Source organism: Gymnodinialimonas sp. (assembly GCF_059726805.1).
Map to the genome: position 1 here is coordinate 2637062 of NZ_AP041059.1, position 57671 is coordinate 2694732.

Below are 57671 nucleotides of genomic sequence, written 5' to 3' on the forward strand. Positions count from 1 at the left end.
ACACCTGGGTCGACGCCGGCACCCACCATATCCAGACCGAGGAAAGCTGGTCGCGCCCCGGTGATTACGTGGCGATGCGCGCGATGGAGCCTCTGGTCTGCGTCAGCACCGCCTGCCCCGACGATATCGACCCGATCAACGGCTGGAACCCCACCGACATTCACGTTCGCATCTACCGCCCCGATGCCCCGATCCGACGGGCAGTCGCTTACCGGGAAAAGGAGACGTCTCCTGTGACACTCAGCCAGGAATCGGCCTTTCACCCGGCCACCAGCAAGCTGACGCGGGACTACGTGCCTGCGCGCAATCTTTGGGTGCCCAATTCCTATTCCACCCAAGGCACGCTGGCCGAATACTGGGCCTGTCGACAGGCCGCGACCCTGCAGGACATGAGCGCGCTGCGCAAATACGACGTCGTGGGCCCCGATGCGGAGCGTCTGTTGCAACATGCGATGACCCGCGATGTCGCCAAGCTGGCCGTATGGCGCGGCACCTACGCGCTGCTTTGTGACACCCAGGGCGAGGTCATCGATGACGGCACCCTGTTCCGCCTGGCGCCGCAGGTCTTCCGCTGGTGCTGCGGGTCCGAGGAAAGCGCGCGTCATCTGACGGAACTGGCCTCTGCCAAGGGCTACCAGGCCCGGATCAACGCCCAGGGCGACGTGTTGCCCAACCTTGCGCTGCAAGGCCCCCGCGCGCGCGATATCCTGCGCAAGTTTGTGTTCACCCAGCCCCATGTCCCGGCGCTGGACGAGATGAAGTGGTTCGGCGTCACCTCGGCCCGTGTCGGCGACCGTGAGGGGCTGCCGTTCATGCTGTCCCGCTCGGGCTATACCGGCGAATTGGGGTACGAGCTGTTTTGCGCCGCGACCGATGCCACCCAGCTTTGGGACGTCGTGATGGCAGCGGGAGAGGAGTTTGGCATCGCCCCGATGGGCGGCGCAGCCTTGGAAATTATCCGGATCGAGGCCGGATTGGCGGCCGCCAATGCCGAGTTCGCCCCCGGCGTCGATGCGTTTGAGGCAGGCCTCGGGTTTGCCGTCGACCTGAAGAAATCCGCCTTTTTGGGCAAGGACGCCCTGGCCCGCAACGCCGCCGCGCCCCGCCGCGCGCTGAAGGGTCTTTTGCTGGACCAGGACGACGTGCCGCTCCACGGCGCGCCTGTGTTCCTGGGCGAGCGTCCTGTGGGCGTGGTGACCTCGGCCACCCGCTCCCCCAGTCTGGAGCGCGCCATCGCCATGGCGCGGCTCTCTATCGAACATGCAAGCCCCGGCACGATGCTGGAGGTGGGCATGATGGATGGGCGCATGAAGCGCCTGAGCGCAACCGTCGCGGACATCCCATTCATCGACCCGAGCCGAACCAGAGCTCGGGCGTAATTCAAGACGATCAACAAGGAGAAAGACCCATGCAAAAACTGACCCTCGGTGCCGTTGCCCTCGGCATGGCCATGACCGCTGGCACCACCGCCAGCGCCCAGGAAACCGTGATGATCGGCGAGCCGTCCTGGCCCGGCGCGCACATCATGGCCAATATGATCGGCCAGGTGATCGAAACCCGGCTCGGCGGTGAAGTCGGCTACGCCCCCGGCGCCAACGCGGTGATCTTTGCGGCCATGGCCGGTGGTCGCGGCGACATCGATGTCCACCCCGACGTCTGGCTGCCCAACCAGCAGAGCTTCGTGGACGAATACGGTGAGAACGTCACGCTCTCCGATGGCTCTTACGAGGGCCGCGCGGGCTTCTGCGTGCCGACCTACATGGCCGAAGAGCACAACATCCGCACCATCTACGACCTCGCCACACCCGAGGCCCAGGCGCTGTTTGACAGCGACGGCGACGGCATGGGTGAGATCTGGGTCGGCGCGTCGGGTTGGGCGTCCACGTCCACCCACCAGGTGAAAGTCCGCGACTACGGCATCGGCACCTTTCTGGAGCCCACCACCGAGGACGAGACGGTCTATTACTCCCGCCTGCGCGGCCTGATCGAGAACCGCGAAGGCGCCGTCTTCTATTGCTACAGCCCCCACTACGTCCACGCGCTTTATGACGTGACGATGATCGAAGAGCCCGAGTACGACCCGGCGCTGTTCAACATGGTCCGCCCCGACGATTCCGCGAATTGGTTCGAGGAAAGCTCGGTCATGACCGGCGATCAGGTCAAGACCGTCCGCATCGCCTTCTCCAACTCGCTCTTTGACCGCAACCCGGCGGCGGCTGCCTTCCTGCAGGCCATCGACATGGACGCGGGCGAGCTGTCCGAGCTGACCTTCCAGGTCGTTGAAGGCGGCGAGGAGATCCCCGTCGCTGTCGCAGCCTGGATCGAAGCCAACACCGATGTCATCGACGGCTGGCTCGGCCTGAATTGATCTATCATTGATATAGCTCGCGCCCGGCGGAACACACCCGCCGGGCGCATTTTGCGACCATGCCAAACGGGGGCGGTAGCTTGTCACAGGAAATAGCAATCGACGCGCGCGGCGTGTGGAAAGTCTTCGGCAGCCGGGCCGACGAAGCCCTGGCCGCGATCCGCGCCGAAGGCCTTGGAAAGTCCGAGGTCCTCAGCCGCTTCGGCTGTGTCGTGGGCGTCGCCGACGCCACCTTCCAGATCGAGGAGGGAGAGCTTTTTTGCATCATGGGCCTCTCGGGCTCAGGCAAATCCACCCTCGTGCGCCATGTGAACCGCCTGCTGGAACCCACCGCCGGCGAAATCCGCATCGACGGCGAAGACGTCATGGGCCTGAACGCCGAACGCCTGCGTTACCTGCGCAACCACCAGGTCGCCATGGTATTCCAGAACTTCGGCCTGATGCCCCACCGCACCGTCCGCGATAACGTCGCCATGCCTCTGGAAATCCGCGGCGCCGCCAAAGCGCGCCGCTGGGCCGAGGCCGACCGCGTGCTGGATCTGGTGGAGCTGACCGGCTGGGAAGACAAATACGCCCATGAGCTTTCGGGCGGCATGCAACAGCGCGTGGGCCTGGCCCGCGCCATCGCCTCCAACCCCCAGATCCTCCTGATGGACGAGCCGTTCTCTGCGCTCGATCCGCTGATCCGCAAGCAATTGCAGGACCAGTTCATGGCGCTCTCCAAGGAACTGAAAAAGACCACGATGTTCATCACCCATGACCTCGACGAGGCGATCCGCATTGGTCATCGCATCGCGATCATGAAGGACGGGCGCATCGTGCAGATCGGCACGCCCGAGGATATCATCCTCAACCCCGCCGACGATTACGTCAGCGATTTCGTGGCAGGCATCTCCAAGCTGAACCTGATCTTCGCCCACTCCGTGATGACCCCCGTGGACCGCTTCAAATCCGAACACGGCGACGTCCCCAAAGACGCGCGCGTCGCCGCGCCGGACATGGATCTGAGCGCGCTGATGGACCTCTGCGTCGAGGGGACGGGCGTTTTGAAAGTCGTGGCTGACGGCGCGACCGTCGGCGTCATCAACCGCGCGGGCCTTCTGCGCGCGATCCGCGAAAATCAGGGGTAAGGGCATGACCGACAACACCGATACCACCCGGCTGGAGCCGCTGATCGACGATTTCGTCGGCCAGAACACCCCCTACTACCGCCGCGTCTTTGCCACCATGCTCAGCGCGCCGGGCTACAAGTTCACCCTGAACTGGGCCGCGGCGCTCCTCGGTCCCATCTGGTTCGGCGCCCGCGGATTGTGGAGCTGGTTCCTGGGCGTTTTGATCCTGGAAACAGCGGCTTACATCCAGATCGGCATGGGGCTCTTTGGCGATCTCGGCTCCGCACAACGCGACCGGGCCGATAGCATCCAGGCCACGCTGGACCTGCGCTATGGTCAGATCGAGGCGGCAGAAAACGCGGGCAATACCTCCACAGTCGAAAGCCTCAGGCGCGCCGCGGAATCCCTGGAAGGCGCGCTGGTCGATGCCCAGGCCGCTGCCACGGCGGCGGATGCGACGGGGCTGTGGTTCATCGGCGGCGGCCTCCTGGCCCTGGCCCTCATCAAGTTTGGCGTCGCGGCGCTCTCCAACTGGACGTTGGAGCAGCAATTCGCCCGCTGGCGCTCGGACAAAGACGTCGCCAGCGGCTGGTCCATGGCCCGCGCGGGCCTCGCGGCCCTGATGTTCGTGATGTCCGTGGTGACATGCTCCATCCAATTCGCCCAACCCGCCGCCTTCGCGGTCCTGGCCGAGTTCCCGACCGACGGCAATTGGCGTCTTGTCGTCGGCGATTGGATCCAGACCGGCTTCGACTGGCTGCGCACCGAAGGGCGCGGCGTGTTCGATTCCATCACCGCCAGCATGCGCAACCTGCTCGATGCCATCGAGGTGGTCCTGGTCGACACGCCCTGGCCCGTCGTGGCCTTCGTGATCCTGATGCTCGCCTACCTCTCCGCAGGCCCGCGCGTGGCGATCTTTACCGCCGTGGCGCTGGCCTACCTGGGCCTTCTGGATTTCTGGGAAAAGGCGATGACGACGGTGGCGCTTCTGGGCGCGGCGGCCCTGATCTCCATCACCCTCGGCATCCCGTTCGGCGTCTTCTGCGCCCGCAGGCCAAAGATCTACGCCATCGTGCGTCCGATCCTCGACTTCATGCAGTCGATGCCGTCCTTCGTCTACCTGATCCCGGTCGTGGCCTTCATCGGCTCGGGCAAACCCGCAGGCGTCGTGGCGACGATGATCTTCGGCTCACCGCCGGTGATCCGTTTCACCGTCCTGGGCCTCCAGCAGGTGCCCGAAACGGTGCGCGAGGCTGCCCTGGCCTTCGGCGCAACGCCCCGCTACCTGCTCTGGCGGGTAGAGCTTCCCCTGGCCGCCAAGACCATCATGGCGGGCGTCAACCAGACGATCCTTCTGTCGCTGGCCATGGTTGTCGTCGCCTCGCTGATCGGCGCCCAGGGTCTGGGCGAGGACGTGCTGGAAGCCCTGCAATTCGCCGCCGCAGGGCAAGGTTTGCTGGCCGGTCTGGCGATCCTGTTCTGCGCCCTGATCCTCGACAGGATCGTGGCCGGTCGCGGCTGAACGCGGCGCGCGGCTTAGGCCACATGGCGTCCGTCAATTCTTAGAAGGCGCACTCCCCCTGCGCCTTCCTGCCACCCCGGCCATGGCATTTGTATCGTCCAAGCGCTAAACTCCCCGACCATGAGCACACCCATCCCGCTGAAAGCCGGAGAACGGACCAAGATCTTCCGGCTGTTTTCCAGCTCGGTCCCGAGCACGATCAATTTCACCGCGCAAGCCGAAGGCGCAGACGTCTCCGGCACCGTCGAGGTCGCGCGCTGGCATTGGTTCAGTTGGAAGCACGAGACGCTGCCCCTGAAGGCCCAGAACGCCATTGAAAAGGGCTTTGCCGACGCGGATTTCGTGATCCACGTAACGGCAGATCAGGACTGCGAGGTGACCTTTGCCCGAAAGGGCGCGGGCAAGGGCTTCTGGCTGGTCATTGGCCTTGCGGTGGGGATCGTGGTGCTCGCGGCGGCCATGGTTCTCTTCACAGCCCCGCCCCCGGGCGGGTAAGGCCCAAGGCGGCAAGGCCCGGGTTAACAAAAGGTTAACGAATTTCGGCTTTTTGTGCGTTTACAAAGGTTTAGGTAGGGTGCTCAAGCTTGAGCACCCCTGCTCACCGCCCCATTATCGCCCCTCAAACACCGCAGGACGTTTCTCCAGAAAAGCCACCACGCCCTCCTTGAAGTCGCGCGATTTCCCGCACTGCCCCTGAAGCTGACCCTCCAGCAAAAGCTGCTCGTCCAGCGAGTTCCCATGGCTCGCCCGCATCACCTGTTTGATCCGCTTGAAGGCCTCTGTCGGGCCGGTCGCCAGATGCGTGGCCCGGGCCATCCAGGTGGCCTCGAATTCTTCATCCGCCGCCATCTCCCAGATCATCCCCCAGTCCGCCGCCTGCGCCGCAGAAATCTTCTCCGCAAAAAGCGCCGCCCCCATCGCGCGCTGCAGCCCAATCGTGCGCGGCAAGGCCCAGGTCCCGCCCGCATCCGGGATCAACCCGATGCGCGAGAACGCCTGGATGAACGACGCGCTTTCCGCGGCGATCACGACATCGCAGACCAGTGCCAGGTTCGCCCCCGCCCCCGCCGCCGTCCCGTTCACCGCCGCGATCACCGGCACCGGACACTCCACAATCGCGTTGAGCATCGGGATGTATTCGTCCCGCAGCGTCCGCTCCAGGTTGAGGTTGCCCGCATTGGCCCGGTCGCCCAGGTCCTGGCCCGAACAAAACGCCCGCCCCACGCCCGTTAGCACCACCACCCGCGCCCCCTGCGCTGCCTCTTTGACCGCATGGGTGATCTCGGCGCGCATCTGCGTGTTGAGCGCGTTCATCACGTCGGGGCGGTTCAACGTGATGACCGCCATGCCATCGGTGGTCTGGGGGGTGATGGTCTCGTAATTCATTGGGGTAGCCTCCCTAGCGTTGGGGAGACCATAGCAAACCGTTCAGTACAGAAAAGCCCAAACCCCGCGTCAGTTACGCCTTGGGATCATCGGAGAGAATGGCGTCCAAACGCGCCTGCTCCTCCGCACTCAACCCGTCCTCGCCGCTTGCCTGAGCCGAGGCGCGGCCCCGCACATAACTCAGCGACAGGCCGACACCTGCCAGCAGAAGAAGCGGCCCCGCCAGCCAAAGCGCAATCGTGGACCCGTCAAAGGTGGGGCGCAGCAACACGTACTCGCCGTAGCGCGCGACGATATAGGCCACCGTCTCTTCATCGCTGTCGCCCGCCACCAACCGCTCCCGCACCAGAAGACGCAGATCGCGGGCAAGATCTGCGTTGCTTTCGTCGATGCTCTCGTTGCGGCACACGAGGCAGCGCAGGCCGGAAGAGATATCGCGCGCACGTTCTTCCAGCGCCGGATCGTCCAGGATCTCATCAGGTTGCACCGCCAGCGCGGGAGCCGCCAAAGTGACAGCTGCGAGGAGCGTAGCGAGGAGGAGTTGTTTCATTCCGCAGGCACCCCCGAGCTTGGCGGCCGCTGCGGCTTCGCCGCACCCGCCGCCATGCGGTAGCGGCGGTCAGACAGGCTCAGGAAGCCGCCCAGGGCCATGATGATCGTCCCGCCCCAGATCCAGTTCGCAAAGGGCTTGATCCAGGTCCGCACGGCCCATCCGCCGTTCTGCTGCGGATCGCCGAGCGTGATGTAGACGTCCCGGGTCACGCCATTGTTGATCCCGGCCTCCGTGGTGGGCATGCCAGCGACCGGGTAGATGCGCCGCTCGGGCGAGAGGGTCGTGATCTCAGCGCCGGTCTCGGGGTTGCTCACCCGGACCGAAGCGATCGTGCTGATGAAGTTCGGGCCGCGGACATTCTCTTCCACGCCTAGAAGCTCGATCTGATACGCGCCGACCCGGTAAGGCTCGCCCACCTGGGCCACGCGGATATCCTCGATCTGGTAGCCGGTCAGCGTGACCACCCCGAACATCGTGACGCCCACGCCCGCATGGGCAATCGACTTGCCCCAATCGGCGCGGGGCAACCGCGTCAGGCGACCAAGACGTCCACCGATGGCACCGCGTCCGGTACGCGACCAAAGATCGGTGGCCGCACCCGCGACCAGCCAGACGGCAAGGCCCACCCCAAGGGGCGCAATCGCCGTGCGGCCCGTATACATCGCCCAGGCCAGAAGCCCCACGGCAATGGCCAGAACGGCGGCTGGCATCAAGGCGCGCAGGGGTTTGTCCAGCTTGGCGCGCTTCCACGGCATCATCGCGGCGATGGGCAGGACCACGGCAAGGGCGAAGACGAAGGGCGTGAAGGCGGCGTCAAAGAACGGCGGGCCGACAGAGAGCGTGCGGTCAAAAAACATCTCGGCGATCAGGGGCCAGATCGTGCCGATGAAGACCACGAAGCAGGAGACCGCGAGCAGGAGGTTATTGACCACCAGCCCGCTTTCGCGGCTGACGGTGGAAAAGACGCCCTTGGCCTCCATCGCGCCGGCGCGGAAGGCGAAAAGCAGCAAGGCGCCGCCCATGAAGAACGCCAGGATCATCAGGATGAAGACGCCGCGTTCGGGGTCGTTGGCGAAGGCATGGACGGAGGTCAGAACGCCCGAGCGGACGATGAAGGTGCCGATGAGGGAGAAACCGAAGGCCAGGATCGCCAAAAGGATCGTCCAGGATTTCAGGCTCTCGCGTTTTTCAACGACGATGGCAGAGTGCAGAAGCGCCGCCGAGATCAACCAGGGCATGAAGGACGCGTTTTCCACCGGGTCCCAGAACCAGAACCCGCCCCAGCCGAGCTCATAATACGCCCACCAGGAACCGAGACCGATGCCGATGGTCAGGAACACCCAGGCCGCCAGCGTCCAGGGGCGCACCCAGCGGCCCCAGGCGGCGTCCACGCGCCCCTCGATCAGGGCGGCGACGGCGAAGGAGAAGGCCATCGAAAGGCCGACGTAGCCCAGGTAGAGGAACGGCGGATGGAACGCGAGGCCCGGGTCCTGCAGGAGCGGGTTGAGGTCTTGCCCGTTGAACGGCGGCACCGCAAGGCGCAGGAACGGGTTCGAGGTGAAGAGGATGAAGGCGAAGAAGGCCACCGCGACGGAGGATTGCACCGCAAGGACGCGGGCGCGCAGCGTCGGCGGCAGGCCCTTGCCGAACCAGGCGGCACAGGCGCCGAAGAGCGTCAGGATGACGACCCAAAGGAGCAGTGACCCCTCATGATTGCCCCAAACGCCGGAGATCTTGTAGATCAGCGGCTTGTCGGTATGGGAGTTCGCGACCACGAGGTTGAGCGAGAAATCCGAGGTGACAAAGGCATAGGTCAGCGCCGCGAAAGAGGCGGCGGTGAGGATGAACTGGGCGCTGGCGGCGGGCTCTGCCGTGGCCATCCAGGCGGCATTGCCCCGCGCGGCGCCGATCATCGGCACGATCATCTGAAAAACCGCGACCGCGAAGGCCAGGATCAGGGCGAAATGTCCGAGTTCTACTATCATGCCTCGTTTGTAGGGCGGGTTGCTTTGGGTTGCCAGTGATCAAGCGATAGGATGTGACGCTTTGGCCCGGCGGTGACGTGGATGTGAGGGGGAGGTAGTGGATGGTCCGGTCGGGGTCAGCTCCCACACATACGTTTCAGTGGGGGCCAGACCCACACGCAGCCATTCGTGGGGGCCAGCCGCCACACGCAGCTATTTGTGGGGGCCAGCCCCCACACGTACCATTCAGTGGGGGCCAGCCCCCACACCCCCGGGATATTTGAAGAACGGGGAATGAGGGGGCGGGCGGTTAGTCGGGGAGGGAGTGGAGGTGGGCGGCCATGGCGTCGAGGGCGGCGCGCGAGGGCGGCTCGATCAGGCTCTCGGTGATCCGGTAGGGGGCGGCGGTGTCGATGAAGCGCGCGGAGATGATGTCGTAGGTGTCGTGTTGCGGGACCACGTTGAGGTGGGCGTGGGGCACGCCGAAGCCGTGGACGACGTAGCCGGTGCGTACGACACCGGGCAGCGTGAGGAGTTTGCGGCCGTAGCGTTGGGCGACGGTCAAGATATGTGCTGCGAGAGTGTCGGGCAGGTCGGTGAAATGGTCGATGTGGTCTTTGGGGATCACGAGAAACGCGCCCTCGCGGATCGGGCGCAGGGCCATGAAGGCGAGGCAATGGGCATCTTCATGGACGATGCTCGCGGGCGCGCGGCCCTGGAGGATGTCGCAGAAGACGCAATCGCCCATCAGCGGCCCCGGAAGAGGCCGCCCAAAATGCCGCGCACGACCGCCCTGCCCGATTGTGTCCCCATCTGACGCGCGAAGCTTTTGGCGAATGCCGTGCCGACGCTGTCGGAGCGCGAGGAGCGGCGGCGCGCCGGTTTGGAGGTGGAGCGGCTGACGCCGCCGCCGGAGTAGCGGCGGCCCGCGCGGTATTCACGCTCGGCGGGGGCGGCGTCTTCTTCCTGGGCTTCGGCCTGTTCCGCCTCGCGCGCGGCGGCCTCAGAGCGTTTGGCGAGGATCTCGAACGCGCTTTCGCGGTCCTGGGCCGTGTCGTATTTGCCTGCGACAGGCGACATGCCCATGAGGGCGGCGCGGGTGGCTTTTGGGATCGGGCCAAGTTGCGAGGATGGGGGGCGGATCAACGTGCGCTGCGCGATGCCGGGGATGCCTTTGCGCTCCAGGAGCGAGGTGACGGCCTCGCCCACGCCGACCTCGCGGATCGCATCCTCGATATCGAGCGCGGGGTTGTCGCGGTAATTTTGGGCCGCCTGCTGGAGCGCGCGGCGGTCTTTGGCGGTGAAGGCGCGGAGCGCGTGTTGGATGCGGTTGCCGAGCTGGCCCAGGATATCCTCGGGGACATCCGCGGGGTTTTGGGTGATGAAATAGACGCCCACGCCCTTGGAGCGGATCAGGCGGGCGACTTGCTCCACCTTGTCGACCAGCGCCTTGGGGGCATCTTCGAAGAGCAGGTGGGCTTCGTCGAAGAAGAAGACCAGCTTGGGTTTGTCGGGGTCGCCGACCTCGGGGAGGGTCTCGAACAGTTCCGAGAGGAGCCACAGCAGGAAGGTCGCGTAGAGGCGCGGGGATTGCATCAGCTTGTCGGCGGCGATGATGTTGATGCGCCCTGCCCCGGTCTCGTCCTGTAGGAACAGATCGTCAAGCTCCAGCGCGGGCTCGCCGAAGAAATCTGCGCCGCCCTCGTTTTCCAGCACCAGAAGACGGCGCTGGATCGCGCCGACGGACGCGGTGGAGACGTTGCCGTATTGCAGCGACAGGGTCTTGCGGTTCTCGCCCACCCAAACGAGCAGCGATTGCAGGTCCTTGAGGTCGAGGATCGGCCATTCCTCTTCATCGGCGACACGGAAGGCGATGTTCAGCACGCCTTCTTGGACGTTCGTCAACTCCAGCAGGCGCGAGAGCAGGAGCGGGCCCATCTCGGCCACGGTGGTGCGCACGGGGTGGCCCTGCTCTCCGAAGAGGTCCCAGAAGGTGACCGGGAAGGCGCGGTAGGCGTAATCGGTGAAATTGATCTTGGTGGCGCGCTCAGAGAAGGCGCCGTGGAGCTTGAAGCCCTCGGTCCCTTCTTGCGCCAGACCCGACAGGTCGCCTTTAACGTCCGACAGCACCACCGGCACGCCAAGGGCCGAGAAGCTTTCGGCCAGGATCTGCAGCGTGACCGTCTTGCCGGTGCCCGTGGCGCCCGCGATCAGCCCGTGGCGGTTGGCATAGTCGGGGCGCAAGACCTGCGCTTGCCCGTACTCCGGCCCGCCGCCGCCCACAAAGATCCCGTTTTCCACCGTTTCAGACATCGCCCAAACCCCGACTTTTCGTTTTTCTCCGCGGAACAATACATTTTTAACCTTTATGCGCCAGAGTGAGTTCATCACCGCGCCACACGGCGGGGTGTTGACTTCCTCCCTGTCAACTGGCCGCGCCGCACTGGCGCGGTTTTTTGCCCAAATGGTCAAGAAATACAGGCCTCAATCACATTTGCAGAACACGCGAAATGGACTGTTGACGGCTCGGCAGCGGTCGCATACGTTCCGCTGCATAAGTCGGCCAGTCCGACAGGGAGAGACAATAGAAAAGGGTCCGTACTACGGGCCCTTTCGCCTTTTTGACCCCCTGCCACGTCGGCACTGCCGTTCCGGCACCGGGCCGCCGACCTCGGGCGCAGTGCCCATTTTTGCCCCTGACAGACCCGCCCTCCTCGTGATAGCCAGCGTGCCAATGGCTCCGCTTTTCGGGGGCCGAGCAGACTGACGTTGAAAAGGAAGCGCATCGAATGACGTTTTTTAAGCCACTCGTAATTGGTCTTGTCGCAGCCCTGTGTGTGCCGGGCCTTGCCGCCGCACAAACGGAGCCCCTGGTTTTGCCGGATCGCACAGAGGTGGAACCCGGAGAGCCCTATGTCGCCGAGATTTTCCGCGACTGGCAGGTGCGTTGCATCCGCTCGGAACAGGATGAAGTCCCTGATCGTTGCGAGATGTTCCAGCTGCTGGAGGAGGAAAACGGCAACCCGGTTGCCGAATTCCGCATCGCCGCCGCGCTGATCGAGGATGAAGAGGCCGTGGCCAACGCCACGATCCTCACGCCGCTCGACACGCTGTTGAGCCCCGGCCTGCAGCTGCGCATCGACGATGCAGAGCCCGCCGTGGTGCCCTATGCGTTCTGCCGCCCGGTCGGTTGTTTTGTGCAGCTGTCGTTGACCGCTGAAAACATCGCCCAGTTCGAAGGCGGCGCGGATACCCAGGTGGTGCTGTTTGCGCTGGTGCGCGACGAGTTGGGGCAGATGGGCGGCTCGCCCGTGCCCACGACAGCGTCGCTGCGCGGCTTCACGGCGGCCTTTGCCTCGCTGGAAGAGCGTATGGTCGGCATCCGCGCCTTCATCGCCGAGCAGGAAGCCGCAGCGGCGGCGGCGGCAGAGGCGGCGGCGGAAGAAGCCACCGAATAAGCTGCGATTACGCTGACATCAGGGCCCGCCGGTTTGCGCCGTGCGGGCCCTTTTTTGTGGCATAAGGCCTGAAGTGCTTCAGGGTGCTGCGCGGAGCGCCAGGACGGCGTTGAGCCCGCCGAAGGCGAAGGCGTTGGACAGGCAGGCGTCAACGCGGGCCTCGCGGGCCTCGTTTGGCACCACGTCCAGCGCGCATTCAGGATCTGGCAGTTGGTATCCGATGGTTGGCGCGATCACCCCGTCCTTCAGCGCCATGATGCAGGCCAGAAGCTCCACCGCGCCGGTGCCACCGATCAGGTGGCCGTGCATCGATTTGGTGGAGGAGATCATCAGATCGTCGGCATGGGCCCCGAAGGCATGGGACACGGCGGCGCATTCCACCTTGTCGTTGGCTGCCGTCCCGGTGCCATGGGCGTTGATGTAGCCGATATCCTCGGGGTTCAGACCGCCGTCTTTCAGCGCCCCCGAAATCGCGCGCGCCGCGCCCTGTTGGGAGGGCATGACAATATCGGCCGCGTCCGAGGTCATGGCGAAACCCACGACTTCGGCCAGAATCTCGGCCCCGCGCGCCTTGGCACGCTCATATTCCTCGAACACGAAGACCGCGGCCCCCTCGCCCTGGACCATGCCGTTGCGATTGGCCGAGAACGGTCGGCAGGCGTCTTTGGACATCACGCGCAGGCCTTCCCAGGCCATGACGCCGCCAAGGGACAACATCGCTTCGGACCCGCCGGTCACCATCACGTCGGCACCGCCATAGCGGATCAGGTTGAAGGCCTGGCCCATGGCGTGGTTGCTGGACGCGCAGGCCGAAGAGACCGAGAAACTGGGACCTTGCAGGTTCCATTCCATACTGACGTGGGAAGCGGCGGCGTTGTTCATCAACTTGGGGATGACGAAGGGGTGGACCCGGTTCTTCCCCTTTTCATAGATCACGCGATAGTTCTCATCCCAGGTGTTCACGCCTCCGCCAGCGGTTCCCAGCACAACGCCCGCGCGTGCGGCGTCATCGTCAGTGAAGCTCATGCCTGCAAGCGCCTGGCGCGCGGCGATCACGGTGAACTGCGTGAAGCGGTCATAGAGAGCGATCTGCTGGCGGCTGAACAGGGTTTCGGGGTCGTAGCCCTTGACCTGGCCGCCGATCTTGACACTCAGCCGGTCCACATCGCGCAGCTCCAGCGGGCCGATGCCACAGCGCCCCTCGCGGAAGGCCGCGAGCGTGGCGGGAACGTCGGCCCCAAGCGCATTGATGGTGCCCTGACCGGTGATGACCACGCGGCGCATGGGCTAGCCCTTCTGCTCCGCCACAAGACGTTCAACCGCCGTGACAATGGCCGACACCGACGAGATGTCGAAATCAGATGCCATCGGCTCGTTGGCATTGAACGGCACTGCGATATCAAAGGCTTCTTCGATGGCGAAGATCGATTCGACCAGGCCCAGGCTGTCGATGCCCAACTCGTCCAGGGACGAGGTCAGTTTCACGTCGCGCGTGTCTAACACCGCTTGGTCGGCGAGAATCTGAATGATTTTGTCTTGGACATTGGCCATGGGGGTTCTTCCTGCTTCTAGGCCATCATCTAGGGCGTCTTGCCGAGCTTGGAAACGGCTTTCTGTAATTCCGAGACGATGCGCGCGGTGCGCGGCAATCGGCGCAGTGCTTTGTACATCTCTACATGGGTGTCCATCTTCACCGCCGGGTGGCCCATGATCATGCGCCCCGAGGGGACATTGGTGAAAAGCTTGGACGCGCCCGCCGCCACCACATCAGATCCGATGGTGATATTGTCGCTGACGCCGCACTTGCCTCCCAGCACCACACGGTCGCCCATCTGCACCGAGCCCGCGAACCCGGTTTGCCCGCAGATCAGGCAATCCTTGCCGATGACGCAATTGTGGCCGATGTGCACGAGGTTATCGATCTTGGTGCCGTCTCCGATGGAACTGTTCTCGATCGTGCCCCGGTCAATGGCGGCGTTGGCGCCAACTTCCACGTCATTGCCAACGACAAGCGAGCCGAGGGAGTGGATGCGGGTCCAGGACTGCTCGGGCGTGGCCTGCGTTGCGGTGCCGAGGCTTTCGCGCGCGGCCTCTACCTGGGATTTCTGCGGGGTCACGAAGCTGAACCCGTCCCCGCCCAGGACCGCGCCGGGTTGGGCGATGAACCGATCCCCGATCTGGACGCGGTGGCAGATGCGCACGCCTTCATGGATCAAGGCGTCGTCGCCAACGACCGCCGCTGTCCCGATGCTGACGTGGGACGCGATCCGCGCGCGCGCGCCGATGCGCGCGGCCATGCCGATGACGACGAAGGGGCCAATCGCGGCCCCCTCCCCGATCACGGCGCTTTCGTGGATCACGGCGCTGGGGTGGACGCCCGGTTCAATCTGCGGGCCGGGGTCCATCATCGCGGTGATGCCCGCCATCGCGTAGCGCGGGCGCGGCGCGATGATCGCGGCCTCCAGCCCCAGCGCCTGCCAATCCATATCTGCGCCGATCACCGCCACCCGCGCCCGGCTGGCCTGCAGGGCGGCCGCATATTCCGGCTTCATCGCAAGGGCCAGGTCGCCCGGTCCCGCATAGGCGGGCTCGGACACGCCATGGACCAAAAGATCAGCGGCGCCCAGAGCCTCTGCCCCAAGCGCCGCTGCAATGTCTTTTACGCTGAACTCAGCCATTCATGCCCCCGAACACGTTCGGGGAGACAATTAGCTGTTCACGCCCCTGATCTCCACCCCAAGGTTCTGGATCGCCTGGCGCAGGATCGCGTTGCGACCGTAGATGTCATTGCGGAAGTTCAAACGACCCTCGGTGTCGACCCACGCCGTCCAATAGACGATGTGCACGGGCAGTGGCGTTTCCAGGTTCACCTGGGTCTCACGGCCCGAGTTCAGGATGGTGTCGAAGAAGTTGACCGGATCCTCTTCCTGGGCGGCCAGCAAGTGATAGGCCAGCTCGAACGGATCATCGAGGCGGACACAGCCAGCAGAGTAGGCACGAACCTCATGGGTCATTAGGTGCTGGTCGGGGCTGTCGTGCAGGTAGATGTTCCACTGGTTGGGGAACATGAACTTCACCAGACCCAGCGCGTTACGCGGGCCCGGGGGCTGGCGCAGGTCGAACGGGAAGTTCGACGCAGACACGCGCGACCAATCCACGTTCGCACGGCTGACGGGACGTCCATTTGCCATCAGCTGCAGGTGGTTCGCACCGCCCGCCATGATCGAGCCGATGTAGCCTCGCGCGATGGAGCGCGGCACGTACCAGCTGGGGTTGATGACCATATGCTCCATCATGTCCGAGAATTCCGGCGTGCGGCGGTCGCTGTCGCGAGAGCCGATGACGGAACGGGTGATGAAAGTGACTTCCCCGTCGTCGATGACGCGGGAGTGGAAATCAGGCAGGTTCACGAAGATATGGCGCGGACCCCGGTCCACGTTCAGCCACCGCTGACGCTCCATCGCGAGGATCACCTCGGACAGATGCTCAGTGGCCGAGCGGTTGACGGCGCGGATCGTGTCGCCACCCGCGATGCCGTCGGCGTTGATGCCATTGTCGACCTGGAACTCCAGCACGGCCTGCTGCAGGCGCGTGTCGTAGGTCGCGGTGGCAGAGCGTTCCAGGTAGCCCATGGCCATCAGACGGTTGCGCAGCTGCACCACGGCGTTGCCGGTGTTGCCCGGCGCCAGAGAGCCCGCGGCAACCGTGGGGCCATAGCCGCCGTCGTCGATCAATCGCTCCAGATGCAGCTTGGCGCGCATCAGGCGGGTGTATTCAGGGTGCTGCGGCGGCAGGGTCGCGATGTACTCGTAGGGGTTGGCATTCACGAATTCGGTGAACAGCTCCAGCGGATCGCGGCGCGGCAGGGTGTGGACGATGTCGCCCACGATATCGCCGGGCTCCAGGAAGCCGGAGTGGATGTCTTGCGCGTACTGCAAGAACAGAAGCGAGGCCTGCACGTCCGCCTGCCCCATCTCGTAGGGGTTGGTCGCATTGCTGAACGCGGCGACGAGATCCGTCGTGTCATAGCGTTGGGTCGGCAGGCCGTGGTTGTGGGCTTCCGCCAGGGCGCTGAAAAGCGCGTTGCGCCGATCGGCGGCGTCAGCGGTGGTCCAGATCGGCTGGAAATCCCGCTCGCGGTAGAAGGCCGCGAGTTGTTCTTCGGTGGAAGAGGCCTCTGCAATTGCTTGCCGCAGAGCGGAGAACGCCTGAGCCTCGGCCTGATTGGGTGTCAGCATCACCGACACCATCGGGGTGCCTGCCAATGCCAGTGACAGAAGCGAAAGCTTCGCAAATTTCAACATGTTACTCATCCCCGGGTAGGTCAAATACGTGTGCAGCCGTCAATGCCTCTCACACTCGCGTGATGGTATGGGCGAGTCCATTCACGTTTCCGTAAGATTTTCAGTATAGTTTCTATCCTGCAACGGTGGTTTTCCCGCCTTGTGATGATCGAGAGGCGATAAGCGGGGCGTTCCGTGAACGCGATCACGGCATGAGTTTGCCAGCGGAATTCCGCTAAACCGGCAGAAAATCGCCTAGATTCGGGGGTATGCAGGAGGTGAGGCGCAATAGCTCTTCCAGAAAAGTTTCGATTGTGTCATTCCACCCACACTAAGCCTGTGGGGACAGTGCACAATCTGGTGAGGGCCGCTCGGACAAGCGGCCATGAGCGTGCTGATGACGGAACGGGCAGAATAAAGGGGCAATACCCAATGACGACACAACTTACTCGACGCTCGGTTATTCGGGCGTTCGCAGCCACGACTGTTGCCGCCGCGCCGGTCATGGCAAACGCCACAGGCCTTCTGCGAGGTGCTGGCGACATTCGCAAAATCCAGATGTACAACGGTCGCGCGGGCGAAAGCCTGAACATGATCTACTGGATTGAGGGGGACTACATCGCCCCTGCCCTTGAGGAAGTGAACTACTTCATGCGCGACTGGCGCAATGATCAGGTCATCGACATTTCGATCCACAACATCGACATCATGGCCGCCGCGCACAACCTGATGGAAACGTCTGAGCCTTACACGCTGCTGTCTGGCTACCGCTCGCCCGAGACCAACGCGATGCTGCGGCGTCGTTCGTCCGGCGTGGCACGGCATTCGCGCCATATGGTGGGCGAAGCCGCCGACCTGCAATTGCAGTCCCGCTCGGTCACCCAGATGTTCAATGCGGCCCGCGCGTGCAATGCCGGCGGTGTCGGGCGCTACTCGCGCTCCAACTTCGTGCACATGGATTGCGGCCCCGTCCGCAGCTGGGGCGGCTGAACCGCCATATGGATGCTTGGTGCGTGTCATAACCCATTAACACGCGCCGCGCCGATTGGTTCCCTGCCCATTGCCCGTCGTCTGAGTTTTTCAAGACGCCCCGCGCTCACGCCGGGGCGTTTTTTCGTGAAGACCTGTCCCGTTGGACAAATCCCCTCACGCCCCCATATCGTGGGCTGACACCACGAGGGGAGCACCAATGACCACCTACACCAAGAACCCAGACGTGATCGCCGCCCTGACGCCCGAACAGTTCCGCGTCACGCAGCAGGACGCGACGGAGCGTCCGGGCACCGGAGAGCTGCTCTATAACAAAGAGCCGGGGATCTACGTCGACATCGTGTCCGGCGAGCCGCTGTTCGCCTCTTCAGACAAGTTCGAAAGCGGGTGCGGCTGGCCGAGCTTTACCAAGGCGATCGACAATTCCATGGTGAACGAGCTGCGCGACACGTCCCTTGGCATGATCCGCACCGAAGTCCGTTCCACCCATGGCGACAGCCATTTGGGCCACGTCTTCCCCGACGGGCCGCGTGATCGGGGCGGGCTGCGGTATTGCATCAACTCCGCCTCGCTGCGGTTTGTGCATCGCGACGACATGGAGGCCGAGGGATACGGCGCATATTTGGACCAAGTGGAGGACGTAGCATGACGGAACGGGCAGTTTTAGCGGGCGGATGTTTTTGGGGCATGCAGGATCTGATCCGCAAGATGCCCGGCGTGGAGGCCACACGCGTGGGCTACACCGGCGGCGATGTCCCGAACGCCACCTACCGCAACCACGGCACCCATGCAGAGGGGATCGAGATCATCTTCGATCCCGCCCGCATCAGCTATCGCCAGCTTTTGGAGTTCTTCTTCCAGATCCACGATCCCACCACGCCCAATCGGCAAGGCAATGATCGTGGCATGAGCTATCGCAGCGCGATTTACTACGTCGATGATGCGCAAAAGGCCGTGGCCGAGGATACGATTGCCGATGTGAACGCCTCGGGCCTGTGGCCGGGCCGCGTGGTCACTGAGGTCGAGCCCGTGGGCCCGTTCTGGGTCGCCGAGCCCGAGCATCAGGATTACCTGGAGCGGATCCCCAACGGCTACACCTGCCATTTCGTGCGCCCCACTTGGGTTCTGCCCAAGCGCACGGCGGCGGAGTAGCCCTAGATCCGGCGCGCCCCCGCGCCGGGTAGCAACGTGGCATAGACATCCGGGTCGCAAAGCGCGGTGGCGGGTGTGGTCACAGCCGAGCTGGCCGCCGCGCAGCCTGCGGACAGGACCTCGGGCCAGGTTCCCTCCTGCGCGATGGCCAGCGTGGCCGCCGCCACGAAGCTGTCGCCCGCGCCTGTCAGGGACGCGACCGGGACATCGGCCGCAGGCGCGAACCAGCGCCTTTTTGCGGTGGCAAGGACCGAGCCTTCGGTGCCCCGCGCGATGATCACCGCCTCGGCCACGCCGTCGCGCACCAAGGCCTGCGCGGCGTCCGCGCTGTCTGCGGCCTGGGGCAGCGTGCGGGCGAAAAGCTCTTCCGCTTCCCCGTCGTCCATGCGCAGCAGGCAAAGGCCCCGGGCCGAACGCGCCATCGCGATCAGCGGCGCGCCGGAAGTATCGACAACCACTCGGACCCCGCGCATGACATGGGACTGGGCCAGATTAACCAGGGCCTCCGGCGCCAGACCCGGCGGGAGAGAGCCGGAAAGAACGAGGATGTCCCCTGCCCCCACGGCGCCTGACAAGGGCGCGGCCACCGCCGCCAGATCGTCGAGAGTCCAGGTGGGACCAGGAAAGATGAACCGAAACTGCTCGGCACTGGCAGCATCAATCACCGATAGGTTCTGGCGTGTGGGTCCCGGGGCGGTCAGGGTGAGGAAGTCAATCTGGGCGTCTTGCAAAGACGCGGCGATCACTGCCCCCGTCGCGCCGCCGAGTGCAATGGCGGCACGGGCGCTACCCCCCAGCGTTTTGATCGCGCGGGCTACGTTGATCCCGCCACCGCCGGGGTCCGAGCGCGGCTCGGAACAGCGCAGCTTGTCGCGGGGCCGCACGTGGGCCACGGCAGTTTCCAGATCCAGCGCCGGGTTCAGCGTCAGGGTGACGATGGCCATGGCTCAACCCGCAGCCAGGCCTTTAACGGCGGTCCAAAGGGCGTCGGGCACATCGACAGGGTCCAGGTGCTTGCGCGGCACGCCCGGAATGCGCCCACTGCCGCCATCCTCGGCAAGCACCTCGGCCACGCGCGCCAGACGCTCGGCCAGAACCGACCTGCCCGCGTGGGCATCGGCGTCGATCAGAATGTAGGTCTGGCCCAAATCATGGGGCTGGCCGTCAGGCAGCTTCAGCCCCTTCACGTCGAGGGAGTTTACGGATCCCGTCAAACCCGCCGCCATCACCTCCACCAGCAGCCCGAAGGCCCAACCCTTGGGCCCGGCCGCGCTGAGCAGCGCACCGCCAAGCGCGGCCTCGGGGTCCGTCGTCGGCTGGCCGTCGGCGTCCACAGCCCATCCCAGCGGGATCGCCTCGCCCGCCGCCTTCGCCATGGTGATCTTGCCCAAGGCGACCGCCGAGGTGGAGAAATCCGCATGCATCGCAGGCGCGCCGTCGCCCGGGATGGTCATGGCAATCGGGTTGGTGCCAAGGACCTTCGCCTTGCCGCCCGGGGCGGCCACGATGGCGGAGGCGTTAGTGAACCCAAGCGCGATCAGGCCCTGGGCTGCGATCTGTTCCGTGAAATATCCCAGCGATGTGCAGGTATGGGCATGGGCCACGGTGAGGGTGGCAACGCCGACCTCGCGGGCCGCATCGATGGCCATGGGCAGCGCCCGCGCGAAGGCCGGTTGCGCGAAGCCGAAGCGCGCGTCCGCGCGCACGACGCCGGGCTTAGGGCGCGAAACCTCGGGCTCCACCGTCCCGTTGACCCGGCCCGAGGCAAGCTGGGTGCAATAGCTTTCCAGATAGTAGAGCCCGCAGATGATGTTCCCGGTCTCCTCTGCGCGGGCCACGGCCTTGGCGACCTCGGCGGCTTGAAACGCGCCCGCGCCATGGGCCAGAAGCGCGGCCTTCGATGCGGTGCGAATGTCAGAGATGGAGACGTGCATGAATAAAGCCCCTTGGGTCGGAAATGATCGCGGCAACCGAACCCGATTGGCGCGGGCGGCACAAGGGGGCGCTGGCGCGCGCGCTATTCGATCCGCAGCTCGGTCACCGCCATATCCTGGTAGTGGGTGCCGGGATAAACCGAGACGATCTGGATCTGCAGCCACATCTGCGGGCCGATCTGGCCCAGATCGATTGTCTGCCAATCGCCGGTATCTTCCAGCACGCGGGTGATCGCATAGCCGGTGGAGCCGGTGATCCGCACCTCGCGGACGCGAGCGTTGCGCGTATAGGTGCGGTTGGTCTTGGTGTAGCCATTCACGATCCGGATGCGGTTGACCTGGGTTTCAACGTCGAATTCCCAGGCGAGGGTCTGACCCTCCCCCCGGCCCGTCGCACCCTCGTTCCACGCCGTGCGTCGGTTGTCGTCAAAAAGATGCGATGGCCAGTAGGAGTTGCTGCCCTGGGGCGCCAGAACACTGGAGGCGCAGAAGCTGCGCGCGCCGACGGCGGGGCCGGTGAAGCCCGTGGAGGTCGTGCAAACGCGGCTTCCCTGATCGGGCCGGGGACCATGGACGGGGCGGTTCCGCTCTTCTTCCAGACGGGCGATCTCAACGACCTGGAAAGAGGCCAAGGCGCCGTAGACCGGACAGGTGCCATAGTCCGCCTGGAACGCAGCAATAGCGCCGAGGGCGGCGGGCGTGTCGAAATCGCGCGCTGCGCTGATCGTTTCCCAGGCCTCTCGGGCGGGCGCGCAGGGATCGGGCGGCGGCGCTTGCAGGGTCGCCAGACGTTCAGAGGCCAGCGCGACCATGAACGCGCAATCCTGATGCGAGGCGAGATAGGCCTCCAATACCTCGGGGCTGGAGCTGTCGGCCACCAGTGACCAATCGAGCCGTGCTGCCGCACAAGGATTGGTTGTGGGCGTGCGCTCCGTCGCGGTTTCTGGCGTGGGTGTCGGGGTTGCGGTGGGGGTCGGTGTGGGTGTCGGAGTTGGAGTTGGCGTGACCACGGCGACTTCGTCGGGCGCATCGCCCTCTTCGAGGAAGAAGAAATCACCCGTTACTTCGTCGTAATAGGCAGGCCGTTGCGAGTATCCGACCGAGCTGGCCAGATCCTGCACATCGCGCCGCAGGCGCCGGGCGATCTGGTGGATCGGCAGCCCCGGCTCGGACAGAAGCGGCAGAAGCGCGCGGGTGAAGACGGAATTGGGGTTCGGGTCATCATCTGAGAGGCGGTCCAAAGCCGCCTGCCCCGTCCCGGCAGAGAACATGATGAAGGCGCCTTCCGGCGCTTCCAGCCGTGACAGGCCGGTGCTGCGGCCCAGGCTGCGGGTGCCTTCCTGCGGGAAAGGATTGTCGCGGCAGGCGTCCAGGATCAGCAGCGATACCCGCGCGCCCGAGGCCTGCATATCGGCCAGAACGTCATCGGCGGCGAGGCTTTCGCTGGTCAGCAGACGTTCTTCGCCCGGGCGCATGGCGGGCACGTCCGTGGGCAAAAGGTAGTTGCGCCCGTCGACCTCCACCCCGTGGCCCGCGAAGTAGAATACCGCCTCATCGCCCGGCTCCAGCTGGCTGACAAACGTGTTGAGGCCGCGAAAGAGCGCGCGCCGGTCGGCATCCAGAAGGACCGTCACGGCAAACCCGGTTTCCTCCAAGGCGAGGCCCACGGCCTCTGCATCATTGCGCGCCTTTTGAAGGTCCGAGACGTTGTCATAATCGTCAATGCCGATCACCAGCGCGTGCCGGTCCTGGGCCAAGGCCATGGGAGCAAGGCCTACGATCAGCAAGAGCGTTAGAACCCATGTTTTCATTGCCCAAACCCTTTGCATCATTGCACCACGCTCAGTTCGCATCCAGATAGGCCTGCATCGCGGAGATCGTTCCCGGGCCAACGGCACCGTCGATCGCCCCGTCATAATGACCGGCGTTGCGTAGCAGGATCTGCATTTCGCGCCCCACAGGCCCGTCAAATTCATCGGGGTTGCGGATCGCATAGTCATCTCCAGCCGCCAGCCCGCGCATATGCCAACGCGCGGCCTCGGGCAGGTTCACCGGCACGCCGCGACCGTATTCATGTTGCCAGCCTACAAAATAATTGGCGAAGGCGTCACCGCCTTCAGCCGCCTCCATGAACCACCGCATCGCCTCTACTTGGTCGCGATTGCCCGCAACGCCGTCACGCAGGAAATTTCCGAGGCTACGCATGGCCAGCAGGTTACCGCCTTCGGCCCCCATCCGGTACAGCCGTTCCGCTTCCGCTACATCTGCCGGCACACCGCGACCGCGAAAATACAGGAACGCCAACTGAGTTGCTGCGCTGGCATCGCCCTGATCCGTGGCCATGCGGAACCAATCGGCGGCAGCACTTTCATCCTGGGGCACGCCATCGCCGTCGCGCAGCATGAACCCAAGCGTGCGCATGGCCAGTGAACTGCCGCCATCCGCCGCCCTGTTGAACAGGATATAGGCCCCTTCTGGATCGCGCGGCACGCCATCTCCGTCGAGATAAAGGACCCCAAGTCGCGCCGTCCCGTCGGCATGGCCGGCGTCGGCGGCCATCTGGTAATACCGCGCGGCTTCCGAGTAGCTTTGCCGTACGCCGCGTCCCCTTTCGTACATAAAGCCCGCGTTGGTCATCGACGCCGCGTGGCCCACCTCCGCCCCGCGTTCAAACCACTGGGCGGCGAGTTGATCACTTTGAACCAAGCCGTTTCCGGCGCGGTACATCCGCCCCAGCTCATACATCGCAGGGGCATAGCCTTGATCAGCCGAGGTCAAAAAACCCTCGACCGCGATATCGTAGTTCTGCGGCACGATTTCGCCGCGTGAATAAATGAATGCGTAGCGATACCAACCCGCCGCGCGACCATATTCGCCAGCGCGGCGATACCACCGCCCTGCGTGATCTCCGTTAACTGCCACGCCTTCGCCGTATTCATAGAGGGATCCGAAGTTGTAAGCGGCAAAGCCGTCCCCGGCCTCCGCTGCGACGCGGTAAAGCTCGTGGGCGACGGAATAATTGCCGCGCGCGTGCTCGACCCGGCCCAACAGCGCCGAGACATGGAGGTAATCAGCGCTGTTGGGATCACCTATGGCCTCAAGGGCACTTTCGCAGGCGCGTTCAGCGTTGGATTGCACCGAGGCCTCTTGCATATCCGCCCAGGCGACGCTGTCGGGATGGGCGGCGGCCACGCAGGCCTCTACCAGTTGGGACGCGGCCCGCGATGTGGTCGGTTGCACCGGGGTTTGGGGTTGCGTGGTGGGCGCAGGCGATGGCGTGGGGGCGGCAGCAGTGGACATCGCAGCCAAACGCTCGGAGGCCAGCGCGAGCATCAGGGGGCAGCCGCTGTGGGCCGAGGTATAGGCCTCCAGCAGGGAGACGGACGGGTTTTCGCCGATCAGCGACCAATCGGCACGGGCCGCGGCGCAGGGATCTGCTGCGGCAGTCGGGCTGGGTTGTGGCGTGACCTCCGGAACAGCGACGGCCACTTCGGGGGCGGCCTCCCCGGGCACAAAGGTGAAGGCGCCGTCGAGTTGATCATAGACCGCCGGGAACTGCTCATGGGCGACGGTACGGCCCAGGGCGCGCACCTCGGAACGGACCTCGCGCACCATGGTTCGCAGGGGCAGACCGGGCTCGGTCAGGCGCGGCAGCAGCACGCGGGTGAAGACAGAGTTCGGGTTCGGGTCGTCCGTTGACAGCCGATCCAACGCCTGCTGGCCCGCCCCCGCCGAGAACATCACGAAGGTGCCCTCAGGTGCCTCTTCCCGGCCAAGCCCGACCGAGCGGCCAAGGCTACGGGTGCCCAGTGTTTCAAAGGGATTGTCGCGGCACGCGTCAAGGATCAGCAGGCTCAACCGCACACCGCGCGAGTTGAATTGATCGATCACATCGCTAACCGGCAGCGCGCCGCGCGTCACCACAAGCTCCTGCCCCGGCGCGACGGAGGGCACGTCGGCGGGCAACAGGTAGTTCTGCCCGTTGATCTCCACCCCGTGGCCCGCGAAATAGAAAACCACCTCGTCACCCGGGTCGAGTTGGCCGGAGAAGCGGGTAAGTTCCGTCAGCAACGCGGTCTCATCGGCATCGATCAGAAGCTGGGTGCGAAACCCCGCCTCTTCCAACGCGCCCGCCACCGCCCGCGCATCATTGCGCGCCTTGGCGAGCGAGGCCACGTTGTCATAGGTGTCGATGCCGACGACAAACGCGTGGCGGGTCTGGGCGGCAGCCATCGTCGCCCAAAAGAGGCACAGGCAAGCGAGGATCAGATGGCGCATCTGGTGTCTCCGGTTCATGTTACGTGCGGGGCGCACGCCGCCGCGTGTTCAAATCGTTTTCCTCTCGGGCGCTGCACTATGGGCTGGCCCTGAGGTAGCTAAATTCCAATCGGTCCTGCCGCCAGGCCCCGTTTCTGCAGGCGTCGTCACGCTCTGGGTAAGACCCTTGTAACACCGCGCTTTGGCCCACGGCGGGTCCTGAGACGAAATACTCGATCGTCCCGCAATCGCTGGAGAACCGCCGCGCCTGCCCGGACAATTGCCCGCCTTCCAAGGTGCCTGAGAACAGCAAGGTGCCGGGCGTGACCCCGGCCCGCGCGATGCCTGCGCGCGGGCGGTAATACCAAACCCAGCGTTGCGCGCCGCGGCTTTCCCAGGCCATGCCCGAGCCGTTGTGATCCCAGTAGGTCACGCGGTCACCGCCAAATCGGGGGCCCCAGGACACGCTTGCGCCGCCCTGCGGTGCGGGCGGTTGTGCTGTCGTGCCCTCGCCGTTTGTGATCGGCCAAATGGAGATGATTTGAGGCGCGGGGTCAGGCGGGGCGACGACCGGGGGCGCCGTGAGGGCGGCCAGCCGCGCTTCGGCAAGGGTCACCATGAAAGGGCAGCCTGCGTGGGCGGCCCGAAACGCCTCCAGCACCGCCACGGTGGCGGTCTCTCCGATCAGGGTCCAATCCTCGCGCGCGGCTTGGCACGGGGCGGCGGCCGTTGCGGCCGGTGCCGGCGTGGGGGCGGGTAGAATGACCTGCGGCGCGGGCGTGGGCGCAGGCGCTGGAGCCACAGCGGCGGCGGGGCGCAGGATGAACTGACCATCGCCCTGCATCCGGTCGCGGTAGACGGGAAATTGCAAATGGCCCCGCGTCGCCGCCAGCGCCTGCACGTCGCCGCGCAGACGGCGGGCGATATCGACGATATCAAGGCCCGGCTCCTCGATCAGCGGCAGCAGCGTGCGGGTGAAGACCGAATTGGGGTTCGGGTCATCATCGTGCAGGCGGTCCATCGCCGTTTGCCCTTCGTCGGCAGAATACATCATGAAGACGCCGCGCGGCGGTTGCGTCACGGCGAGGCCCGCATCGCGCCCGACCGAGCGGGTGGAGACACCCTCGAACGGGTTGTTGCGGCAGGCATCCATGATCACCACCGTCAGGCGCACGCCAGTGGCGGTGATCTGGTCCAGCAGAAAGTCCTGACCGATGCTTTCCGCGATGATCAGCGCCTCGCTCGATTGCGCCAGGGCGCTGGCGTCGGCGGGCACTAGGTAGTTGGCGTTGCCGATTGCTACGGCATGGCCCGCATAGAACACCAGCGCCTCGTCCTCGGGCTGCAAACGGTTGAGGAATTGCGCCAGCAACCGCACGAAGCCACGCCGGTCCAGGTCATAGCCCGCGTCGACGGTGAAGCCCGCCCGCGTCAGACTGTCGGCGATGGCGCGGCCATCGTTGACCGCCTTTTCCAGCCCGCCCAGGTTCTCGTAAGCGTCAATCCCAACCACCAGCGCATGCCGCTCCTGCGCCAGGGCCGTAGCGGCCAGGGCAAAGGTCAGCGCAAGGGCTGTAACGACAAGGCGAAGGGCAAACATGCGGGTCTAGTTCCACCCCACTTCAAGGTTGATCACTTCAACGCGGCGGTTCACGTCGGCGGCGGGGTTGTGGATGTCGCGCAATTGCTCGAACCCGAAGCCCACGGCCACCAGCTGTTGCGGTGGCAGCCCGAAGGCCTCGATCAGGAACGCGCGGACGGAGGCCGCGCGCCGCTCGGACAGGTCCTGGTTGTAGGCGGCGCTGCCCGTCCCGTCGGTGTGACCCGCCAAGATGAAGCGGGAGCCTGCGAGATCCTCGGACGACAGCGCCCGTCCAATGGTGACCAGATCGGCCATCACATCGGCGCGTAGGGCGTCGCTGTCGTAGTCGAACGGAATGTCCAGATCGATGCGCGGCAATTCACGCTCCATCGCGATCTCTGCCACTTCGGCACGCACTTCGATGGTGAGGCCGCGCGTGGGAAGCGCTTCGAGGAATTGCACCTCTTCGGCAGTGGGGCCTGCGGGCACCGGCGCGGCGCCGAGGCTGCGGGTGATGGTGCCGGTCGGCTCGGGCCGGATCAGCGCCTCAAGCAGGCCGTTGAGTTCCAGGTTGGATTGCCCGTGGGCCACCGTTGGCGCGGCGAGACACAGCGCCAAGGCCGCGCGTTGCATAAAGGTTGAGAGTGTCATCAGCTTTCCCCCCGGAAAAATGAATGCCGGGGCGCGGCAGAGCGCCCCGGCCTTATGTTAGTGCCCCAGAACGTCGATCGTGACGCTGGCAAAGGCGCTGCGGCCCGCGTCGTCTTCGACGCGGTTGGCGGCTTCGATCGTCAGGCCCCGGAACAGCGGCATGAAGCGTTCCTGCGCCACGGCGTACATCTGGCCCGCGTCGATTGCAGGCTGGCCCGAGGACGGCTCTCGACAATAGGCCAGAAGCGTCTCACCCACGCCGGGCCGGTCAAAGCGCAACTGAAGGCCCGAGGCCGCCTGCGGGATCAACCGCCGCTCACCCGGTTGGATCAGCTCTGCTCCGATGACCGATTGCGGCAGCTCCACGATGGCATCGTTGATCTCCACATAGATGATCTGGAGGATGCAGGCGCGGTTGGTCGAGACCTCGAAGGTCAGCAAATCATCCACATAGACCTGCTGGCGCGGCACGTGCAGCGTGATTTCCAGCGGGTCGGCGTGGGTGACGGGCGCGACATAGGCGGGCACGTCGACGCGGGGCGCGTAGGCGTCCGCATCGGCCACCACTGCGGTCTCAATCGCGGCGACGGCGGCGGTCTCATAGGCACCGCCTGCGACCTGATAGTTGACCACACCGGGATGGTAATCCAGCGCATCCAGAAGCGTCATGCGCGGAAGCAGATCGGCCCAATGGGCGTCGACCTCATCCTGGGTCACCAGAAGCCCCTGGTCAAAGCGCTGCAACCAGCCTGAGACGAGCTGCGCCAGGTGCGGGTCGGCGATCTGACGGGCACGCAGGCGGAACTCGTCCTCCGACAGATAGAAGCGCTGCGCCAGGTCGGTGATGTCGAGCCTGCGGAACCGGAAATCGGCCAGCCAAGTGACGATTTCGCCACTGCCGTCGGGCGCGAGGATGGAGGCTTCGCGGCCCGCCACCGTCAGCACGGTGGCATTCATCTGGCTGAGCGCGGCAACGAAGGCTTCCGTGTCACGGCGAAAATACTCGTCCAGCACCGATTGCTCGGGGTACATGCGCAGAAGCACATCGCGTTGGCGAATATCGAAGTTCGGCGCGGTTTGGATGAAGGACCGGATCTCGTCGCGCCGAGCGATCATGCCATTGTCGTGGCAGGCAAAACACGAGCGCGCGTTGACGATCTCGATCCCGCGCCCGATGGGCCGTTCCCGGAACGACACGATGGAGGTTGGGCCTTCGGCCAGGCGGCGACCATCAGCTTCTGACAGGTAATAGCCCTGCATCCCATTCGGGAGCGAGAAGATCATTTCGCCACCGTCATGCTCAAACGATTCCGTGCCCGAGACGGTGGCCCCCATCTCGGCCGGGCCGTCGGGGTGCAGGATCAGCGACTGGATCCCGTCAGATCCCGCAAAGTCATACGAGCGCCAGTAGTAGCCGCCGCGCGGCAGGTCGAAGCGCTCCAGCATGCGGTTGTGGTCCGACACGCCGGAGGATGCGGCGAGGAACCCGGCGCGGATCAGGCGCATCTCTCGGATTTCCCGGTAGACGTCGATGCCCATGCGCGCTTCCAGCACGGCGATATTGTCGGGCAGACGCAGGAGCATGTCGTAATACGGCTGTTCGGACGCGTGGCGGGTGAACCAATCGGCCTGCAGGATCGGCACGGCAGAGCCCACGTAGTTGGCGATCACGCCCAACATCGGGTCAGAGGTGGGCGAGACGGCATAGGGATAGGCCGGGGCCAGTTCGTCCCAGGCGGCGGCGGTGAAACCGGCCTCCACCGCGCCCTGGGTATGGACCCGCTCGGTCAGCGCGCGCCAATCGTCGGCGGTCCAGCCAAAGTCCCGCAGGTCGATGCGCACCAGCGCGCCGTCGGTGCCCGCAACTGGGACAACCTGCTGGATGGTGGGCGCGCGTGAGACGGAGTTGATGAACTTGTTCAGGCCCGCGTGGAAGTAATGCATCGGATTGCGCAGCGCGCCTTCCTGGGTGCAATCGACATCGGGCAGCGGCAGGTGCGCGAAGCTGAAGTAGCGGATGTGCTGGCGGTCCTGTTCCTCGACGGCGCCCAGGTCTGCGACCGTCGCACCGACGATTTCCGCGAAGGATCCGCCGACAAACTCGGGCAGTTCGGGGCGTGCGGCGGCCTCGGTCGCGACGGGGGCGGCGACAGGTGCCGCTTCCGAGGCCGGGGCCAGCGCATCAATCCAGGTGACCAGCGCTTGCAGTTCCGCCGGTTGCAGGCGCGGACGGTTGGGCGTGGGCATCCGGTTGGACGCGATGGTTTCATAGAGGAGCGAGGCTTGGTGATCCCCGGGCACAACCGCCGCCGGGTCACGCGCTAGTTGCGCCATGGGTCCGGTCAGGAAGCTGCGCTGGTAGGTCATGCCGGGGCCATGGCAGCTGCGGCAATGCTCATCGAGAACGGCGCTGGCCGCGGCCTCAATCTCGGGCGCAACGCCAACGGGGGCGGAGGCTGTGGGAGCGACGACTGCGGCAGGTGTCACCGCGTCGGGGACGGCGCAGAACGCGTCGATACGCCCCATCAAAGATGTGGCACCGGTCTGGTCCATCACCTCGGGCGCGGCTTGCTGAACCTCTTGTACGACTTCAACCACCAGGGTTTCCGCCGCGTTATCAATCTGTTGCACCGATGCCGGATCGACAGGCTCGCCCATCAGATAGGCATAGATCGCGACGCGATCGTCATGGGACAGGCCCCCGGTTGCGCGCGCCACGCGGCGCATGGTGGCGCTGGTCATCGGCAGGCCGTCCAGGCGCATCCCCTCGGCCATGGCGCCATTCACGAAGGCCTCGGGAGTATAAAGCGCCAAACGCTCGGCGTTGATTGCGCCTGCGTATTCACCGATCATCGTGGATTGGCCCGCGAAGGCATCGTCGTGGTTCAGCCGCTCCGACAGACGCCCTTCGCGCGGGGTATGGCAGCCCGCGCAATTTCCGAGCGCCTCCACCAGGTATTCGCCCCGCTCCAACTGCGGGTTAGCATGGCCCATCAGGCCGGGCTGGTCGCGGGAAAAGAGGCTGAGATAGGCGTCGCCCAGAAAGTTCACCGCATGCTCACGCGACGGCGCGTCGCTTTGGGGCAAAGTGGCGAGGTAGGCTTGCAGATCGACCGCGTCTTCCGGGTCCATCCGCGCGTAGGCCGGGAACGGGAAGACGGCGCCCAGATAGGTCTCGCCCTCGGGCGACACACCGCGCAGCACGGCATTGAGGAAGTCAGACCGCGACCAATTGCCGATGCCCGCCGTCGGGTGGGCGGTGATGTTGGGGGCATATAGCGTGCCGACGCGGCCAATCAGGAAGTCCATGCCGCCCGCCAGAATGCGGTCATCGCCATCGATGGCGTGGCAGGACCCGCAGCCTGCGGCGTTGAACACCAGCTCTCCATTCGCGACGTCGGGGGTGTAATCGGACAGGGTGCCGTCTGGGAATAAGTCCTGCGCCACAAGGGGCCCAGAGAGGCCCACCATGAGGGCGACGGTGAGGGTGATTTTGGCGGCGGCTGATTTAAACATGAATGACTCCCGTTAGGGTTGTATATCTGGGAATTTGAATTATCGGAATTCAAAACGCTCAAAATGGATACGACGCGGAGATTTTCCGGCCGCTTTGAATTGGCTCTGCAAGGCTTTTCGCAGGGGGGCGGGGCCGCAAAACCACATGTCCGCTTGGGACAGGTCAAACGGCAGATGATCCAGAACAATGGCGCCCGTCAGGCGAGAGGCCGTGTCGCTGGCATGGAGATGATAGCTGAACCCCGGCACGCGGCGTTCGACGTCCCGCAGGCGATCCGCGCCCACGGCGGCGGATTGGCTGGGGACGGCGTGGATCAGGGTGATCTCGCCCTCCATATCGGGGGCAAGCGCCTCGGCCGCGGCCAGGAACGGCGTGATGCCGATGCCGCCTGCGACCCACAATTGCGGCATGCGCGCGTCCTGGGGTCGAAACGTGCCGTAGCCGCCTTGAATGCTGAGCTTATCGCCCACCGCAAGCTTGTCGCGCAGCCTGCGCGTGAAATCCCCAAGGGGGCGGATCGAGAACTCGATTGTCCCCCCCTCACCCGTGCCCGAGACGGTGAAGGGATGCGGTTCCCGCAGGCCGGATTTCTTGGCCGCAAAGAACGCGAATTGCCCCGGCTTGACCCGAAGGCCCCGCCCAGTCGGCGTGGCCAAGACACGGGTGGCGCCCGGAAGCTGTTCCACCTCGCTCACCGTGAAGCCGCGGGTGCGCAGCGGGTTCTGGATCCAGGTCCAGATCAGCGCAAGAAGTCCGACCGCCGCCATCGCGATCATCCATTGCGAGATCAGGTCTGACGGGCCAAAGGGCACCTTCACGAACAATTGGTGAAACGCCAGCATCATGAAGATCACCCCGATCAGGCGATGGGACCAGCGCCAGATGTTATAGGGGATCTCGAACGGCACTTTCGGGATGCGTTTGATCAGCGACAAAAGGAGCAGCGCAATGAAGGGATAAAGCGCCAGTTCGCCCACTTCGACCGCCGTTTCACTGAGCGAGCCCGGCGGCAGCACGCCTTCGATCTGCTCAAACCCGATCTGCGTGTGCGCCACGATCAGACCCAGAACCAACGCGCCCGTCCATTTGTGGACCTCGTAGACCCGGTCGAGCCCGCCAATCCACTGCTCCAGAACGCGCAGGCGCGTCGCGAGCACGACGTTGGCCGTCATCAGCGAGAACGCGATCGTTCCCGCCAATAGAGCTGCCAGATTGGGTGCCGTCTCGTGGCCCGCGGACGCAAAGGTCAACAGGCCGGGAATAGCAATGAAGATGGCTAGATAAACCAGCCCAAAACGCGAAATCAAAAACAGTCCTTAGTTCGATCTAGCCCCCCGAGGATACGGAAGACGAAGAGGAAATCGAGCCAAGCAGGAAGGGCCTCCCGCTGTCCCATGACAAGAGCGTGAGCGAAAAACCGCCGTGGATCAAGGGGTTCATTTGACGGTGCGTCAACAGGGGAGCTGTGGGGCGTTGGGTGGAACAGGACCTGCGTGGCCGGGCGAAGACGCGCGCTCTGGCAACAGGATGCGCATCACCCAGTCTTTCCGTCGCCACATCGTACGACGCAAGAGCACACAACCCCGCGCTCAAGTAGCCTGACGGGCGGTAGAGCATAAAAGACTCCGCTCAAGTAGCCGCAGGCGGTAGCGCAAAAAAGACCCCGCTCAAGTAGCCCGAAGGGCGGTAGCGGAAAAAAGACCCCGCTCAAGTAGCCCGAAGGGCGGTAGCGGAAAAAAGAAAGCAGAATGGCGGACCCAGTAGGATTCGAACCTACGACCTTCGCCTTCGGAGGGCGACACTCTATCCAGCTGAGCTATGGATCCAATGTGCGCCCGTATACCTGCCCCATAGCGCCCCCGCAATCTCAAATGCGCCAGTCTGCAGCCAGGTCAAATCCGTTTAGGCCGCCCGCGTGATTACCTCTTGCAAGGCGCGCTCGACCAACTCGGGCCCTGCCCCGTCGCGATGCGCCCCCTCCGACAGAATGCGCTTCCAGCCGCGCGCGCCGGGGCGCCCGGCGAAAAGACCGAGGATATGACGGGTGATCTGGTTGAGGCGACCGCCGTTTTGCAGATGCGCCTCGATGTAGGGCAGCATGTCCAGGGCCACCTGCTCGGCGGTACGGGCGGGATGATCCGCGCCAAAAATGCGCTGGTCGGCGTGCAACAGGATTTCAGCGGGGGTGTGATAGGCCGCGCGCCCGATCATCACGCCGTCCAGGCCCGCGTCCAGATGGTGCTGGGCCTCGTCCAGCGAGGTGATGCCGCCGTTGATCGAGATATGAAGCTGCGGGAAGACCCGTTTCATCGCGTGGACCAAATCGTAGTCCAGCGGCGGCACGTCACGGTTCTGCTTCGGGCTCAGCCCCTCAAGCCAGGCCTTGCGCGCGTGTATCGTCACGCGCGCCACCCCTGCCCCGGCGATGGCCTCCAGGAAGGCCGGCAGCGCCGCGCGGGGATCCTGTTCATCGACGCCGATGCGGCATTTCACCGTGACCTCAACATCGCTTTCGTCCTGCATGGCACGCACACAATCGGCCACAAGCGCGGGCTGACGCATCAAAACCGCGCCAAAACACCCCGACTGTACCCGGTCTGAGGGACAGCCGACGTTCAGGTTGATCTCGTCATAGCCGTACCCCCGCACGATCCGCACCGCCTGCGCCAGTTCCGCCGGGTCCGATCCGCCAAGCTGCAACGCCACCGGATGCTCGGACGGATCAAACGCCAGCAACCGCGCCCGGTCGCCGTTAATCACGGCGGCGGAGGTGACCATCTCCGTATAAAGCAACGCGCGGTGCGACATCAGACGGTGGAAAAACCGACAGTGACGGTCGGTCCAATCCATCATAGGCGCGACAGACAAGCGCGCGGAGGTCGCGGCGGCGGTGTTGGGCATTCCTGGCTCTCCATGGGTCCGCGACACGTTCTTCGCGGCCATGGCGCAGGCATACTTCACAGCGCTTAGGATGGTCTAGCCCTTCGCAGGTGACGGTTGTGACGTGTTCTACATCAATGAGGTCGCTCAATGCCGGACGAAGGCGACGTGCCATGACCCTCTGTCAGCATCGAAGTCCCCACCACCCCCCTAGCTTTCCTGCAATAGGTCGATGAACTTGCTTTTCACCGTGTTGGGCGGGGCGTTGGTGCGTTCGATAATGCCCATGGGTCTTGAGAATTGCGCGTGGTCTGCCGCGAGGAAGGTCAGTTTGTCGCGCAGAAGGCCGCGCGTGGACTCTCTCGGCATGGTAGAGATCAGGTCCGTTGTCTCGACAATCTCCAGAACGGAGCGGATGGAGTCCGTCTCGACGGCTATGTGGATCTTCTCCAGCCCCATGGCGACAAGCGCGCCCTCGGTCTGTGAGCGCAGGGTGCTGCCGCGCGAATGGGCGATCCAGTGTTGGCGCTCCAATTCACGCGCGCCGATCTGGTCGAGGGCCAGCAGCGGATGATCCCGGCGGCAGATGATGCCGATACGCTCTTCGATCAGCGGCTCGAACGACAACTCGGACACCCGTTCGGCCAGGTTCTGGGGGCCGACGACAAGGTCGATCTGCCCGCGCTCCAGCATAGTGCGCAACTCATGCACCAGGCCGACCCGCAACTCGATGTGAGCCTCCGGGTTGTCGCGCACGAAGCGTGCGACGCGGTGGGACAGGAAGTGGTCGGCAATGATCGGCGTGCCGCCGACTTTCAGCTCCCCTGCGGTGCCGGTCGCGGCCAGATAGGAATAGGCGGCTGCCTGTTCCTCGGCAACGCGGATCGTCAGCCCGTGCTGCGCCAACCGAAGACCAAGCGCCGTCGGCACCGCTCGGCGCGTGCTGCGATCAAAAAGCCGCGCCCCGATCCGGCTTTCCAGCAGCTTGATGTTTCGGCTGAGCGAGGGCTGGGTCATCCCCAGCCGGTCTGCGGCGGTCTGAAACGACCCTGCCTCGACAATCATCGACAGTTGGACCAGATGGCGGGGATCAGTTTTCATACCAAATTCCTATGAGTCGTCCCGTTTATCGAATTTTTTTCGAAGGAATGAAACTGCTACGGTCGTCTCGACATGTTTTTTGGGAGGAAACTATGGTCACTCTATCCACCTTCACCCGCGCCATTGCCACGGCGGCCGTACTTGGCGCGTCCTTGGCAAGCGGCGCGAGCGCGCAGATTTATCGCGGGGAAACGGCAGGCGTCGGCGATCCGGTCTATACGATGTTCGTGGCCTTCGCGACGCAGGCCGAAACCGCCGACATTCAGATCCAGGTCAACGCGGGCCAGACCCTGACGCAGTCGATGCTGCGGGGCGGACGCAGCGAGATCGAGTTTTTCTCGGGCGTGCCGTCGCTTGTGGGCCTGATGGCCAACAACCGCGCCATGTATGAACCCATCGAGGACGCGCCAGAGGCGGCGGCCAACATGCGCTCGATCCTCGGATTCCAGGCCGGCATCTACCATCCGGTGACGCTCGCGGGCTCCGGCATTGAGGATTGGGACGACATCGCGGGCATGACCGTGTTCACTGGCCCGCCGTCAGGCTCCGCCTCGCGCACGTCCGAGGCGCTTATCCGCAACATCACCGGGTTTGAGCCGGGCGAAGACTATGAGGCCGTCCGCCTGTCCTGGGGCGAAGGCTATGCGGCGCTGGCCGATGGGCGGATCGACATGATGGTGCGCCCGGCTGAAATCGGGTCGGCCAATATCGAGCAGTTCGGCCTCTCGGGCGAGTTCCGTATCCTCTCCATCCCCGAAGAGGCGATGGGCACCGAGGCCATGCAAGAGCTTGTTGGCGGCCCTGGTCGTGGCTCGGGCAGCTTTGACGGCAGCCTTTATGACGGGCAGCTGACCGAGGGTGAAATCACCGGGCTTGCGTTCTCGCAGTTCGTGGGCACCCACGCAGGCGTGGACGAAGAGCTGGTCTACCAAGTGACGCGCGCGTTCTGGGAGAACATCGAACAGGTCCAGGCCACCGCGTTCTTCCTGCAGGCCGTGACGCCGGAGAGTGCGTTCACCTCGATCAACGTACCGCTGCATCCGGGCGCCTTGCGCTACTACGAGGAAGCCGGGTTCGACATCCCCGACGCGCTGCGTCCGGCAAACTGATCCGCTGATCCTTTCGGGCCGCGCCCTACCGCGCGCGGCCCGGTCCCCCTTTTCATTGCCGGGATGGTTCCGATGACAGATACCGCAGTTCCTGCGCCTCTCCCCGCGCGCGCCCTGGCCATAGCCGGGATCTTGGCGGCGGCGGCCCTTGGGGCGATTACCATCTACATCTCGGGCATCGGCCTGCTGGACCCGAAATTGCACCGTGCCGGAGGTTTCGCGCTGGCGCTGATCGCGGCCCTCGCCGTGGCGCGCCGGAAGGCGCTGGCAAGCGGCCCGCAAAGCCCCGCGCGCGCGGTGGTGTCCTGGGGCATCGATGCCGTGCTGTTGGTGGCGGGGCTCTGGTCGATCTGGGCGTTTTACTCGGTCCAAAACCAGATGGAGACAGCGCTTTACGATGTGCGCAACGGCGACGTTTGGCCCGCCATGGCGGGGATCGTCGTGTTTCTGGAGCTGTGCCGCAGGCTGTGGGGGCCCGGTGTCTTCGGGGTCGGCGTCTTCGGCGTGGTCTACCTGCTTTACGGCCAGCACCTGCCCGGCATTCTGGAGCATTCCGGTTTCAACATGCGCGAGGTTGTCGGCGCGCTGTGGTACAACACCAACAAGGGCGTCTTCGGTTCGCTGTCGAACATCGTCCTGACCACCGTGTTCATCTTCATCATCTTCGGCGCCTTGCTGGAGGGCACCGGCGCCGGCGACACCCTGCTAAAGTTCGCCTTCCTCGCTACCCGCCGCACGCGGGGCGGCCCGGCCCATGCGGCGATCCTGTCGTCTTCGTTGTTTGGCACGATGTCGGGCAGCACCGTGGCCAATATTGTGGGCACCGGCACGTTCACCATCCCGATGATCATCAAGCGCGGCTTCTCGCGCACCTTCGCGGGCGGGATCGAGGCGACGGCCTCGTCCGGCGGGCAGATCATGCCGCCGATCATGGGGGCTGCGGCGCTGGTGATGGCGGATCTGACAGGCGTCGGCTACCTCAACATCATCATCGCGGCCCTTGTGCCCGCGCTCTTCTACTACTTCAGCCTGTTCTGCGCCGTCACAGTCGAGGCCCGGCGCCAGGGGATCGAGGTGCAACCGCTTTCCATCGACGACAAGATCACCCGTGTGGATATGATTAACTCGATCCTCTTCATCGGGCCCATTGCCACCGTGATTTTCGCGCTGGCCCGGGGTCTTTCGACCTCAACCGCGGGGTTCTGGGCCGTCATCGTCCTGGTCGTCCTGTCTGTGATCAACCCAGAGGTTCGGCGCAACCCGGGCCGCGTTTGGAAGTCGTTCATCAGTGGCTGCGAGTCCGGTGCGACGCTGCTGATCGCCTTGGCCACCATCGGTGTCCTCGTCGCGTCACTCGATTCCACGGGTCTGGGCCTGAAACTGGCCAGCTTGATCTCGGAAATCCGGGGCGAAAGCCTGTTCTCCGCCCTTCTGGTGGCGATGATCGGCGCGCTGATCCTTGGCATGGGCATGCCCACCCTGCCCGCCTACCTGATCATCATCCTGGTCATGGGCCCCGCGATCCAGGCGCTTGGCGTATCGATCCTGACGGCGCATATGTTCGTCTTCTACTACGGCGTGGCCTCGTCGCTGACGCCGCCCGTGGCGATCGCGGCCTATGCGGCGGCGCCCATCGCGGGGGCGAACCCGCTGATGACGGCGTTCATGTCGTTCCGCCTGGGCATGGCGAAATTCATCATCCCGTTCATCTTCGCCTTCTACCCCACCGTCCTGATCGTGGAAGTCTTCGACCCGGTCACCTTCGTCTGGATCGTCGCGCGCACGGTGTTCTGCATCTGGCTGTTCTCTTCGGCGCTGTCGGCCTTTGACCGGGGCAAGCTGTCGTGGCCCGAGGTCATCTTGCGCTTCGTCGCGGCCTTTGCGGTACTCTACACCGATATTGTGGTCCACCTGCCCGCCATCGCCCTTGGGCTCGCGTTGATCGCCTGGGACATGCGGCGCGGCACCCGCGCGGTGGCCGGAGCGGAGTGAGTGATATGACCAAAAGACCGAACTTCCTGTTCATCATCACCGATCAGCACCGCGCCGATCATCTGGGCTGCTACGGCAACCCCATCGTGCAGACGCCGCATATCGACGCCATCGCGGCCAAAGGCACGCGGTGGGACAAGTTTTACGTCGCCATTCCCATATGCATGCCCAACCGCGCCTCGATCATGACGGGGCGGATGCCCTCGCTCCACGGGGCGCGGCACAATGGCATTCCCCTGTCGAAGGACCACACGACATTTGTCGAACTGCTCAAGGACGCGGGCTATACCACGGGGCTGATCGGCAAATCCCACCTGCAAAGCTTCACCGGGCTGCCTGCGACCAACAAGTACGAGCCCACCCCCGGCCTGCACACGCCGCGCGCGGGTCTGCGCGACGCCTACAAGCACGACCGACACTCCACTGATTACGATCTGGAGGTCGTGCCGCAATGGACCCAGCCTCTTTCTGAACGGCTGGAGGGTGATTTCTATGGCTTCGACCATGTTGAGGTCGCTGCCGATCATGCGGATCAGGCCAGTGGCGACTACTTGCTGTGGGCCAAGGCGCAGCGGCCTGACTTCGAAACCCTCGTCGGCCCCGAGAACGCCCTGCCCGACAACCGCCACAACGCACCCCAGGCCTGGCGCACGGCGGTGCCGGAGGAGCTGTATTCCACAACCTGGGTCGCCGACCGGTCCGAGGCCTGGTTGGTAGAACGCGCCGAGGAGGACGCGCCGTTCTTCCTGCAGATGTCTTTCCCCGACCCCCATCATCCCTTCACGCCGCCGGGGCACTACTGGGACATGTACGACCCCGCCGATATCCCGTTGCCGCCCTCCTTCTGCAAAGGCGATCTGCCGCCCATCCGCGCCATGCGCGAGGCGCTGGCCAACGGCACGGACCCGCGCGACAACCAGAGCCCGTTTGCCGTGACCGAGGATGAAGCGCGCGCGATGATCGCGCTGACCTATGGCTCGATTTCGATGATCGACGACGCGGTGGGTCGCGTGCTGGCGCGGCTTAAGGCGCTGGGACTGGCCGAGAATACCGTCGTCATCTTCACCTCGGACCATGGCGATTACATGGGCGACCATGGGCTAATGCTGAAGCTGCTGTTGCATTATCAGGGCATGACCCGCGTGCCCTTCATCTGGCATGACCCAACGCAACCCACTGATGGGGCAATGAACGCAGGCCTTGGGTCCAGCATCGACATTTCGGCCACGATCCTTGCGCGCGCGGGCATTCAACCTTTCAACGGGCTTCAAGGGCGCGACTTGTTCTCCACGCCGCCGCCCGAGGCGGTGATCATCGAGGAAGACAGCCAAAGGCTGATGACCGGGTTCGACCGGCCGCAGCGGGTGCGCACAGTGATCACGGACACCCACCGCATGTCCTTGCGCCAGGGGGAAAGCTGGGACGAGCTTTATGATCTGCGCGCCGACCCTGAAGAGGTGAACAACATCTACGACGATCCTGCCGCCGCAGACATCCGCGCCGAGCTGACCGAGGTCATGCTCAGGCGGATGATCGCCCTGCAAGATCGCGCGCCCTTGCCTGCCTACCGCGCTTGACCCACGTCGCGCGTGCGACGAGTGGCATTCAGAGGTCCTGCACGGCCTTGGCAACCGCGGCTTGGGTCAGTTCCAGATCCGCCTCGGTGATCGCCAGCGACGGGTAGAGCTTGCCGGGGGATTTGAACACGCCGCATGCGCGCAGGGCTGCGTTGTAGGTGGCGTTGCGCGTCGGGTCATCGTGCCTGGCAGAGCGGAAATCGCGGCAGGGCTGTGCGGTGAAGAAGATGTCGAAAAGCGTCTCATCCCCGCAGATCTGATGCGGGATGCTTGCCGTGCTTAGCGCGTCACTTTGCATCTGCTGCAAGCGGCGTCCGATTTCCCTGAGGTGATCATAGGCCCCGTCCCGGCGCAGAACCTCCATGGTCTTGAGCCCTGCGGCGGCGGCCACCGGGTTGCCCGAGAGCGTGCCCAGTTGCATGAGCCATTTGTCCGCCCCGACGCGCGCCTTGTCGAAATGCTGCATGATCTCTGCACTGGCGCCCAAGGCAGCCAAGGGAAACCCACCGCCGATGATCTTTCCCAAGGTGCAAATGTCCGGCGTCACCCCGTAGCGTTCCTGTGCGCCGCCGTAAGCGAGGCGAAAGCCGGTCACGATCTCATCAAAAATCAACAGGACATGGTGCTTGTCACACAAATCGCGCAGGCCTTGCAGAAACCCTGGCTCTGCCGCGATGATGCGTTGGAGCGGCTCGGCAATGATGGCGGCGACGTCGTCATGCTCGGCCAGCAAGGCCTCCACGGCAGCAAGGTCGTTATAGGGCGCGATCAGCATTTGATCGGCAACGCCCTGCGGGATGCCGGCGCTGTCGGGGACGGCTTGGGGGAAATTCACGTGGCGCTCAGGCGCGAGGCTCATCTGGGCCTCCGCGCTCATGCCATGGTAGCCGCCCTCGAACTTCAGGATCTTGTCGCGGCCCGTATAGGCGCGGGCCAGACGGATCGCGTACATGTCGGCCTCGCCGCCCGAGGCGACAAAGCGCACTTGCTCGCAACAGGGCACCGCATCGACAATTGCTTCCGCCAGCTCGATCCCTTTGGCGTTATTGGCAAAAAACGTCATGCCGAGGGACAGCTGTTCCAGCACGGCCTCCATCACTTCCGGGTGGCCATGGCCCAGAAGCATTGGGCCAGAGCCGATCAGATAGTCGACATACTCCCTGCCATCCTCATCCCAGACCCGGCTGCCCTGTCCCCGGGCGATGACAATGCCGGGGTCGAAATTGCCGAAGCCCCCGGCTGGCAGCACCTCTTGCGCGCGGGCGATCCATTCCGCTTGTGTCGTCAGTTTTTGCATTTCTCAAGTCAGCTCCAGAATGGGGGGGCCAAGGACATCCAGATCGGGCGTGATCCCCAGGCCCGGTCCTTCCGGCGGCGCAATGCGACCCTCGGCCCGCACCGGGGCAGAGGGGCAGAGCCTGGGGGAGACATAGGACGACAGATCGCAGGTGTTGAGCAGCGCGCCTTGGGGCGTGGAGGCTGCAAAATGCAAGGAGGCCGCCGTCACGATGTCAGAGCCCCAGGTGCATTCGGCGCAGATCTCTGCGCCCAAATGCACCGTCAGATCGCGGGCGCGGCGCATCGCGGAAAGCCCGCCGAACTTCGACAATTTCAAAGCGACGGCATCAAGGCAGCCCAACTCCTGCGCCCGCAGCAAAGTCGCCAGATCATGGGCGCATTCGTCCAGTTTCATCGGCAGACCTGTGGCTTGGCGCACCGCGGCACAGTCTTCCAGCGTCTTGCAGGGCTGTTCCAGCATGACATCAAGATGCCGGACGGCACGGCCGGTTCTGGTGGCGTGCAACTTGGTGGCGCCACAGTTCCAGTCGCCATAAACGAGCGGCCCCGCCCCCACAGCTTCGCGGACTTTGATCAACCGCTCCGCGTCCGCTTCCCAATTCGCGTCAGCCCCCAGCTTGGCCTGAAACTGTCGAATACCTGTTGCGTAGGCCTCGCGCGCGATCCGGGCCATCTCGTCGGGATCGATGCAGGTGATCGAGTGGTAAAGCGGCATATCGGCCCGCGTGCGGCCGCCTAAAAGCGCATAGAGCGGCTGGTTGGTGGCCTGGCCGAAGAGGTCCCACAAAGCCATGTCCACAAGGGATTTGACGTGCAGGTGCCCTAGCAGAAAACCATCAACCTTGCGCATCGGCGCATCGACACCAAACGGCGATATCCCAATGATTTCTGGGGCCATTTCCGTGATCGCACTGGGAATGCCATCGGCAAACGCTGGGAGGTAATGCGGGATCGGGCAGACCTCGCCCCAGCCCTTCAGGCCGATATCGGTCTCCAGGCACAGGACGTGGGTCTTGACCGTGGCGCAGGTTTTGCCCTCGGCCATGTAGTAGGTCTCATGGCTAGTCAGATCCACGGACCAAAGGGTGATCGCAGTGACCTTCATCGGTAGACCGCCACCGGATCGCTCAGAAGGTCTTCGTCCGGATGTACGCCCAGGCCCGGCCCTTCCGGCAAATGCAGGTGCCCGTCTACGTTGCGCGCGCCGCGACCCTTGGCGATGTCGCGTGTGATCATGTCCTGGCAGGACCAAACCGCCAGGCAATTGGCATCGGGCACGGTTGCGGCGAGGTGCAACGCCTCAGTATCCGCCAGAACCGTGCCGCCCGTGGCCATGACAAACATGTCGATGCCATGGGCAAGTGCGACGTCGCGCATCCGGGCGGCCTTGGTCAGCCCACCGACCCGGTTCAACTTGATGCCAAAGACCTCCGCCAGCCCGTCGCGCGCGATGCGCGTCGCGTCCTGCAAGGTCACCAGGCTTTCATCAACGCTGATCGGGGCGGCGTGTTTGGATGCGATTGCAGCGATATCATCCAGCGTCTCGCAGGGCTGCTCGAACATCACATCTAACGCCTGTGTGGCTGACATAACGCGCAGGGCCTGTTGCCGCGTCCAGCCCCGGTTTACGTCGTAAAGCACGATCTCTCCGTCGCGCCGGAGGCTTTCGACATCGCGAATGCGGGCAATGTCGCGGGCAACGTCGCCCCCGATTTTCACCGAATGGGCCACGTATCCCCGGGCGCGGTAGCGCTCGATCACGTCACGTGTTTCCTCGACCGTCTTGGCGCCGACCGACGACGCGATGGGCCGAGGGGTACGGGACCCGCCCCCCATAAGATCGGCAATCGGCAGCCCCGCCCCCTGCCCCGCGATGTCCCAACACGCCATATCAATCGGCGCTTTCGCATAGAGGTGCCCCGGCAAGGCCAGATCCATGGCGCGCTCGACGTCCAACACTTTTCGAGGGTCCAACCCGATGAGGAATGGCGCCATCGTCTCAATTCCGGCACGAATACCCGGCCCGTGGGCGGGCACATAGGTGTGGCCCCAGGGCGTGCCCTCGCCCCATCCCGTCACCTCGGCGTCGGTCTCGATCTTGACCAGCGTGGCGTCCAGAACCTCGAACTTCAACCGCCCGCCCGACAGCCAATAGGGATGCTCTAGCGGCAGATCGAGATGGTAGACCGTGATCCGAGTGATCTTCATCGGGCGTCACCGAAAGCGTTGCCCGGGTCCTTGGTGATGCTGGCCTTTGGTAAGGCGGATGGGCGCGCAGGCGATGTTTTCAGCGCTTTCATGCGGGCACCATCACATCTGTTCTGGGTTTGAGGCTTTCAGGATCATAGGCGGGCTCGCCCAAGACCTTTGCCGCACGAGGCGCGCCGTGGATCACGACCTCAAGCGCGGTTCCGGGCACAGCGGCCTCGGGCTTGATGTAGGCAAAGGCCAGGATCTTGCCGACGCTTGGCCCGAAGGCCACGGAAGCCGTGGAGCCCATGAGCTTGCCGTCCAACAAGACCGCCTCGCCGCCATGGCCGTCGGCCACGCCATCTGGCGCGATCTGCAGATAGGCGCAGACCCATGGCAGGTCCGTGTTGAGCGTCTTATCGCGGCCCAGATACTCCTTGTCGCTGCGCGCGAAACGCAGGACGTCGGCCTCGGCCAGCGTCACCTCATTGGTCAGCTCGCCTGCGCCTTTGAAACCCTTCTCCATGCGCATCGCGTTCATCGCGAAGGACCCATAGTCGGCGATGCCGTGGCGTTCCCCGGCGGCCCAAAGGGCATTGTAGACATCCAGACAGGCGGCGTTTTGCATGTGGAACTCCCACCCCAACTCACCGGCGTAAGACATCCGGAAGGCCCAGAGCTCGTGCCCCGCAACGGTGATTTGCTGCGCCGAGAGCCAGCGAAAGCTCTGGTTGTCGAGCGGGGCGTCGGTGCAGGCGGCAAGGATGTCCCGGCTGCGCGGGCCGTTGAGCGACAGCGCGGACCATTCGGCGGAAAGTGCGGTGATGGTGACGTCTGCGCCATCGCGGTGCTGCGCAAGATGGTCCAAAAGGCGTTGCTCAAAGAACGCGGCGCACACCAGATAGAAGCTGGCTTGCCCGGCGGCACCGCCGCTCATACGAACAACGGTGGTCTCAAGCTCAATCCGACCCCGTCGGTTCAGCATGTGTGTCAGTGCTATACCGCCTTGTTTCGTGGGAAGCTTATTGGCCACCAAGCGATCGAGAAATGCCTCAGCCTCCGGCCCCTCAACCAGCACTTTGGTGAAGGCGGTCACGTCCATGATCCCGGCGGCTTCACGCACAGCTTTGACCTCAGCAGCGACGATGTCATCCACGGGCGTACGATTGAACGAGTAGTGATCCTCCTGCTCGATGCCCTTCGCAAAGAAACGCGGGCGCTCGAAGCCGTACACCTCTTCATGTACCGCGCCTTTGTCCTTCAGCAGATCGTACAGCGGAGAAGGCTTGATCGGCCGGCCAGCCAGCCGGTTGAAATGCGGGAATGGGATCTCGTGGCGCAGGCAGTAGTCCTCTTCCGCCTTGACCACCTGCCAGTCCTTCGTAGCGTAGCTGCCGAAGCGGCGCGGGTCGTATTCGCGCATCGAGATATCCGCCGCCCCATGCACCATCCAGCGCGCCAGTTCGCGGGTCAGGCCGGGGCCCCATCCGATGCCGATCTGCGTGCCGCAACAACACCAGTAGTTGCGCACGCCCGGCGCTGGGCCGATCAGCGGGTTGCCATCGGGCGGGTGCGAGATTGCGCCGTGGACATCGCGGGTGATGCCCAACTCCGCAAAGATCGGCATGCGGTTCAGGCTTTCCTCAAGGTACGGCATCACCCGATCGTAGTCGGCTTCAAACAGCCAGTTCTCATACTCCCAAGGGCAATGATCGTGCCAGACTGAGTTTGGGTTCTCCTTCTCGTAGATCCCGATCAGGCCCTTCTTCTGCTCCATCCGGATGTAGCCCGAGACCTTCTTGTCATCGCGGATCACCGGCAGTTCTGTGTCCAGATCGCGGAACTCGGGCACCTCGTCGGTGACGAAATAATGATGCGTCATCGAGGTCATCGGCAGTTGCAGGCCGGACCATTCGCCCATCTGCCGCGCATAGGTGCCGCCCGCATTCACGACATGTTCGCAGGTGAGCGTGCCCTTATCCGTCTCCACCTGCCACTCACCCGATGGCAGCTGTGTGATGTTCGTGGCGCGACACTGCCGGATGATCCGCACACCCTTCGCCCGTGCGCCTGCCGCCATTGCCATCGTGACGTTGGTCGGATCGACGTGCCCGTCATCGGGGGTGTGCAGCGCGCCGCGCACCCCGTCGAGGTTGTAGAACGGATGTAGCTCGGCCACGCGATCTGGCCCCACAAGCTCGATATTGAACCTAAGCGAGCGGCCAACCGACAGCGTGTGGCGCAGCCAGTCCATCTCATCCTCAGTGTAAGCCAGACGGAACGACCCGCACCCGTGCCATGTCACGGCTTGGCCCGTCTCGGCCTCCAACGCGCCGGAATAGAGCCCGATGTTGTAGTCGACGCATTTGCCAAGGCCAAAGCTGCTGGTCGAATGGGTGATCTGCCCTGCTGCATGCCAGGTGGAACCGCTGGTTAGCTCGGCTTTTTCCAGAAGGACGGTGTCCGCCCCCCACCCCTCATGGGCCAGATGATACGCGAGCCCTACGCCCATGACACCGCCGCCAACAATGACAACGCGGGCGTGGGTCGGAAATCCAGGTGCCACCAGTGCGTTCCTTTCCGAGTCGATTTTCTCTCGACACGCTAATCAAACAAAAATACCATCGTCAATCATGAATGGGACATATGTATCAAATACGATTCTCGAACGCCTGGCGGGTGAGCTGGCAGAGCTGACGCCAGAGGCCCGCAAGGCCGCGACCTACGTGTTGGAAAACCCCCGCGATGTGGGTGTCTCGACCGTGCGCGAGATTGCCGAGGCCGCAAATGTGAAGCCGAACACCGTGGTGCGCATGGCGCGCCAGGTGGGGTTTGAGGGCTATGACGATTTCCGCGCCCCCTTCCGCGATGCGATCCGGCGCGGTGCCGCGGATTTCCCGGACCGCGCGCGTTGGTTGCAGGACATCCGCAAATCCGGCGATCTGGGTGGGCTTTACGCCGATATGGTTCAGGGCGCGCTCAACAATATCGAAGAGACCTTTGCCAGCATTTCCGCCGATGACCTGAAGGCCGCGGCAGAGGCGATCTGGTCATCGGACAATGTGTTTACTCTCGGCGTCGGCGTGAACAATTCCAGCGCGCGCAACTTCACCTACCTGGCCTCCACCGGGATGGTGCGGTTCCATGCCATCCCGCGCGCCGGATCGAACGCGATTGACGATCTGGCCTGGGCGGACACGGACGACACTCTCGTCGCCATCACCTGCAAGCCCTATCGCGCAGAAGTCGTGGAGGCAGTGCAACGAGCGCGCGAGCAGAACATGCGGATCGTCGCGATCTCTGACAGTCCGGCCAGCCCGATCATCCGCGCGGCGGACCATGGCTTCGTGATCTCTTGCGACACGCCGCAGTTCTTTCCATCCTCGGTCAGCACCATCGCGCTGTTGGAGACGCTTTTGTCCTTCGTCATCGCGGTCTCCAGCGACGAAATTGTCGAACGGGTCGAGACCTTTCACAAACGCCGCCATCAATTGGGGCTCTATCACGCGGAGGAGGAATGACAGGCCCAATCCGGTCCCTCGCGGCGCGCTACTACACCGACCCGACCGTTTTCCAGCTGGAAAACCAGGGCCTTCTGGCGCGGACCTGGCAGTTCGGCTGCCACGCCTCCGAACTGACGCAGGTCGGCGACTACGCCACGTTTGAGATCGCGGGCGAAAGCCTTTTCGCGATCCGGGGCCGTGACGGGCAGATCCGGGTCTTCTACAATGTTTGCCAGCATCGCGCCCATCAATTGGTCAGCGGCACCGGCACCACCCGCGTCGTCGTCTGCCCCTACCACGCCTGGACCTACGAGTTGACCGGAGAGCTGCGCGCGGGGCCGAACATCAAGGCCGTCGACGGGTTCGACAAATCCAGTGTCTGCCTGACGCAAGTCCGCGCCGAAGAATTCCTGGGCTTCGTTTTCGTCAACCTCGACCCCGACGCAGCCCCGATGGAGGAGTGGTTCCCCGGCGCCCGCGCGGAGTTGGAAGAATGGGTGCCGAACTGGGCCGAGTTGAAGCCGTTGGAATGGGTCGACATCCCTGAGAACTGCAACTGGAAAGTCTCCGTCGAGAATTACTCCGAATGCTATCACTGCGCCCTGAACCACCCGACATTCGCCAACGGCGTGGTCAAGCCCGAGACCTATGACATCCAGCCCCAGGGCAAATGCCTGCGCCACACGACGGAGTGTCAGGCGCTGGATCAGATGACCTATGACATCAACTCCGGCTTCGCCCACAGCCACGAGTATTCCAGCTGGTTCCTTTGGCCAATGTTCTCGTTTCAGGTCTATCCGGGCAATGTGCTGAACACCTATCATTGGCGCGCGGTGGACGCGGAACACGTGGTGGTCTGGCGCGGTTGGTATTCGGTCGGCGGCGCCGATGACGACATGGTGCGGCGGCTGGCGGTGCAGGACCGTGCCACTACCGTGGAAGAGGACATTCACCTGGTCGAAAGCGTGCAGCGCGGGCTCGGGTCGCGAGGATATAGGCCCGGGCCGCTGGTGGTGGACCCCAACGGCGGCGTGAACTCCGAGCATCCGGTGATGCACCTGCAGGCCTGGATGCGGGAAGCGATTGATGGCTGAATTCCAGACTTATTGGCAGAACTACATCGATGGCGCCTGGGTCGACGGCGGCGCGGGGCGGATCGACGTGATCGATCCCGGCAGCGGCGAGAAACTGGCCGAACAGGCGCTGGCCGATGCGGCAGACGTCGACCGCGCCGTGATGGCCGCGCGGCGCGTGCATCTGTCGGGCGCGCTGTCGGATCTGCGGCCCGTGGAACGGGGCCGCATGGTGCAGGCGATGGGGCGCTACCTGCTGGATCATATCGACGAGATCGCCCCGGTTCTGACCCGCGAGCAAGGCAAACCCCTTTGGGAAGCGCGGATCGAGGTTGAAGGCGCGGCGCGGTATTTCGAGTACTACGGCAATCAGGCCGAGACCGTGGAGGGCCGCTCCATCCCCCTGGGCAAAGACTACTTCGACTTCACCACCTATGAGCCCTTCGGCGTCTCGGCCCATATCATACCTTGGAACTATCCCGTTGAAATGACGGCGCGATCTTTGTCGGCGGCCCTAGCCACAGGCAACGCCTGCGTGATCAAAACGCCCGAGTTGACCCCACTCAGCAACGCCTGGTTCGCCCATGCCGCCGAGGCTGTGGGTCTACCGAAGGGTGCTGTGAACATCCTCTGCGGGCTTGGGGCAGAGGCCGGTGCGGCGCTGTCCGCGCATCCCCACGTGAACCAGATCGTATTCACCGGCTCTGTCCCAACAGGCATCGCCATCGCCACGGCCGCGGCGCAAAACGTGGTGCCCTGCGTGCTGGAGTTGGGCGGCAAATCGGCGGCGATCGTACATGATGATGCCGATCTGGACGCCTTCGAGAACGACGTGCGCTGGGGCATCTATTTCAACGCCGGTCAGGTCTGCTCGGCGATGAGCCGGGTCATCGTGCACGACAGCGTCCATGACGCGCTGGTCGACCGCATGGTCGGCGTCGCGCAGTCACTGAGCGTGAAACCCGGCATCGAGCAGCCCGCGTTCGGCGCCACCATGGGCGCGATGGTGTCCGAGGCGCAACGCGACCGCGCGGCGGGCATGGTCAGCGCCGCCCAAGCGCAGGGCGCGCGCGTCGCAACCGGAGGCCGCAAGATGAACATCCCCGGGGCGTTTCTGGAGCCCACTATTCTGGCGGACGTCACGCCGGACATGACCATCGCCAATGAAGAGGTCTTCGGCCCGGTCCTATCGGTCCTGAAATTCTCAACCGACGCACAGGCCCTCCAGATCGCCAATGGCACGCCTTACGGGTTGGTCGGCGGCGTCTTCACCCGCGACCTGGACCGCGCCACCAGGGCCGCACGGCAGCTGCGCGCGGGGCAGGTTTTCGTCAACGAATGGTACGCGGGCGGGGTCGAGACGCCCTTTGGCGGCTACGGCAAATCCGGCTATGGCCGCGAAAAGGGCCGCGAGGCGCTATGGAACTACGTGCAAACCAAGAACGTCGCGATCCGGCTTCGTTGAGCACAGGCGCGGCCATTCGCGTCGAATTGGTTTGACAGATCAGCCCCATGAAGTGCAGCGTTCCGCCAAGTAGAACCAGTTTGGGCCGACCGCTTTGTCAGGTGTCACTCCTATTTCTGAAATGCGCCGCACCACGGGGTGCGACCTGGTGGTGAGTCTGTCGTCCTAGGGCCTCCGCGCCCGCTCAAAAGGCCTGCACCAGGCCTCCGGTTCCGCTTTCCTCGATAGACTTCTCCATGACTTCATCAGACGACGTGCGCCTTGCGATCGATATTGGCGGCACTTTTACCGACACGGTCCTGATGGACGCCACCTCACGCATTCTAGCGACCAGGAAAACCGCCACAACCCCACAGGCACCCGCCCTGGGCGCCCTCGAAGGGGCGCGGTTTGTGTTGGAGGAGGCGGGCGTCGGCTGGCATCAGGTCAAAGGCTTCATCCATGGCACGACCCTGGCGACAAACGCGCTGATCGAGCGGCGCGGGGCAAGCGTGGCCACGATCACCACGGCGGGCTTCCGCGATATCCTGGAGATCGCCTATGAACGGCGCTACAGCCAATACGCGATCAACCTGGAGAAGCCGGATCTGCTGGTGCCGCGCACCCATGCGCTGACCATCGGTGGGCGCATGAATGCGCAGGGAGAGGAGCTTCAGCCGTTGGATAAGGCGGCGGTTGACGGCTTGGTCGCGGAATTGCGCGCGCTGGACGCCCAGGCCGTGGCCATCTGCCTGTTGCACGCCTACGCCAATCCTGCCCATGAACGCCACCTACGCACGCTTCTGGCCGCGCGCCTGCCCGATCTTGTGATTTCGCTCAGCCATGAGGTTAGCCCGGAAGCGCGCGAGTTCGACAGGCTCTGCACGACCATTGCCAATGCCTATATCCAGCCCTTGATGGCGGAGTATCTGGAGGCGTTTCAGGCCCAGTTCAACGCCGAAGGCCTCGCCTGCCCGATCCTGATGATGACCGCGGGCGGCGGCATGACCACCGTCACCTCCGCCGCGCGCCTGCCGATCCGGTTGGTGGAATCTGGCCCGGCGGGTGGGGCGATTCTTGCGGCCCGCATCGCGGCGGAAACCGGGGAATCTGAGGTCCTCTCGTTCGACATGGGCGGCACCACGGCCAAGCTGTGCCTGATCGACGATTTCCGGCCCCAGACCGCCCGCAAGTTCGAGGTCTCGCGGGCCGAGCGTTTCGTCAATGGCTCCGGCATGCCGGTGCGCATTCCCGTGATCGAGATGATCGAAATAGGCGCTGGCGGCGGCTCCATCGCGCAGGTCGATTGGCTGGGGCGTTTGCAGGTTGGCCCGGAAAGCGCAGGCGCCGATCCCGGGCCTGCGGCCTTCGGCAAGGGTGGTGAGGCCCCCACCGTGACCGACGCCGACGTCGCCCAAGGCCTGATCGAGCCCGGGCGTTTCGCGGAAGGCCGCCTGGCCATCGACCGCGCCGCCTCGGAAACCGCGTTGGCCACCCACATCGGTACGCCCCTTGGCCTTGCCACCCCCGCCGCCGCCTTCGGGTTAAGCGAGATCGTGGATGAAAACATGGCCAGCGCCGGTCGGATGCATGCGGTGGAATCCGGCAAAGACCTCGGCGCGCGGGTGATGATCGCGTTCGGCGGCAACGGCCCGCTCCATGCCACCCGCGTGGCACGGCGCGCGCAGGTGCGCCGGATCCTGATCCCGCGCGATCCGGGCGTGGGCTCTGCCGTGGGGTTCCTCTACGCCCCGGTCTCGTTCGAGATCGTCCGCTCGCGGTATTGCCTGTTGGAAAAGCTGGATGTCGCGGGGCTCAACGCCTTTTTCGCCGACATGGCGGCGGAGGCGGAAAGCGTCGTGCGGGCGGGCGCGCCGCAGGGGCCCCTGACCCAACGTCGCACCGCCTTCATGCGCTATCACGGGCAAGGCCATGAGATCGAAATCGATCTGCCCGCCCGCGCTTTGGAAACGGGTGACCTGCCCGCGCTGCAAGCGGCCTTTGAGGACGAATACAGCCGCCAATTCAGCCGTATCGTCCCCGGCATGACCATCGAGATCCTGAACTGGGCGCTCTCCATCTCTTCTCCGGCACCTGCGCTTCAGACCCCTGCCCCAACCCCTGCGCCAACACCCGTCACAGCACAGGAAACGCGCGACATCCTCTGCGACGTCACGGGCAAGCCCCGCCCCGCTGCCGTGTTTGACCGGGCCACCCTGCCCCCCGGTGCCACGCTCCACGGCCCCGCGCTGATCATTGAGCCGCAGACGACGACGCTGGTCAGCGCAGATTTCAGCGCAAGCATCGACGGGCAAGGCAACATCTGGCTGACCCAAGACGAAAAGGACCCGTCATGAGCCTTTCCGACCCCCGCCTGCAAGTCATGTGGAACCGCCTGTTGGCGGTCGTGGAAGAGCAGGGCCAAGCCCTGATCCGCGCCGCTTTCAGCCCAATCGTGCGCGAATGCGGCGATATCTCTGCCGGGATTTTCGACGCCCAAGGCCGCATGCTGGCCCAGGCCGTGACAGGCACGCCGGGGCACATCAACACGATGGCAGAAGCGGTGAAAAGCCTGCGCGCCCGCTTCAGCGTCGCGGATATGCGCCCCGGTGACATCTATATGACCAACGATCCCTGGATCGCCTCGGGGCATCTGAACGACTTTCTCCTGATGATGCCCGTGTTCCATAAGGGCAGCGTTGTCGGCTTCACCTCCTGCACCTCGCACCTCGTGGATCTGGGCGGGCTCGGCATGGGCCCGGAGGGGGCGGATATCTATGACGAAGGCCTGTTGATCCCGCCCTGCAAACTTGTCAGCGCGGGCGAGGTCAACGCACTTCTGCTGGACATCGTGAAGGCCAACTCGCGCGAGCCCACTGCCAATGAGGGCGACATCTACGCGCTGATCGCCTGTTGTGAGGCCGGGGCCACGCGCCTGCAACAGATGATGGCCGAGTTCGGGTTGGACGACCTGGACAGGCTGGCGGACTACATCATCGACACCTCCCGGCGCGGCACGCTGGCGGCGATTGCCGACCTGCCCAAAGGCACTTGGCAGAGCGTTCTGACAGTTGACGGCTACGACGCCGAGATTGCGTTGCACGCCACCCTCACCATTGCCGATGATCACCTGCTGCTGGATTTCAGTGGTACCGATGGCTGCGTCGCCAAGGGCATCAACGTGCCGCTCAATTACGCCACCGCTTATTCCGTCTTCGCGCTGCGCTGCATCATCGGGCCGGACATTCCCAACAACGCGGGCTCACTGGAGCCCTTCCGGGTGACGGCGCCCAAGGGCTGCATCCTCAACGCCCAGGCGCCCGCCCCGGTCGCGATGCGCCATACCTTGGGGCAGATGACGCCGGATCTGGTCTATGGCTGCCTCTCGCAAGCCCTGCCCGACCTCGTGCCTGCGGAGGGCGCGTCGTGCATGTATGACCTGCCGATGCGCAGCCTGCCGGACGCGCAAGAGGCCTTCGCGCTGGAGTTGGTTTTCAACGGCGGCACCGGCGCGCGGGCGCAGCTTGATGGCCTCTCGGCCACCGCCTTCCCCAGTGGCGTCTGGGGCAGCCAGATCGAGACGACCGAAGCCGTGGCCCCCGTCCTATTCCATCGCCGCGAGTTGCGCATGGATTCGGGCGGGCCGGGACGGTTGCGGGGCGGGTTGGGGCAACATATCGAGGTCAGCTCCAGCACCGGCCAGGACATTCTGCTGTTCCTGTCGGTGGAACGCGTGCGCAATGCCGCCAAGGGACGGCACGGCGGCGGCGATGGTGCGCCGGGGCGCATTCGCATCGGCGCGGACGGCGCAGACCTGCCAAGCAAGGGTGAGTTCCGCATCCCGGGCGACAAGACGCTGGTGTTCGAAACGCCCGGAGGCGGCGGCTTCGGCCCGCCGCAGGAGCGAGCTTCGGACGCGGTCGCGCGAGATGTGGCGGCCGGATTGGTCAGCCCCCAGGCGGCGAAATCAAGCTATGGGGGTAAGCCATGACCCGAGCGATGCCCCACTTCGCGCAGATGTCGCCCTATGCCCTGGCCGAGATGACGGCGCCGGACGGCAAGCCCCTGATATCACTCGCCCAAAACGAGTGCCTGCGCCCGCCGAGCCCCGCTGCCATCGACGCCGCGATGCAGGTGCTTGGCGACGGCGCGCTCTACCCGGATCCGGATTGGACGGCGCTGCGCCAGGCCATCGCCTCGCAGTACGGGGTGGACGCCGCGAAGATCCTCTGCGGCAACGGCTCGCTGGATTTGATCGGCTGCATCGCGCGGGTCTTCACGGGCGCCGAGCGCGCCGTGCTCGCCCCGGCCCACGCCTATCCGTTCTTCCGCATCGCGGCGCAAATGGCCAACGCGCGTTTTGACACAGCACCCGAGGTTGCCGCCACGGTCAGCGTTGACGCCCTTCTAGCGGCGGTGCGGCCAGATACCGGCCTCGTTTTCCTCGCCAACCCGGGCAACCCGACGGGCACCCGCATCCCGCGCGCCGAGATCAACCGCCTGCGCGACGGCTTGCGCCCCGACATCCTGCTGGTCGTGGACGAGGCCTATGGCGAGTTTGCCGACCCTCTGGAGGGGCCATGTTTCGAGATGGTCGAGGGCGGGAACACAGTGGTCCTGCGCACATTCTCCAAGGCCTACGGCATGGCGGGGTTTCGCGTCGGGTGGGGTGTCTTCCCGCCTGAAATCGCTGGCGACCTGCGCAAGGCACTCAATCCCAACAACATCTCCGCTGCCGCTCAGGCCGCTGCGACCGCTGCGATGGCCGATCAGGCCTATATGGTTGAGACCTGCGCGTTGACAGCCCGCGCCCGCGACGCCGCTGCCGCGCAGTTGCGCGAAGCAGGGATCGCGGTTCTCGAAAGCCACACCAACTTCCTCCTCCTCGATCTGGGCGACGTTACGACCGCAAAAAACGCCGACGCCGCCCTTCGGGCGGAGGGGGTTTTTCTGCGGCCCCAGGGCGGCGCCGGACTGCCGCACTGCCTGCGCATGACCATCGGCGCGCCAGTCGCGATGGACGCCGCCCTGGCGCAACTGATCGCCTGGAAAAAGGAGCAATTGGCATGAAACCCTCTCGTGGGCGCGCGCGGATCGGCGTGCTTGTTCCTTTCACCAACTGCAATCTGGAGCCGGACATGGCGCTGATGGCGCCCGCAGGCATCTCCATCCACGTCGCCCGGATGGGCGGCTACGATGAGGATGAGATCCCGGGTGCCGAGCAGATGCACGGGCTTGGGGCCGCTGATCTTGACGAGCCGCTAGCGCTTTTGATGGGGGCCAAACCCGACGTGATCCTCTATGGCTGCACCTCGGCCACGCTGACCCATGGGCCTGCGTTTGACCGCGCGCTTGCTGCGCGGATCAAATCCGCAAGCGGCGCTGCCACGGTCACAGCGGCGGGCGCGCTGGTCAACGCGCTGCGCCACCTGGGCGCGACACAAATCGGCTTCGCCTCACCTTATGTGCTTGAAATCAACGACATGGCCGTCGGCTTCCTGGCCGACATGGGGGTTGACGCGCTGCAACGGGCCGAAGTTACGGACACCCTCGACAACAGCGGCCAGGGCGATCTTTCACCTGACGACGTCTATGCCTTGGCCATCAAGGCCGATCACCCCAAGGCCGACGTGTTGGTGCTATCGTGCACCGAAATGCGCAGCGTGGAGGCTGTGGCCCGGATCGAGGCGGCGGTGGGCAAGCCCGTGATCACCTCCAACCAGGCGATGCTTTTTGCAGCGCTGCAGCACCTGCAAATCAATGAGCCCGTGCCCGGTTTCGGTCGCCTTCTGGAAGGAACCCGCCAATGAGCTTCGAGGATATCGCCGCCTTCACCCTTGACCCCTGCCCCATGCCAGACAGCGCGCTGGACATGGCCGCGACCTTGCTGCTCGACACCCTTGGGGTTGCCGCCGGGGCCGCCCAGGCCGAGGCCGGGCAGATCGCCCGCGATCATGCCGTCCGGTTCCACGGCGCAAGCACGCCTGAAGATGCGGCCACGCTTCTATTCGACGGCCGCAAAGCGTCGATCCCCGGCGCGGCGTTTGCCACCGCCACCCAGATCGACAACCTCGATGCCCATGACGGCTATAACCCCACCAAGGGCCACATCGGCTGTGCCGTCGTCCCCGCGCTCTGCGCCTTTGCCGAGCGCCTGCCAGACCTCAGCGCCCGGGACGCGCTCACGGCGCTGGTGATGTCCTACGAATTCTCGGCCCGCGCGGCGATCACGTTGCACGGCACGGTCAGCGACTACCACACCTCTGGCGCCTGGAATGCCTTGGGTGTCGCGGCCCTGGGCGCGCGTCTGCGCCACGCTGATGCAGAGGTTCTACGCAACGCGATCGGCATCGCCGAATACCACGGCCCCCGCAGCCAGATGATGCGAGAGATCGCGAACCCCACGATGCTGCACGACGGGTCGGGCATGGGCGCGCTGGTGGGTAGCATGGCGATCCTGATGGCCGAACAGGGCTTTACCGGCGCGCCCGCCATCACCGTCGCCTCAGACGCGGCCTTGCCCTATTGGGAGGATCTGGGCCGTGTCTGGACCATCGAGCAGAATTACATCAAGCCCTACCCGATCTGCCGTTGGGCCCATGCGGCGATTGATGCCCTTGGGGTTCTGATAGAAGAACATGGGCTGGCTGCCCAGAACATCGCCAAGATCGAAGTAAACACCTTCGCCCAAGCCGCCGCGCTTTATACCAGCATGCCTGCGACGACCTCCCAGGCGCAATATTCGCTGGCCTTCGCCCTTGCGGTGCGGCTGGTCCATGGGCGCGTGGGACCCGAGCATATCATGGGCGCAGGCCTGTGCGATGCCGCCGTGGCCGAGGCCTTAGGGCGCATCACCATCCGCGAGGATCCGCGCCATTCCACGCGCTTCCCCTTGGCGCGCTGGTCGGACGTCACCCTGCACCTTGAAGACGGGCGGAGCCTGCATTCCGGCGATGTCCACGCCCGGGGCGGCCCCGAGGCGCCGATGGCGCTGGTGGAGGTTGAGACCAAGTTCAATGCCTTCTGTGCTGCGCTCTCCAACGAGCGGCGCACTGCCCTTTGGGCCATGCGGGCGCGCCTGCAAAAGCCCGACGCCAAGTTCCGAGAACTCCTGCAATTGCTTCACGCCCCGGTGGAGAACGTCCATGGCTAACGCCCCACGTATCCTGATCCACAACGACGAAACCACCGCCTTGGCGCAAGCACTCCACGGCAGGTTTCCTCAGGCAGAGGTTGCGGAATGCACCTCTTACGAGGCGCTTCCCGCGCAGATCGCCGGGTTCCGGCCCGAGATCGTCTATTCGGTTCGCTTTGCGGGCACGACGGGCTTTCCGCGCGATGCACTTTTGGGGGCCGAGGGCCCGCGCTGGATCGCCATCGGTGGTGCCGGAACAGACCACCTCGGCACATGGGACACGGCGCGCACCACGATCACCAACGCGGCGGGGGTGGCAGCGGACATGATGGCCGAGTACGTCATGGGCGGTTTCCTGCATTTCACCCTCGACGTAGACGGCCTGCAGGCCGATCAGCGCGACCGCCTGTGGCGCGCCCGCAAGATGCGCCCCCTGCGCGGCGCGACCTTGCTGATCGTCGGTCTGGGCCATACGGGCCGCGCCATCGCGGCACGTGCCAAGGCCTTTGGCATGCATGTCATCGGCACCCGCGCCACACCGCAGCCGATGGACAATGTCGACGCTGTCCATGCCGCGACCGACTTGCCGGGTCTGCTTCCCCTCGCCGATTTTGTCGCCGTTGCCACCCCGCTGACCCCCGCCACCAAGGGCCTCATCGGCGTGGCCGAGGTTGCAGCCCTGAAGCCGGGCGCCGTACTAGCCGATGTGTCTCGAGGCACCGTTGTCGATCAAGGCGCGCTTGCCGGAGCCCTTGCTTCTGGGCGCCTTACCGGCGCGGTGCTGGATGTTTTTGAGGTCGAGCCTTTGCCCCAGAAAAGCCCCCTATGGGGCTTGGATAACGTGCTGATTTCGCCGCATTGTTCGTCCGTCTACGACGGTTGGGAAAGCGCCTCGTTCGAACTGTTTCTCGACAACCTTGCGCGGTGGCTCGATGGCAAGGCGCTTTTCAACGTCGTTGATCCCGCGCGCGGTTACTGACCGAATGGCGCACAACGAAGGCTCTCGTCGATGGCCGGACGCCTTAACCCGGCACCCCGGACACTGCATCTTTGGCCAGCCGTTGCGCCTGCAGCCGCTCCAATTCCGCCAGGGCGTCCTCGGGATCACCTGATTTCGAAAGCGCGCGCTCATAGGCCCGCCGGACAGAGCGCGTGCGCCACGGCAGGGCTGCCTCGGCCAACCACGACCGCAGGATCGGCGGTAAACGGTCATATTCGCGCATCGGATCCTCTGCCCGGCGACGCTTTCGCAGGCGCGTTTGTCCAAGATTGCCCGACATTACCCAGCGTCCTGCCCTTCAAAGATCGGGTCGAGCACAAGCACCAGCCGCGGCTCCCCCGTGCCGGCAATGGGCGGTGAGCGGTGCAGCAGACCAGAGGCGGGCCTTTCGGGCGAAAGCGTCCCGCGCAGCAGCATCGGCGCGCCGGTGGCGACCTGAAACACCCGCTTCGGCTCGGCCCCGTCGGTCGAAATCCCATACTGCGTCCCCTGCCCGCGATAGGTGCAAATGAGACGGGCGATCAGAGCATCGATGTGGAACTTTGAGCAGGCATTCGACGAAATAGCTTCGAGACGCAGGCGCAGATAGGGCGCGCGCATCAATTCTGAGAAAGTCGTCGCTAGACCGGCGATGTCGGC

At 64.6% G+C, this 57671-nt stretch carries 46 protein-coding genes and 1 tRNA gene (2 of these 47 running past the window's edge); 21 read left to right on the plus strand and 26 right to left on the minus strand.

Annotation, left to right across the window (positions count from 1 at the left end; translation table 11 throughout):
• The 5 genes from AC6I9R_RS12845 to AC6I9R_RS12865 form a co-directional block, all read left to right on the plus strand.
• On the plus strand, positions 1 to 1379 hold the 3' portion of the coding sequence (locus AC6I9R_RS12845; protein ID WP_461425960.1) for a DUF1989 domain-containing protein. It extends 958 nt beyond the left edge of the window; only the last 1379 of its 2337 coding nucleotides appear in the window; its start codon lies off the left edge, out of view; the stop codon is at positions 1377 to 1379.
• Between the two features lie 29 nt (positions 1380 to 1408).
• Entirely contained in the window at positions 1409 to 2368 is a 960-nt protein-coding gene (locus tag AC6I9R_RS12850; protein WP_461425961.1) for an ABC transporter substrate-binding protein, read from the plus strand.
• 80 nt (positions 2369 to 2448) lie between these two features.
• Positions 2449 to 3498 carry a quaternary amine ABC transporter ATP-binding protein gene (locus AC6I9R_RS12855; RefSeq protein ID WP_461425962.1) on the plus strand — a complete coding sequence of 350 codons (1050 nt, stop codon included), beginning with the start codon at positions 2449 to 2451 and terminating at the stop codon, positions 3496 to 3498.
• A 4-nt stretch (positions 3499 to 3502) separates the two neighbouring features.
• A complete protein-coding gene (locus AC6I9R_RS12860; RefSeq protein WP_461425963.1) occupies positions 3503 to 5002 on the plus strand; it encodes an ABC transporter permease in 1500 nt (499 codons plus the stop codon).
• 120 nt (positions 5003 to 5122) lie between these two features.
• A complete protein-coding gene (locus AC6I9R_RS12865; RefSeq protein ID WP_461425964.1) occupies positions 5123 to 5497 on the plus strand; it encodes a hypothetical protein in 375 nt (124 codons plus the stop codon).
• A gap of 114 nt (positions 5498 to 5611) precedes the next feature.
• Here the strand turns inward: AC6I9R_RS12865 and AC6I9R_RS12870 are convergent, their stop codons facing one another.
• The 5 genes from AC6I9R_RS12870 to AC6I9R_RS12890 all read right to left on the minus strand — a co-directional run bounded on the left by AC6I9R_RS12870 (position 5612) and on the right by AC6I9R_RS12890 (position 11218).
• Complete coding sequence (locus tag AC6I9R_RS12870) at positions 5612 to 6388, minus strand: enoyl-CoA hydratase-related protein (RefSeq protein WP_461425965.1); 777 nt, start codon at positions 6386 to 6388, stop codon at positions 5612 to 5614.
• Between the two features lie 73 nt (positions 6389 to 6461).
• On the minus strand, positions 6462 to 6938 hold the full coding sequence (locus tag AC6I9R_RS12875) for a cytochrome c-type biogenesis protein (RefSeq protein WP_461425966.1): 477 nt from the start codon (positions 6936 to 6938) through the stop codon (positions 6462 to 6464).
• Entirely contained in the window at positions 6935 to 8926 is a 1992-nt protein-coding gene (locus tag AC6I9R_RS12880) for a heme lyase CcmF/NrfE family subunit (RefSeq protein ID WP_461425967.1), read from the minus strand. Before AC6I9R_RS12880 ends, AC6I9R_RS12875 begins: the two co-directional genes overlap by 4 nt.
• Positions 8927 to 9215: 289 nt before the next feature.
• Positions 9216 to 9653 (minus strand): HIT family protein, encoded by a 438-nt coding sequence (locus AC6I9R_RS12885; RefSeq protein WP_461425968.1) that lies wholly within the window; start codon positions 9651 to 9653, stop codon positions 9216 to 9218.
• Positions 9653 to 11218: a helicase HerA-like domain-containing protein gene (locus tag AC6I9R_RS12890; protein ID WP_461425969.1), complete on the minus strand. Its 1566-nt coding sequence runs from the start codon at positions 11216 to 11218 to the stop codon at positions 9653 to 9655. The genes AC6I9R_RS12885 and AC6I9R_RS12890 overlap by 1 nt, the downstream gene beginning before the upstream one ends.
• A 476-nt stretch (positions 11219 to 11694) precedes the next feature.
• On the opposite strand from AC6I9R_RS12890, the gene AC6I9R_RS12895 reads away from it, so the two are divergent.
• Positions 11695 to 12363, plus strand: coding sequence for an invasion associated locus B family protein (locus tag AC6I9R_RS12895; protein WP_461425970.1), 669 nt, complete (start codon positions 11695 to 11697; stop codon positions 12361 to 12363).
• Between the two features lie 78 nt (positions 12364 to 12441).
• Here AC6I9R_RS12895 and AC6I9R_RS12900 read toward each other — a convergent pair whose 3' ends face one another.
• Genes AC6I9R_RS12900 through AC6I9R_RS12915 form a run of 4 tightly spaced genes read right to left on the minus strand, consistent with a single transcriptional unit; the run spans position 12442 to position 16667 of the window.
• On the minus strand, positions 12442 to 13647 hold the full coding sequence (locus AC6I9R_RS12900) for a beta-ketoacyl-[acyl-carrier-protein] synthase family protein (protein WP_461425971.1): 1206 nt from the start codon (positions 13645 to 13647) through the stop codon (positions 12442 to 12444).
• 3 nt (positions 13648 to 13650) lie between these two features.
• A complete protein-coding gene (locus AC6I9R_RS12905) occupies positions 13651 to 13914 on the minus strand; it encodes an acyl carrier protein (RefSeq protein WP_461425972.1) in 264 nt (87 codons plus the stop codon).
• Between the two features lie 29 nt (positions 13915 to 13943).
• Entirely contained in the window at positions 13944 to 15041 is a 1098-nt protein-coding gene (lpxD, locus tag AC6I9R_RS12910; RefSeq protein WP_461425973.1) for a UDP-3-O-(3-hydroxymyristoyl)glucosamine N-acyltransferase, read from the minus strand.
• A 30-nt stretch (positions 15042 to 15071) separates the two neighbouring features.
• Positions 15072 to 16667: a L,D-transpeptidase family protein gene (locus AC6I9R_RS12915; protein WP_461425974.1), complete on the minus strand. Its 1596-nt coding sequence runs from the start codon at positions 16665 to 16667 to the stop codon at positions 15072 to 15074.
• A gap of 411 nt (positions 16668 to 17078) precedes the next feature.
• On the opposite strand from AC6I9R_RS12915, the gene mepK reads away from it, so the two are divergent.
• The 3 genes from mepK (at position 17079) to msrA (ending at position 18788) form a co-directional block, all read left to right on the plus strand.
• A complete protein-coding gene (mepK, locus tag AC6I9R_RS12920) occupies positions 17079 to 17636 on the plus strand; it encodes a peptidoglycan L,D-endopeptidase MepK (protein ID WP_461425975.1) in 558 nt (185 codons plus the stop codon).
• Between the two features lie 199 nt (positions 17637 to 17835).
• A complete protein-coding gene (gene msrB / locus AC6I9R_RS12925; RefSeq protein ID WP_461425976.1) occupies positions 17836 to 18285 on the plus strand; it encodes a peptide-methionine (R)-S-oxide reductase MsrB in 450 nt (149 codons plus the stop codon).
• Complete coding sequence (gene msrA, locus AC6I9R_RS12930; protein ID WP_461425977.1) at positions 18282 to 18788, plus strand: peptide-methionine (S)-S-oxide reductase MsrA; 507 nt, start codon at positions 18282 to 18284, stop codon at positions 18786 to 18788. Before msrB ends, msrA begins: the two co-directional genes overlap by 4 nt.
• Positions 18789 to 18790: 2 nt before the next feature.
• On the opposite strand, the gene AC6I9R_RS12935 is transcribed toward msrA, so the two are convergent.
• The 11 genes from AC6I9R_RS12935 to AC6I9R_RS12985 form a co-directional block, all read right to left on the minus strand.
• Positions 18791 to 19732: a 1-phosphofructokinase family hexose kinase gene (locus AC6I9R_RS12935; protein ID WP_461425978.1), complete on the minus strand. Its 942-nt coding sequence runs from the start codon at positions 19730 to 19732 to the stop codon at positions 18791 to 18793.
• A gap of 3 nt (positions 19733 to 19735) precedes the next feature.
• Entirely contained in the window at positions 19736 to 20722 is a 987-nt protein-coding gene (locus tag AC6I9R_RS12940; RefSeq protein WP_461425979.1) for an Ldh family oxidoreductase, read from the minus strand.
• An 83-nt stretch (positions 20723 to 20805) separates the two neighbouring features.
• A complete protein-coding gene (locus AC6I9R_RS12945) occupies positions 20806 to 22533 on the minus strand; it encodes a caspase family protein (RefSeq protein WP_461425980.1) in 1728 nt (575 codons plus the stop codon).
• 31 nt (positions 22534 to 22564) lie between these two features.
• Entirely contained in the window at positions 22565 to 25018 is a 2454-nt protein-coding gene (locus AC6I9R_RS12950; protein ID WP_461425981.1) for a caspase family protein, read from the minus strand.
• Positions 25019 to 25076: 58 nt separating this feature from the next.
• The gene (locus AC6I9R_RS12955) at positions 25077 to 26579 is read right to left on the minus strand and encodes a caspase family protein (RefSeq protein ID WP_461425982.1); all 1503 of its coding nucleotides are present in this window, start codon (positions 26577 to 26579) and stop codon (positions 25077 to 25079) included.
• 6 nt (positions 26580 to 26585) lie between these two features.
• Positions 26586 to 27212 carry an OmpA family protein gene (locus AC6I9R_RS12960; RefSeq protein WP_461425983.1) on the minus strand — a complete coding sequence of 209 codons (627 nt, stop codon included), beginning with the start codon at positions 27210 to 27212 and terminating at the stop codon, positions 26586 to 26588.
• Between the two features lie 57 nt (positions 27213 to 27269).
• A complete protein-coding gene (locus AC6I9R_RS12965) occupies positions 27270 to 30728 on the minus strand; it encodes a c-type cytochrome (protein ID WP_461425984.1) in 3459 nt (1152 codons plus the stop codon).
• Between the two features lie 39 nt (positions 30729 to 30767).
• On the minus strand, positions 30768 to 31979 hold the full coding sequence (locus AC6I9R_RS12970; protein ID WP_461425985.1) for a ferredoxin reductase family protein: 1212 nt from the start codon (positions 31977 to 31979) through the stop codon (positions 30768 to 30770).
• Positions 31980 to 32478: 499 nt separating this feature from the next.
• Positions 32479 to 32555, minus strand: a tRNA-Arg gene (locus AC6I9R_RS12975).
• 76 nt (positions 32556 to 32631) lie between these two features.
• Complete coding sequence (gene dusA, locus AC6I9R_RS12980) at positions 32632 to 33630, minus strand: tRNA dihydrouridine(20/20a) synthase DusA (RefSeq protein ID WP_461426617.1); 999 nt, start codon at positions 33628 to 33630, stop codon at positions 32632 to 32634.
• 189 nt (positions 33631 to 33819) lie between these two features.
• On the minus strand, positions 33820 to 34710 hold the full coding sequence (locus AC6I9R_RS12985) for a LysR family transcriptional regulator (RefSeq protein WP_461425986.1): 891 nt from the start codon (positions 34708 to 34710) through the stop codon (positions 33820 to 33822).
• A 92-nt stretch (positions 34711 to 34802) separates the two neighbouring features.
• Here AC6I9R_RS12985 and AC6I9R_RS12990 point away from each other — a divergent pair, with 92 nt between their 5' ends.
• The 3 genes from AC6I9R_RS12990 to AC6I9R_RS13000 all read left to right on the plus strand — a co-directional run bounded on the left by AC6I9R_RS12990 (position 34803) and on the right by AC6I9R_RS13000 (position 39388).
• Entirely contained in the window at positions 34803 to 35819 is a 1017-nt protein-coding gene (locus tag AC6I9R_RS12990) for a TAXI family TRAP transporter solute-binding subunit (protein WP_461425987.1), read from the plus strand.
• A 72-nt stretch (positions 35820 to 35891) separates the two neighbouring features.
• Entirely contained in the window at positions 35892 to 37811 is a 1920-nt protein-coding gene (locus AC6I9R_RS12995) for a TRAP transporter permease (RefSeq protein WP_461425988.1), read from the plus strand.
• Positions 37812 to 37816: 5 nt separating this feature from the next.
• Positions 37817 to 39388 (plus strand): sulfatase family protein, encoded by a 1572-nt coding sequence (locus AC6I9R_RS13000; RefSeq protein WP_461425989.1) that lies wholly within the window; start codon positions 37817 to 37819, stop codon positions 39386 to 39388.
• Between the two features lie 28 nt (positions 39389 to 39416).
• On the opposite strand, the gene AC6I9R_RS13005 is transcribed toward AC6I9R_RS13000, so the two are convergent.
• The 4 genes from AC6I9R_RS13005 to AC6I9R_RS13020 form a co-directional block, all read right to left on the minus strand.
• Positions 39417 to 40685: an aspartate aminotransferase family protein gene (locus AC6I9R_RS13005; protein ID WP_461425990.1), complete on the minus strand. Its 1269-nt coding sequence runs from the start codon at positions 40683 to 40685 to the stop codon at positions 39417 to 39419.
• A gap of 3 nt (positions 40686 to 40688) precedes the next feature.
• Positions 40689 to 41792: a mandelate racemase/muconate lactonizing enzyme family protein gene (locus AC6I9R_RS13010; protein ID WP_461425991.1), complete on the minus strand. Its 1104-nt coding sequence runs from the start codon at positions 41790 to 41792 to the stop codon at positions 40689 to 40691.
• Positions 41789 to 42895, minus strand: coding sequence for a mandelate racemase/muconate lactonizing enzyme family protein (locus AC6I9R_RS13015; RefSeq protein ID WP_461425992.1), 1107 nt, complete (start codon positions 42893 to 42895; stop codon positions 41789 to 41791). The genes AC6I9R_RS13010 and AC6I9R_RS13015 overlap by 4 nt, the downstream gene beginning before the upstream one ends.
• Before the next feature lie 88 nt (positions 42896 to 42983).
• The gene (locus tag AC6I9R_RS13020; protein WP_461425993.1) at positions 42984 to 45443 is read right to left on the minus strand and encodes an FAD-dependent oxidoreductase; all 2460 of its coding nucleotides are present in this window, start codon (positions 45441 to 45443) and stop codon (positions 42984 to 42986) included.
• A 67-nt stretch (positions 45444 to 45510) separates the two neighbouring features.
• On the opposite strand from AC6I9R_RS13020, the gene AC6I9R_RS13025 reads away from it, so the two are divergent.
• The 9 genes from AC6I9R_RS13025 (at position 45511) to AC6I9R_RS13065 (ending at position 57011) form a co-directional block, all read left to right on the plus strand.
• On the plus strand, positions 45511 to 46398 hold the full coding sequence (locus tag AC6I9R_RS13025) for a MurR/RpiR family transcriptional regulator (RefSeq protein WP_461425994.1): 888 nt from the start codon (positions 45511 to 45513) through the stop codon (positions 46396 to 46398).
• Positions 46395 to 47474 (plus strand): aromatic ring-hydroxylating oxygenase subunit alpha, encoded by a 1080-nt coding sequence (locus AC6I9R_RS13030; RefSeq protein ID WP_461425995.1) that lies wholly within the window; start codon positions 46395 to 46397, stop codon positions 47472 to 47474. The genes AC6I9R_RS13025 and AC6I9R_RS13030 overlap by 4 nt, the downstream gene beginning before the upstream one ends.
• A complete protein-coding gene (locus tag AC6I9R_RS13035; protein WP_461425996.1) occupies positions 47467 to 48918 on the plus strand; it encodes an aldehyde dehydrogenase family protein in 1452 nt (483 codons plus the stop codon). The genes AC6I9R_RS13030 and AC6I9R_RS13035 overlap by 8 nt, the downstream gene beginning before the upstream one ends.
• Before the next feature lie 236 nt (positions 48919 to 49154).
• The gene (locus tag AC6I9R_RS13040) at positions 49155 to 51254 is read left to right on the plus strand and encodes a hydantoinase/oxoprolinase family protein (protein WP_461425997.1); all 2100 of its coding nucleotides are present in this window, start codon (positions 49155 to 49157) and stop codon (positions 51252 to 51254) included.
• Positions 51251 to 52888 carry a hydantoinase B/oxoprolinase family protein gene (locus tag AC6I9R_RS13045; RefSeq protein WP_461425998.1) on the plus strand — a complete coding sequence of 546 codons (1638 nt, stop codon included), beginning with the start codon at positions 51251 to 51253 and terminating at the stop codon, positions 52886 to 52888. The genes AC6I9R_RS13040 and AC6I9R_RS13045 overlap by 4 nt, the downstream gene beginning before the upstream one ends.
• The gene (locus AC6I9R_RS13050; protein WP_461425999.1) at positions 52885 to 53967 is read left to right on the plus strand and encodes a pyridoxal phosphate-dependent aminotransferase; all 1083 of its coding nucleotides are present in this window, start codon (positions 52885 to 52887) and stop codon (positions 53965 to 53967) included. Before AC6I9R_RS13045 ends, AC6I9R_RS13050 begins: the two co-directional genes overlap by 4 nt.
• Positions 53964 to 54707 carry a maleate cis-trans isomerase family protein gene (locus AC6I9R_RS13055; protein WP_461426000.1) on the plus strand — a complete coding sequence of 248 codons (744 nt, stop codon included), beginning with the start codon at positions 53964 to 53966 and terminating at the stop codon, positions 54705 to 54707. Before AC6I9R_RS13050 ends, AC6I9R_RS13055 begins: the two co-directional genes overlap by 4 nt.
• On the plus strand, positions 54704 to 56050 hold the full coding sequence (locus AC6I9R_RS13060) for an MmgE/PrpD family protein (protein WP_461426001.1): 1347 nt from the start codon (positions 54704 to 54706) through the stop codon (positions 56048 to 56050). The genes AC6I9R_RS13055 and AC6I9R_RS13060 overlap by 4 nt, the downstream gene beginning before the upstream one ends.
• A complete protein-coding gene (locus tag AC6I9R_RS13065) occupies positions 56043 to 57011 on the plus strand; it encodes a D-2-hydroxyacid dehydrogenase (protein ID WP_461426002.1) in 969 nt (322 codons plus the stop codon). Before AC6I9R_RS13060 ends, AC6I9R_RS13065 begins: the two co-directional genes overlap by 8 nt.
• A 43-nt stretch (positions 57012 to 57054) precedes the next feature.
• On the opposite strand, the gene AC6I9R_RS13070 is transcribed toward AC6I9R_RS13065, so the two are convergent.
• Together AC6I9R_RS13070 and AC6I9R_RS13075 are read right to left on the minus strand one after the other, a co-directional pair.
• Positions 57055 to 57312: a DUF6525 family protein gene (locus tag AC6I9R_RS13070; RefSeq protein WP_461426003.1), complete on the minus strand. Its 258-nt coding sequence runs from the start codon at positions 57310 to 57312 to the stop codon at positions 57055 to 57057.
• Positions 57312 to 57671, minus strand: the 3' portion of a protein-coding gene (locus AC6I9R_RS13075) for a DUF1826 domain-containing protein (protein ID WP_461426004.1). Its footprint extends 324 nt past the window's final position; only the last 360 of its 684 coding nucleotides appear in the window; the start codon falls outside the window, past its right edge; its stop codon occupies positions 57312 to 57314. Before AC6I9R_RS13075 ends, AC6I9R_RS13070 begins: the two co-directional genes overlap by 1 nt.

Bases quoted from the DNA above. Each gene is read 5' to 3' on its own strand.
- AC6I9R_RS13035 (WP_461425996.1), top strand. From the start codon at position 47,467: ATGGCTGAATTCCAGACTTATTGGCAGAACTACATCGATGGCGCCTGG.
- AC6I9R_RS13010 (WP_461425991.1), bottom strand. From the start codon at position 41,792: ATGAAGGTCACTGCGATCACCCTTTGGTCCGTGGATCTGACTAGCCAT.
- msrA (WP_461425977.1), top strand. From the start codon at position 18,282: ATGACGGAACGGGCAGTTTTAGCGGGCGGATGTTTTTGGGGCATGCAG.
- AC6I9R_RS12900 (WP_461425971.1), bottom strand. From the start codon at position 13,647: ATGCGCCGCGTGGTCATCACCGGTCAGGGCACCATCAATGCGCTTGGG.
- AC6I9R_RS12850 (WP_461425961.1), top strand. From the start codon at position 1,409: ATGCAAAAACTGACCCTCGGTGCCGTTGCCCTCGGCATGGCCATGACC.
- AC6I9R_RS13030 (WP_461425995.1), top strand. From the start codon at position 46,395: ATGACAGGCCCAATCCGGTCCCTCGCGGCGCGCTACTACACCGACCCG.
- AC6I9R_RS12880 (WP_461425967.1), bottom strand. From the start codon at position 8,926: ATGATAGTAGAACTCGGACATTTCGCCCTGATCCTGGCCTTCGCGGTC.
- AC6I9R_RS12940 (WP_461425979.1), bottom strand. From the start codon at position 20,722: ATGCACGTCTCCATCTCTGACATTCGCACCGCATCGAAGGCCGCGCTT.
- AC6I9R_RS13065 (WP_461426002.1), top strand. From the start codon at position 56,043: ATGGCTAACGCCCCACGTATCCTGATCCACAACGACGAAACCACCGCC.
- AC6I9R_RS13060 (WP_461426001.1), top strand. From the start codon at position 54,704: ATGAGCTTCGAGGATATCGCCGCCTTCACCCTTGACCCCTGCCCCATG.
- AC6I9R_RS13025 (WP_461425994.1), top strand. From the start codon at position 45,511: ATGAATGGGACATATGTATCAAATACGATTCTCGAACGCCTGGCGGGT.
- AC6I9R_RS13070 (WP_461426003.1), bottom strand. From the start codon at position 57,312: ATGTCGGGCAATCTTGGACAAACGCGCCTGCGAAAGCGTCGCCGGGCA.
- AC6I9R_RS13005 (WP_461425990.1), bottom strand. From the start codon at position 40,685: ATGCAAAAACTGACGACACAAGCGGAATGGATCGCCCGCGCGCAAGAG.
- AC6I9R_RS13015 (WP_461425992.1), bottom strand. From the start codon at position 42,895: ATGAAGATCACTCGGATCACGGTCTACCATCTCGATCTGCCGCTAGAG.
- AC6I9R_RS13045 (WP_461425998.1), top strand. From the start codon at position 51,251: ATGAGCCTTTCCGACCCCCGCCTGCAAGTCATGTGGAACCGCCTGTTG.
- AC6I9R_RS12945 (WP_461425980.1), bottom strand. From the start codon at position 22,533: ATGAAAACATGGGTTCTAACGCTCTTGCTGATCGTAGGCCTTGCTCCC.
- AC6I9R_RS12860 (WP_461425963.1), top strand. From the start codon at position 3,503: ATGACCGACAACACCGATACCACCCGGCTGGAGCCGCTGATCGACGAT.
- AC6I9R_RS12990 (WP_461425987.1), top strand. From the start codon at position 34,803: ATGGTCACTCTATCCACCTTCACCCGCGCCATTGCCACGGCGGCCGTA.
- AC6I9R_RS12905 (WP_461425972.1), bottom strand. From the start codon at position 13,914: ATGGCCAATGTCCAAGACAAAATCATTCAGATTCTCGCCGACCAAGCG.
- lpxD (WP_461425973.1), bottom strand. From the start codon at position 15,041: ATGGCTGAGTTCAGCGTAAAAGACATTGCAGCGGCGCTTGGGGCAGAG.
- AC6I9R_RS12985 (WP_461425986.1), bottom strand. From the start codon at position 34,710: ATGAAAACTGATCCCCGCCATCTGGTCCAACTGTCGATGATTGTCGAG.
- mepK (WP_461425975.1), top strand. From the start codon at position 17,079: ATGACGACACAACTTACTCGACGCTCGGTTATTCGGGCGTTCGCAGCC.
- dusA (WP_461426617.1), bottom strand. From the start codon at position 33,630: ATGCCCAACACCGCCGCCGCGACCTCCGCGCGCTTGTCTGTCGCGCCT.
- AC6I9R_RS13040 (WP_461425997.1), top strand. From the start codon at position 49,155: ATGACTTCATCAGACGACGTGCGCCTTGCGATCGATATTGGCGGCACT.
- AC6I9R_RS12865 (WP_461425964.1), top strand. From the start codon at position 5,123: ATGAGCACACCCATCCCGCTGAAAGCCGGAGAACGGACCAAGATCTTC.
- AC6I9R_RS12895 (WP_461425970.1), top strand. From the start codon at position 11,695: ATGACGTTTTTTAAGCCACTCGTAATTGGTCTTGTCGCAGCCCTGTGT.
- AC6I9R_RS12915 (WP_461425974.1), bottom strand. From the start codon at position 16,667: ATGTTGAAATTTGCGAAGCTTTCGCTTCTGTCACTGGCATTGGCAGGC.
- AC6I9R_RS12955 (WP_461425982.1), bottom strand. From the start codon at position 26,579: ATGTTTGCCCTTCGCCTTGTCGTTACAGCCCTTGCGCTGACCTTTGCC.
- AC6I9R_RS13055 (WP_461426000.1), top strand. From the start codon at position 53,964: ATGAAACCCTCTCGTGGGCGCGCGCGGATCGGCGTGCTTGTTCCTTTC.
- AC6I9R_RS12965 (WP_461425984.1), bottom strand. From the start codon at position 30,728: ATGTTTAAATCAGCCGCCGCCAAAATCACCCTCACCGTCGCCCTCATG.
- AC6I9R_RS12885 (WP_461425968.1), bottom strand. From the start codon at position 9,653: ATGGGCGATTGCGTCTTCTGCGACATCCTCCAGGGCCGCGCGCCCGCG.
- msrB (WP_461425976.1), top strand. From the start codon at position 17,836: ATGACCACCTACACCAAGAACCCAGACGTGATCGCCGCCCTGACGCCC.
- AC6I9R_RS13050 (WP_461425999.1), top strand. From the start codon at position 52,885: ATGACCCGAGCGATGCCCCACTTCGCGCAGATGTCGCCCTATGCCCTG.
- AC6I9R_RS12950 (WP_461425981.1), bottom strand. From the start codon at position 25,018: ATGAACCGGAGACACCAGATGCGCCATCTGATCCTCGCTTGCCTGTGC.
- AC6I9R_RS12875 (WP_461425966.1), bottom strand. From the start codon at position 6,938: ATGAAACAACTCCTCCTCGCTACGCTCCTCGCAGCTGTCACTTTGGCG.
- AC6I9R_RS13000 (WP_461425989.1), top strand. From the start codon at position 37,817: ATGACCAAAAGACCGAACTTCCTGTTCATCATCACCGATCAGCACCGC.
- AC6I9R_RS12935 (WP_461425978.1), bottom strand. From the start codon at position 19,732: ATGGCCATCGTCACCCTGACGCTGAACCCGGCGCTGGATCTGGAAACT.
- AC6I9R_RS12890 (WP_461425969.1), bottom strand. From the start codon at position 11,218: ATGTCTGAAACGGTGGAAAACGGGATCTTTGTGGGCGGCGGCGGGCCG.
- AC6I9R_RS12960 (WP_461425983.1), bottom strand. From the start codon at position 27,212: ATGACACTCTCAACCTTTATGCAACGCGCGGCCTTGGCGCTGTGTCTC.
- AC6I9R_RS12995 (WP_461425988.1), top strand. From the start codon at position 35,892: ATGACAGATACCGCAGTTCCTGCGCCTCTCCCCGCGCGCGCCCTGGCC.
- AC6I9R_RS12870 (WP_461425965.1), bottom strand. From the start codon at position 6,388: ATGAATTACGAGACCATCACCCCCCAGACCACCGATGGCATGGCGGTC.